Origin of the sequence: Brevibacillus brevis (assembly GCF_022026395.1) — a bacterium.
Lineage (GTDB): Bacteria > Bacillota > Bacilli > Brevibacillales > Brevibacillaceae > Brevibacillus.
The window spans coordinates 275,001-331,187 of record NZ_CP041767.1; the positions used below are offsets into that span (position 1 = coordinate 275,001).

The window sequence follows — 56,187 nt, forward strand, 5'->3', positions numbered from 1 at the left end:
GCAGGGGCGCCAGCCTCTGTGGAGCTGTCGGTGGGATACCACCCTTGATGTACGGAGTTTCTAACTCGTCGCCCTTATCGGGCGAGAGGACCATGCCAGGTGGGCAGTTTGACTGGGGCGGTCGCCTCCTAAAAGGTAACGGAGGCGCCCAAAGGTTCCCTCAGAATGGTCGGAAATCATTCGTAGAGTGTAAAGGCAGAAGGGAGCTTGACTGCGAGACCTACAAGTCGAGCAGGGACGAAAGTCGGGCTTAGTGATCCGGTGGTTCCGCATGGAAGGGCCATCGCTCAACGGATAAAAGCTACCCTGGGGATAACAGGCTTATCTCCCCCAAGAGTCCACATCGACGGGGAGGTTTGGCACCTCGATGTCGGCTCATCGCATCCTGGGGCTGAAGTAGGTCCCAAGGGTTGGGCTGTTCGCCCATTAAAGCGGTACGCGAGCTGGGTTCAGAACGTCGTGAGACAGTTCGGTCCCTATCTGTCGCGGGCGTAGGAAGTTTGAGGAGAGCTGTCCTTAGTACGAGAGGACCGGGATGGACGCACCGCTGGTGCACCAGTTGTCACGCCAGTGGCACAGCTGGGTAGCTATGTGCGGACGGGATAAGCGCTGAAAGCATCTAAGCGTGAAGCCCCCTCCAAGATGAGACTTCCCACAGCGCAAGCTGGTAAGACCCCTCATAGACGATGAGGTTGATAGGTTCGGTGTGGAAGCGCGGTAACGCGTGGAGCTGACGAATACTAATCGGTCGAGGACTTATCCACACACTTAGCAATCATGCGTATTCAGTTTTGAAGGAACAAACCTTCTACGTTCCTCGGTAGCTCAGTTGGTAGAGCAATCGGCTGTTAACCGATCGGTCGGCGGTTCGAGTCCGTCCCGAGGAGCCATAATATGCTCCTGTAGCTCAGTCGGTAGAGCGTTTCCATGGTAAGGAAGAGGTCGCAGGTTCGATTCCTGTCGGGAGCACCAGAAGTAATCTTGATCTTGGCCCGTTGGTGAAGCGGTTTAACACAGCAGCCTTTCACGCTGTCATTCAGGGGTTCGAATCCCCTACGGGTCACCTAAAAACACCTTAGCAATGGTTAAGGTACCTGCAAAGTTCTCAGAGTATGCTAAGAAGCATACTCGTCACTTTGTCGGGGATTTGGAGGCTTAGCTCAGCTGGGAGAGCATCTGCCTTACAAGCAGAGGGTCGGCGGTTCGATCCCGTCAGCCTCCACCATAAAAAATGGGGAGATAGTGAAGTGGCTAAACACGGCAGACTGTAAATCTGCTCCCTCCGGGTTCGGCGGTTCGAATCCGTCTCTCCCCACCATTTTTTATTTTGCGGGTTGTTGGGGTATAGCCAAGCGGTAAGGCAACGGACTTTGACTCCGTCATTCCTAGGTTCAAATCCTAGTACCCCAGCCATTTTGCGAGCCATTAGCTCAGTTGGTAGAGCATCTGACTTTTAATCAGAGGGTCGAAGGTTCGAGTCCTTCATGGCTCACCAGTTTTTTAAAATTAGAATAGGTGCCCTTAGCTCAGCTGGATAGAGCGTTTGACTACGAATCAAAAGGTCGGGAGTTCGAATCTCTCAGGGCACGCCACTTATCGGGAAGTAGCTCAGCTTGGTAGAGTACTTGGCTTGGGACCAAGGGGTCGCAGGTTCGAATCCTGTCTTCCCGACCATTTTTATATGCGGGTGTAGTTCAATGGTAGAACTCCAGCCTTCCAAGCTGGTCGCGTGGGTTCGATTCCCATCACCCGCTCCATATGCTTTCATATGCTTATTAGAAACGAGCAACCATTTCGGTTACTCGTTTTTTTGTGTTTTTAATAAAGCTTGTCCGACAGGTTATTTATGCAAAATCATGTCGAGTTGAGTCATTTTGCTTTCCGGGGCTACAATATAGGAGTAGATAATGAATGAACGAAGGAAAGGGTGGCACTTTTATGAACAAAAACATGAGCATTGTTGGTGTACCGATGGATCTAGGTGCAGACCGCCGTGGAGTTGATATGGGACCTAGCGCTATCCGTTATGCAGGTGTTGTCGCACGCCTGGAAAAGATGGGTTTCAATATTGAAGACCGCGGAGATATTTTTGTAACGCGCCCTCATCACTTCACTGAGACGGAAAACCATAAATATTTGGATGAAGTCGTGGAAGCCAATGAAAAGCTTGCCAATGTTGTAAGCGATATCATGACTGCTGGTCGATTCCCTCTCGTATTGGGTGGCGATCACAGCATTGCCCTTGGCACCATAGCGGGTGTGGCGAAGCACGTGAAAAACCTGGGTGTTATTTGGTTTGACGCTCATGGTGATTTGAATACGGGTGCCACTTCTCCATCGGGAAATATTCACGGTATGCCTTTGGCAGCGAGCTTGGGACATGGGCATGAGCGTCTGACAAACATTGGAGGATATACACCAAAGGTAAAGGCAGAAAACGTGGTCATCATCGGAGCGCGTGATTTGGATCAAGGTGAGCGTGAATTGATCAAGCGTATTGGGATTAAGGTTTTCACCATGCATGAAATTGATAAGTTGGGTATGGCTCGCGTCATGGATGAAGCAATCGCGCATGTGTCCAAAAACACGGATGGCGTGCATTTGAGCCTCGACTTGGATGGACTAGATCCACACGATGCTCCGGGAGTTGGGACGCCAGTTATAGGTGGTATTTCCTATCGCGAAGGGCATGTCTCATTGGAAATGCTGGCAGATGCAGATATTCTTTGTTCTGCTGAATTCGTGGAGGTCAACCCGATTCTTGACCGAGAAAACATGACAGCTCGCGTTGCAGTCGCTTTAATGAGTTCCGTTTTTGGTGATAAATTACTATAAAATAAATAAAGAAGATCATGAAAAAAGAGAGGCTTTTGGCCCTCTTTTTTTGTTTTACCGCATCTTTACATTGATGGGGGAAAGCTGTACATTCTAAGGATGGAGACGAAGTTTATTTAATAGTTGGTCCAGTTGTACACTTAGCGAAACTAATTCTGGAGTAATGCAGGCTTGTTTTTTGTACTGATCGTTGAGTTTTTTTCGAAGCATTTCAATTTCGAGGAGAACGTCTTTTTTTGACAATCGTTGCACTCTCCTTTCCACCCGTGAGATAAATGAGCTATCATTACTTATATATAGAGGAAAGCATTGCGCTTATTCCTCTATTTCCCAACAAAATATCCGCACAAACACTAGATTAAAAATGAAACCATATGCAGTATCATCCGTATATAGGATTACGGTATTGTGGGGAGGATCGCATGGATTTTGTAGAGAAACGGTTGACTCAGCGGGCAAAACGCGGAGACCGTGAAGCTTTTGCGGAGTTAATCGAGATTTATAAAGACAAGATATTTCAGCTCGCATATCGTATGGTGGGAAACCGTCAAGATGCAGAGGACATTGCGCAAGAAACATTTTTGCGTGTCTATGCCAATTTGCATTCATACGATGACAACTATAAGTTCTCCACGTGGATCTACAGGATCGCGACCAATCTATGTATCGACCGTGGCCGGAAAAAACGACCTGACTTTTCATTGGATGAAGAAACCGAACCAGGGCAAGGCCTGGACTGGTATTCACGCCTGTCTTCTAACGAGCGAACACCGGAGGACAAAGTCGTAACGCAGGAGCTGCAAGAGACGGTGCAAGATGCTTTGTCTCACTTACAGCCCAAATATCGCTCGATTATGATCTTGCGTTATATCGAGGATTTGTCGTTGCAGGAGATCAGCGATATCGTAAAGCTTCCCATAACGACAATTAAGACGCGTATTCACCGAGGAAGGGAAGCATTACGCAGCAAGTTGCGATTGATGTGAGAAAGGAGAAAATCACGATGGAATGCCGGGATATGATTTGCCTCATCCACGAATATCTAGATGGGGACACTGATGAATTAGCCAATCTGCAATTGCAAGCACACATAAAGTCTTGTGTGAGTTGTCGTCAGCATATGCATGAGTTGCAGAGAGCCATCGCTTTTGTTCAAAGCGCTTCGCATATTCATGTCTCTTCTGATTTTACAGCTCGTGTACTTGCGCAATTGCCTGCGCCGACGAAAGCGAATCTGTTATCAGGATGGCTTCGTAATCATCCGTTTTTGACAGCTGCAGCGGTATTTCTCTTTTTGATGACCGGCAGTGTATTCAACAGTTGGTTTGATCGGGATGACACTCTACAGGTATCCTCTGCTAATTTGGATAAATTAAAAATAGATCGTGAACGCAATGTCGTAGTTGTACCAGCAGGAACCAATATTGATGGAGACTTGGTTGTCCGCAACGGAAACGTAGATGTTCGAGGCCATGTAACTGGAAATGTTGTGGCCATTGAAGGAAAAGTGTTCGTGGCATCTACCGCCCAAGTCGTGGGAAATACCGAATCGATCGAAGCGATCGTAGATTGGATCTGGTATGAGGTGAAAAATATTGGAAATGACTTGCTTCCGATCTTGCCATAAGAGAAAATAGAGAGTACAGCTATCAGAGCACGGCAGTGGAGCCGTGCTTTTTCCGCAGGAGATAGACTGACTTCATTAGATGGAGCGAGATATGGGGGCTTCGTTATGATATCGATATCCATGGAATATGGGGATTTGCTACGGTATGCAACGGATATTTTACTCGTTACATACGTGTTCTATAAAATCATTATGCTTATTCGCGGGACGCGGGCTGTACAATTGCTGAAGGGGATTATGGTCATCGTCATCACATGGTTCCTCAGCAAATATTTCCAGCTGACGGCATTGCACGCACTGATGAATCAAGCTTTTACATTCGGGGTTTTGGCGGTCGTCATCATCTTCCAGCCAGAGTTGCGTCGAGCACTGGAGCAGCTTGGTCGAGGCAAGCTTTTTTCCCGTTCAAGCAGTACGCAAGATGACGAGGCGGTTAGCCGCTTGGTTCAAGAAGTGGGCAAATCGGTTACGTACATGGCCAAGCGTCGCATTGGTGCATTGATCGTCATTGAGAGAGAGACGGGACTTAACGACTACGTGGAAACGGGTATTGGCATTAACGGGCGAGTCAGCTCAGAGCTGCTGATTAATATTTTCATTCCGAATACACCGTTGCATGATGGTGCAGTCATTATGCGAAAAGACATGATTATGGCTGCTGCCTGTTATCTTCCACTGTCTGAGAACAATTCCATCTCCAAGGAGTTGGGGACGCGCCATCGAGCGGCAATAGGGTTAAGTGAGGTTTCCGATGGCATCGCGATCATCGTATCCGAAGAGACTGGTCAGGTGTCTTTTGCCGCGCATGGAGCAATGAATCGCAATCTGACGGAGGTGCAACTGGCAGAGATGCTGACAGAACAGCTTCAGCCTCTGTCCAAAGGCAAATCCATGGGAAGTCGTTGGCAATGGAGGCGAAAACATGGATAAATGGTTAAACAGTCACTGGTTTGCACGTGCTGTTGCGTTGCTTTTGGCTATCATGACTTGGATGATTGTCAATCTGGAAGCCGAACAAACGACGACTCCTGAGGCAAGTCAGCCAACTTTTATTGATAGTGTCAATTTGCATGTGAAATATGATACTGATCGTTATCAGGTGGTCAAGCAGCAGCGAACGGTAAAGGTCGCCTTGGAAAGTAATAATCCTTTTTATCGACACAATTTCTTTCCAGAGGAATCGTGGGAAGTGTATGTCGATGCGACGAACCTGGGCAAAGGAACGCATCGTGTACCTGTCCAGTACAAGGGATTCCCGGATGAAGTCAAGGTAGGGATCATCCCGAATATCGTGGAAATCACCTTGGAAGAGAAAAAGACTGTTGAGCGTGAAGTTTCTGTGGAGAAATTGGGACAGGTCGCCCCAGGTTATACCGCTGGAGAACCTATTGTGAAGCCGTTTAGAGCGCTTGTAAGGGTACCTGAAAGTCAAGTGAATAAGGTAGCAGCGGTAAAGGCTTCGGTTGACCTGGAAGGGGCTACTTCCGCAATCAAGACAACGGTTCCGCTCAAAGTCGTGGACAAGTCTGGCAACGTGATTCAAGGGGCAGATGTGGTGCCACTTACGGTAGAAGTGAACATCCCCGTAACGAGTCCGTTTGCAAAAGTGCCAATTAAATTAAACTTGACGAATGAATTGCCGAATGGCTATAGTTTGGCTAGTATGGGTATGAATGTGGAAGAGGTCACGGTCTATGGACCGAAGGAAGTCATTGATGGCATCAAATCCAACACATACCCAGGGCCGGAAATTGATCTCGGCAACATTACATCAGATCGCGATATAGAGCTCAAGATACCGTTAATGGATAATATTGTGAAGGTAGAGCCGGAGTATTTGACCGTATCGCTAAAAGTCGTTCCATCAACGACGAAGCGTTTGGAGAAGATTCCGATTCGCATTAGCGGGCTATCAGAAAGCATGGAAGCAAAGGTACTATCCACCGATGGCCAGGAGATGTCTACAATCGACTTCGACGTGATCGGCGCTCCAGTAGTGCTGAATCAGTTGAGGCATGAAGACTTGCAGGTCGTAGCAGATGTCAGCAATATGCCGGCGGGTGTATACGAAGTACCATTGAATTACATCTTCAATCAGTCGGAGTATATCAAGACTTCTGCGAGCGCACCGAAAAAGGTCACAATTCAAATCACGAACAAGCAAAGGTAGACATAAGCTGTTGTGTGCACAAGGAAGGAAATGAGGGACAATCATGGGGAAGTATTTCGGAACAGACGGTGTACGTGGTGTAGCAAATACACAACTCACACCCGAACTGGCATTTAAAATCGGACGCGTTGGTGGTTACGTTCTCACCAGACACAAGCAGGAAGGAAAACCAAAAGTGGTGATTGGGCGCGATACGCGCATTTCTGGACAAATGCTGGAAAACGCGCTTTTGGCTGGACTGTTATCGGTTGGAGCAGAAGTGGTCAGATTGGGTGTTATCTCCACCTCGGGGGTAGCGTATCTCACACGTGCACTTGGTGCAGATGCGGGCGTTATGATCTCCGCCTCTCACAATCCGTTTCCGGATAACGGAATCAAGTTCTTCGGCAGCAACGGTTTTAAACTGTCCGACGAAGTGGAAGCTGAAGTAGAACAGTATTTGGACGCGGCAGAGGATACGATGCCTCGACCAACAGGCGAACAAATCGGGACGGTTCTGGAATTCCTGGAGGGTGGACAAAAGTACCTCTCTCACTTGAAGAGTACCGTATCTGAGCGATTTGACGGTCTGAAGGTAGTTCTGGACTGTGCAAATGGTGCTGTCTCATCATTGGCAGCTCGTCTGTTTGCGGATGTGGACGCTGAAGTGATCACGATAGGTGCGAATCCGAATGGAATCAACATCAATGACCAGTGCGGTTCAACGCATCCTGAACGTTTAGTAGAAGAAGTTTTGAAGCATAAAGCTGACTTGGGTCTATCCTTTGATGGGGACGCGGATCGCTGTATTGCTGTAGATGATAATGGTGAAATCATCGACGGCGACTATATTATGGCGATCTGTGCACGAGCACTCAAGGCAAAAGGAAAACTCAACAACAATACAGTTGTTACGACCGTAATGGCCAACATGGGCTTCTTCAAAGGAATGGAAGAGTGCTCCATCAATACGACGAAGACTGCTGTAGGGGATCGCTATGTAGTAGAAGAGATGCTTCGCGGCGGCTATAATCTCGGTGGCGAACAGTCCGGTCATATTGTCTTCCTGGACTACAATACGACAGGAGACGGTTTGTTAACGGGGCTGCAGCTCTTGAACATCATCAAGGAGTCTGGCAAGCCGTTGTCCGAGCTCAAACAAGTGATGGTCAAGTATCCGCAGCTTCTGATCAATGTCCGTGTAGAGGACAAGTCAAAGCTGAATGGCAATGAAGCCATTGCGCAGGCCATCCGTAAAGTAGAAGAAGATTTGGCTGGCAATGGTCGCGTTCTGGTTCGTCCGTCGGGAACAGAGCCAATCGTACGTGTCATGGCAGAAGGCCCAGATGCGGCACAGTTGGAAGGGCTCGTGAATCGGATCGTTGACGTGGTCAAACAAGAACTCGTGTAAAATTCGTGTAAAAAGTTGCAGGGAGCGGTTTCAATGCCGCTCCCTTTTGCATACAACTACAATACGACGACAAGATATTGTCGCTCTTCACAATCTGTGGTACAGTGTTCATGTGCACTAGCACCAAGAAAGAAAAAAATGGGAGGGGTTGTGCAAAAAGGAACAAGCATCATAAATCAAATGCATACCATTGGAAAGCGCCAGCACTGAGGCTGCCCGACATGGAGCCTTAGTGGACGAGGTGGAGGTTTATCGAAGGATTCGGCGGATACCTCCCGGCAGCAGTATCACTGCCGCAGAGCGCAGGGACAAAACATCAGGGTGATCTGATGGACAAAACCTTGCGTGTGATACGTTTTTTGCCATTGTCGAAATAGATGAAACAGCATGATCATATAAAAAACATGGAATGGCGGGGGACTCACCCCCGTACCATTGTTCGGGTGGAAGTCCCTCGCCAATTTGGAAGGGGACCATACACTTATGTGCGGAATCGTTGGATATATTGGAAATAAACAAGCGCAAGACATCGTTATCGGAGGACTTCGCAAACTGGAGTATCGCGGCTATGATTCAGCAGGGGTCGCTGTCGTGAATGCAAACGGATTGGAGTACTCAAAAGCTCAGGGTCGCTTGGCTGTTCTGGAAGGCCGTTTGGAATCGAAGCCATTGACTGGTTCTATGGGAATCGGGCATACACGTTGGGCGACACACGGAAAACCGTCTGACGAGAACTCCCACCCACATACAGACGAAAAATCGGCTTTTGCAGTCGTTCACAACGGGATTATCGAAAACTTCCTGCCATTGAAAGAAGAGCTGCTGGCAAAAGGCTACACGTTCACTTCTGAGACAGATACCGAGGTTATCGCTCACTTGCTCGCGGACATGTACGATGGCGATATCGTTTCTACAGCGCGTCGTGCTGTGCAACGCATGCGTGGTGCCTATGCATTGGGTATCATGACGGAACATGAGCCTGACAAGCTGGTAGCGATTCGTTTGGCTAGCCCGTTGGTAGTTGGTGTGGGTCAAGGCGAGAGCTTTATCGGTTCGGATATCCCGGCTATATTGGAGCATACACGTGACGTGTACATTTTGAACGAAGGCGAAATGGCTGTGTTGACTCGCGATGGTGTGGAACTGATGAACGCAGAGACCGGAGAGAAAATCGAGCGGGAACTGTTCCATGTCGAGTGGGATCTGGTACAAGCGGAAAAAGGCGGATATGATTCCTTCATGCTCAAGGAAATGCACGAGCAGCCTCAAGCTGTTCGCGATACCATGGGTGCCCGCATTGACGAGGACAACAAGCGAGTGATTTTGCCTGAGCTAAAAATGAGCGATGCGGAACTGGCGACATACGATCGCATCTACATCGTGGCATGCGGTACCTCCATGCACGCAGGTCTCGTCGGTAAGGATGTTATCGAAAAATGGACTCGCGTACCTGTAGAGGTAGCAGTCGCTTCCGAGTTCCGTTACCGTGATCCGATCTACACAGACAAGACACTGATGATCGTCATTAGCCAATCGGGTGAGACAGCAGACACGCTGGCTGCACTGCGTGAGGCGAAGAAGAGCAACGTGAAGGTGTTGGCTATCACCAACGTGGTAGGCAGCTCTGTAGCTCGCGAAGCTGACGAAGTGATCTTTACGTGGGCTGGTCCAGAAGTAGCGGTAGCGTCTACGAAAGCATACACCTCACAAGTCGTTGCCCTGTACTTGTTCAGCCTGTATTTGGCTCAAGTAAAAGGCACCATGGCGGCTGCTGAGATTGCCGAAGTCGTAGAGCACTTGAGCGAGATCCCTGGTAAAATCGCTTCCATGCTGAATAACGATGATCAGATTCGTCGCTTTGCAGAGGGCACAAAAGAGGTAAGCAGCCTGTTCTTCATCGGCCGCAGCCTCGACTATGCGGTATCGCTGGAAGGCTCTCTGAAGCTGAAAGAAATCTCTTACATTCACTCCGAGGCGTATCCAGCCGGTGAGCTGAAGCACGGTACTCTTGCGCTGATTGAAGATAATGTTCCAGTTGTAGCTTTGGCTACGCAACCAGACATCTACGAAAAAACGGTAAGCAACATCGTGGAAGTAAAAGCTCGCGGCGCTCATGTACTGGGCTTTGCGACTGAAGGCAACCACGATCTGGCGAAGAGTGTGGATGAGGTCATTTACATGCCAGCCACTCTGCCAATGCTCACACCGATTCTGACCGTCATTCCATTGCAATTGCTTGCTTACTATGCTTCTGTCGCTCGTGGCCTCGATGTGGATAAACCACGGAACTTGGCGAAGAGTGTGACGGTTGAGTAAGGGTTGAAGGGGATAAGAACATCCTGTTCATATTCGTTGATATTAGAGTAAGTAAATTTACATTAGACTTGGTAAAGAGTATATAGTTTTTCTTTGCGATTAAAGTCATGTTAATAAGTCGAGTGAAATTCAGATATGCACATCTGTTTTTCCTCGGCTTATTTTTATTTTCTAGCCATCTATTTATTGAAACAAAGTGTTAGGTGAAATATTGTCTGTTACTAAAAAATATGTGCCAAACCCCGCCACAAGCTCTATCAGAGTCGAGGCGGGGTTTAACGGTTTCTACTGCGCTATTTTCACGAGGTCATCGAATATACGCGTCGCGGAAGTTGCTTTATGGTGAATGCCTCGATAGAGTTGGCAGCTTCCCGCCCGGAGGTATATAGATGCGTTTAGCTCGACCTTCTCCTGAGTGGTCCCATAGTATCTCTGCTTTGTCCCAAAAAGAATCACCATTATTAAAGCCGGTAATCCTTAGCGTACAAGATACCGGCGTTTTAGTGTTAAATAGGTGTTTTCAAGTTACTTTGCGGTCTGTGTACCCTGGGACTGGGGCATTTTGCTTTGGGACTCCGCTCTTTGTAAAAAATCAACGGCACGGTCAGGGAAGTCCGTAAACACCCCGTCAACTCCTGCTGTGAAGTAGAACTGATCGAGCAGTTCCTCAAAGTTTGCTGCATAGGCAGGGATTTCTCCTTTATCCACTCGGAAGGTGTATGGATGCACTTCCAGGTCAGCTTCATGAGCCTCTTTGACAAGATTGGTAATGATCAGGTGGTCTCTCGTCGACTCTTCTTTGATGATCATCGGCTTCCATGGCCCTACGCCGTCTGCGTATTTCGCAATTTCTTTCATCGCCCCTTTTTCAAACATCCAATCGTAGTTGTAGGGAACGGCCTTACCGTTTTCATAGATCATGGTTTCGTTCCAGTCGGTTTCTGCCATGAGCTGTACTAGCTTCACGTTCATATTCAAATGTGGATAGAGTTCCGTGCGAATCCGTTTTGCTTCATTGGGGTCGAAAGTCTGTATGTATGCTTTGTCATTCTTGGACACGTAGCCGTACTTTTTCAACACCTGGAGCACTGCGAGGCTGATGTCCTTTCCTTCGTGTCTGTGGAACCAGGGAGCCTTGATCTCCGCATAGATCCCTACGTTACGACCCGTGCTTTTGTTCATACCCTGGATCAGTTCAATCTCTTCTTCCAGGGTGTGAGCACTGAAGCTGGATTTCCAGATAGGGAAGCGATCCGGATAGTCTTGTACCTGCTTGCCGTTTTCTACTGTGAAGACCTCTGTCCTTTTCAGTTTCTTGATCTCGTCAAGAGTGAAATCAATAACGTAGTACCTGCCGTCTTTTCGTTTTCGATCAGGGTAGACCTCGGCTACATTGGTTACGCTGTCCAGATAATGGTCGTGCATGATGACCAGTTTGTTGTCCTTTGTCATGACCACGTCTTGTTCGATGTAGTCGACTCCCATCGCGTAAGCCATCGCTTTTGCGGGCAGCGTATGTTCCGGCAAGTATCCGCTCGCTCCGCGGTGGGCGATGACAATCTTATCCGCTTCGGCAAAGGATACGCTTCCAAAGCTTGTTGTAATAGCGAGAGCGGCTGCCAAGGATGTAACCAGTTTTTTCATGTTGTTCCTCCTCCATTTGGATGAAAAAAAGATCCACAAATTCCATTGATAGGTTATACCGTACCAAATGAAATATTGTGAATCTCCTGATCTCCATCACAAAAATATTATATTGGTTACTAATGTAAGGGAAAAAGAAAGCGCTGTCAACAAATAGTTGGCGAGTGCCTATTACCCATTTTATGTATGGCTGGACAAAAAAACAGCAAGGCTGATCGGAGGACCAACCTTGCTGTTTTTCCGTACATCACGAATTACAACTTCACAGGCTCTCCTGCGAATACTTCCAATTCCATAGCTGCTGCAAAAAAGGAGGGAGCTTGCTTCACAAAAGCCTGAAAATGATCGCTTGCATTGTGGGCCGCTACTGCGGCAGCGTCCTTCCACTTTTCTACCATGGTGTAGTGATATTCTTGCTCTGTGCTTTTCAGAAGGGTGTATCCGACATTCCCTTCTTCAGCTTGGCTTGCAGCAACCAGGGCTTTGGCCGCTTGAAGGAACGCTTCTTCCTGGGCGGGTATCACTTGCAGATGGGCATGTATAATAAGCATGGTTTTCTCCCTTTCTTCCAACGAATTTGAATTATTTCCAGGTTGTCACTGTCTCAACGGGGAGACGGTAAGAGGGGTATCCTTCCTTGGCTGCTTTCCCGATACTGATCAGCATGATCGGTTGGTAGCGATCCTTGTCCAAATCCAGCGCTTCAGCTATTTGATCCTTTTCATAGCCGCCGATCGGGTTCGTGTCATAGCCGAATGAACGGGCAACCAGCATCAATTGCATGGATACGAGACCAGCATCGATAAAATTGACATCGCGCAGGTCAGAAGCGGGTAGATTGGCGTAGTAAGGCTTTACGGCTTTCAGCTGCATGTCCTTCACTTCCTGCGGCATGTATCCGAGCTCGACAGCTTTTCCAAATATCTCATCCATATATTCCGCATTATTCATGTCGACGAAGACGGCAATGACGGCGGAAGAGGTGAGTACCTGCGTTTTGTTGAAGCGTGCCAGCTCTGCAAGCTTTTCTTTCCCTTCTTGACTTTCGATCACCACAAAGCGCCAAGGCTGCATGTTGACCGAAGATGGAGCGCGTGTGGCCCCCGCTAGAATTTCAATCATTTCCTCGCGGCTGATTTTTATTTCAGGATCATAAAGTTTGACAGAACGACGACCAAACGTAATTTCACGAAAATCATTTGTTCTTTGTACGGTGCTCATGTAAAAACAGACTCCCTTCTTGAACAATCAAATGTTGTTTTGCATCCGTTTGAGAAAATCAGTTAAGACCTGCGTCTCATCGTCGCTGAAGCCTTCCAGAATCTGCTGGATAAAATTTCGTTTCTCGCTTTTGTACCCTTCAATCCGATGATGTCCTTCTTCGGAGAGACGAACGAAGGTTTCGCGGTTATCATTTGGATTTTTGTGTCGGGTCACCATGCCATCCGCTTCCAGTTGCTTCAGGTGGCGTGTAATGGCAGCACTGTCGATATTAATGTGCTTTTGTAGCTGGGACTGATTGATTTCGTTGCATTCGCAAAGGATTTGCAAGATCGCGAGACGAGTAGAGCTGATTCCGGTACAGCGTTCGAACTTGGGACTTATTTTATTGGTTAATCCGATGAGCAGATTCAGTATTTGCTCTTCTTCAAATTCCTTGCGTGTCATGAAAAATGCCTCCCGGGGGCAATATGAATAGGAACTCAGTCATATATCCACAAGCATGACAACATACAGTCAGTGGAGCATGATAGCTTGATGATATTTGACGCATCAATAATTGATACGTCAAATAATATAACACCTTATTTCAGCGTTTGCAACATATGGTCTGCAAAAGTCGCTGGACGGTATGGTCATAGCAGAAGTTAAGTGATTCATACGAAGAGGGAATGGAGTAAGGGGAGAGGGGACATCTTACTCCAATCGCAATTAATAGATAACAGAACGAAAGGAAGCTTCACTTGCTAGGCCCTGATGCGCCGAAATCAGTAGTGGTAAGCTTTACGAAGTAAGTGATGGGTACAGTACTGAATGTTTGGTCCCAATCTTTTTTTACTTTCTCCCATGTTTTTGGATACTCGATTCGCAAACGTTCTCCGAATCCGGCAACATCCGCATGGAAATGGTTTTGCATTTTTGCTGTGACACTCTTGACCAGTTTCCGTACTTCCAATTCAGCCGCTTTTTCCACCCTTTTCAGGAATTCATTTTCAAAAGGATTTGCGTTCAACACCCAATTTTCAGACAAGCGTCCCTTCGAATTGATATGCACATCAAAGGAAATCTTGTTTCCGTCAACATGGGGAGTGATTTTGCTCTCCATGGTTTCGATCTCATAGATGATCAGTTGACCTGTCTCCTTGTCAAGGCTTCTCACTAGCCCTCCTTTACCTTTTCCGGTTATCCACGTTATGCCCTCCAAATCCATTTCGTTTAAAAATCCCGCCCATTTTTTTGTCTTTCCATTGATCACGGCTGCCCCCTCAAACTTCACTTCCTTGTTAGAAGCGGCAACATTTTGCAAGAGAAAGCTTGATTCGGAATTCAACTTGGCCGTTAATTTGGCGAGTGACACAGGAGGTAAAATTTTGGCTGTTCGGTTTCGGTTATCTACGATTCCAAGCAAATTCAGTGCTGGCAATTCTCCCGGTTTTTTGGTTTCCAAGACATCGCGGGCATTCCCGTTACTAACCAATACCAAGCAGCTTGGACGTATTTCATTATCTCGCAGAAATAGATCCAGCAAAGATTCCAAACGATGTGTGTGTAACAGAGCCTCGCTAATCACAATGACTTTTAAGTGCGGGCTGAACAAGGGGGTATCATGACTCAATGAAAATTCACGGATGATTGGAAGGATAGATTCACCAGTTTGGGACGCATTCAAATATGCTTTTTGTTGTGGTCCTGCCGAACTGCTTTCTTTGCTTGTTGCTTTTGGGTTAATAAATTGATAGGTCATGGTGATTGTGTCAACGTGAGGAGGGCTCTTTCCCTGCTTTTCCAGCTTTTTTTCAACATTTGATTTGTTGCTGGCATCCAATGCCAAACCGATGCCCATACCCATCTTGTCGATATCGTTGCTGCTCCAGCATCCAGTCAGTAAGAAGAGCAGGAAAACAGATAACGACGTCAAGAGGAGGAGCCACTCACGATGATGACTTTGCTTCATGCTTACCCACCTTCCAGCCAGAAATAATAAGAAGCAGAAGGGGCATTACACCAAATAATAAAAAGGCTGCATCGCCCACAAAATCGCCAAGTGCAAATACACTATTGATTTCTTTTGGAGTCATCGTAATGATGTAGATAACAGGCAGCAATCCGAATAGAAACGGCTCCATATTTTTCTTGAAGAGCTGGGCGAGGCCTAGAGCGGCTGAGTAGTAAGCCAACGTGAAAGTAGAAAAGATTTGCATAATCCATAATACGAGCAGCAACGATTCAAACCGTTCAAAGAGTAAACCGGTAATTTCAAAGCTTCGTATGAGATCAATGGTCGGCCATGTCCTTGTGACGACTCCATCGATTGAAAACGCCCCAATGACCATCACGACTGTCATCAGGTAAAAGATCAACGAGGCGCTAATTCCCACCACAACGGTTTTCACGCCTTTATTTGGCTGTCTCATGTATACCACCAGAATCATCATTATTTCAAAACCGGTATAGGCGAGCGCAGTTGGTTTAATCCCATCGAACACCGGTTTCCACCCCAGCCCCAATACGGGACGAAGATGATCGATTTCAAAAATTTTTATGCTCATCAAGGAAACCACCAAAAAAAAGAGGACAGTAATTGGCAAGATAATCTCAAGCATACGGGCGAGACAATTGATGCCACCTATGACAAGATAAAGAGCAACCCACAAAAATACCATAACAATGGCCCACATAGGGGTTTTCTCCAGCAAGTAAAAGGTTGTTACTTCAGCCATAGATCGGACTTGAAGAGATGAGGTCAAACAAAAATAACAGATGATCAGAAGGCTGAGCATCCTTCCAACCCATTCCCCTGCAATTTCCTGGCTGTATTCAAAAAACGTTTTCTCAGGGAACCGCTGGCTTAATTTTACAATGATTATCCCAGCGAGCATCGCGAGTAAACCGCCAATGAGGACACTTATCCAAACATCCGGTGTCTTTGCTTTTTCCACTGAGATTCTAGGCAGGGTAAGGATTCCCGCTCCCAGTATGAAGTTGATGATGATCACTGCTGTTTGCGAGGTGGTGATCCGATCATTTCGGGTGGGTAACATTTTGGGCTTCACCTACTATACTGAGTGGTTATCCTTTGCGAGTCGGCTCTTTCGTATGCAGCATTTTTGGACGGCGTTTCATCATCATGAGTGGCATGCGCACCATGAAATCTTTCCAATCCCTTAACCGATAGGGGACAGCAGGAGTAACATAAGGTACACCAAAACTTTTTAGTTTTACCAAATGACTCGTAAGCAAGAGAAAAAACAAAATCACCCCGTACAATCCAAACATGGCTGCGGAGAACATGACCAAAAACCGAATGAGACGTAAGGAAATACCCAGGTTGTATGACGGAATGGCAAAGGAGGAAATAGCAGTGACAGCCACGACGATTACCATAATTGGGCTGACAATACCTGCTTGTACTGCAGCTTGACCAATAATCAGTCCACCGACAATCCCGATGGCAGGGCCGATTGGTTTCGGCAATCGAAGACCGGCTTCTCTCATAATCTCGATAGAAACCTCCATGATCAGTGCCTCCAACAAAGCGGGAAATGGAACTCCTTGTCGAGTGCTGATGATGGAAATAGCCAATTCGGTAGGAATCAGCCCTTGGTGAAAAGAGATAAAGGAAATATAGAGGGCTGGTATAAGTAAGGAAGAAAAGGCAGTGAAAAAGCGCAACAAGCGAATGAATGTGCTTGGAATCCATCGCTCATAATAGTCTTCAGGCGATTGCAGGAGCATGCTGAACGTCACCGGAACGATTAAGGCAAAAGGAGTACCATCCAGCAAGATGGCCACTCGTCCTTCCAGTAATGCACTGATGACGCGGTCAGGCCGTTCTGTGCTCTGCGCTTGCGGGAATGGGCTGAGATAATTATCTTCAATAAGTTGCTCCACATAGCCGGATTCCGGCACATGGTCAATTTTAATTTTCGTAATTCGGTTTTTTACTTCTTCAACCAACGCGGGATTTGCAATCTCTTTCATATAGGCGATAATCAGCTCTTTTTTTGCACGCTCTCCCACCTGAAATTTTAGGAAGAGAAGATCTCCATTTTCACCGTGTCTGCGCAAGAGGGCCGTATTTTCGCTTAACGTTTCCGTGAAGCCTACTCTAGGGCCTCTAACCAAAGATTCTGAGACAGGTTCATCTATATTTCTAGTTTTTACTTTTACGGTATTAAGAAGGAGAGCATTTGCGGACCCTTCAATCAATAATGCCGTGTAGCCAGTCAATACTTTTGTCCTCAGATCGTATACATCCCGGCATTCCAGTATTTCATGGATGGAAAGCACATGATTGATGAAAAACTCTTTGGATACAGAAACGTCCCCGGAAGAATTCTCCTGTACCATCACTGCCACAGAATCATTCATGAGCGTTTTCAGAATAGTATTATCGATGAGATCGTGATCGGATAACCCATCTACAAAAATAATGGAAGCACGAATGGCAGTCTGTCCGAAAGAAAATTCGCGGATATGCACATCTGCGTTTTGGTCAATTTCCTGACGGATAAGATTCAAATTCGATAGGTAATCGTCTGTAAATGGAGCGATACTTTCCATCTATATCACTCTTCCTCCGTTGTACGAATCCAATGAAATAATCTTGAAATCGCATAAGGAACAAGAAAAACGACTGCGGCTTGAATAAAAACTGGCCAGGCAGGAAGGTTTGAAACAATTGTTTTCCACATGGTTTTCCTCCTTTGCAGCTTCATTACAGTCCTAAAAAGAAACTTGTCCTATTTTGTTCTAGCATGACAATTCTTATTCCAGCCAGCTGGAAAATGTGGTATTCAATGTTTAGGTTAGGCCACTCTGGATCGGGGGATCGGTTTTGATAAAAAAAGAAGGATAAAAATCACAACGATTTTCATCCTTCTTTTTGCTATTTTAATGATTTTTAACGACTTCCTGCCCCCGCACATTCCACGTAAGGGCAAAAACAAGAGCAGCCAATGCACACGAAACTGTCAGCAACATAAATCCTGCATCCCAGCCGGAGGCATCAACGATAACCCCCATCAATGCATTCGCTGTGACTGTTCCGCCCAGGTAACCAAACAGACCCGTCAGCCCTGCAGCGGTTCCGGCAGCCTTTTTCGGTACAAAATCAAGGGCTTGCAAACCAATCAGCATGACTGGACCGTAAATCAGGAAACCGATAGCGATCAGGCAAATCATATCGACAACGGAATTTCCAGGTGGGTTGAACCAGTAGACCAGAACAGCGATCAATACACCGAGCATAAAGACAAACCCTGCGGGTCCACGGCGGCCCTTGAACAATTTATCGGACAGCCAGCCGCACAGGAGCGTTCCCGGAATACCTGCCCATTCGTACAGGAAGTAGGCAACGCTCGACTTGCTCATATCAAAGCCTTTTTCCTCACTCAAATAGGTCGGCGCCCAGTCCAGAACGCCGTAACGGACGAAGTAGACGAAGATGTTGGCAATCGCGATTGCCCAAACCCATTTGTTGTTCAACACATATTTGAAAAGGATTTCTTTTGTGGAGAATTCTGTTTCAAACGTTTTCTTCTCTTTGTTTGGATAGTCATTGCGATATTCTTCGATAGGCGGCAGACCGACAGACTGTGGAGTATCGCGAATTAAGAAATACGTAATGAATGCAAAGACAATGGCAACCAGAGCAGGCAGGGTAAACACGCCTTCATATCCGGAGGCGGTATTACCCGTAAGTCCAGTAAACATTGCTGCACCTGCAACAGCGAGGGGGGCCATCAAGCCTCCGCCAACGTTATGGGCTACATTCCAAATGGCTGTTTTGTTTCCTCTTTCACTTACACTAAACCAGTGTACGAGGACACGTCCGGATGGAGGCCAGCCCATTCCCTGGAACCAACCGTTCAGGAACAACATCACAAACATGATCGTGACGGATGAGGTGAAGTAAGGAACAACGCCCATCAATAAACTGATAAGTGCAGAAAGAATCAAACCGGCAGGCAAGAACATTCGCGGGTTGCTTCGGTCTGAAAAAATGGCCATTACAAACTTGCTGATCCCGTAGGAAATCGAAATGGCGGATAACGCAAAGCCGAGCTCTGTTTTTGTAAATCCATCTTCAATCAAATACGGCATGGCGAGCGAAAAGTTTTTGCGGATGAGATAGTACGCCGCATAACCAATGAAGATTCCGAGAAACACCTGAAGTCTGAGCTTTTTATACTCAGAATCAATTTGTTCGTCAGGCAATCTGTCAATAGGCGGTGCAGGCTTAAACAGTTTGAGCATCTTATTCCTCCCCCTAGGTGATTTCTAACAAAGACGGAGATGCACGTAAAAAAACCCATACTTTAATGGCGCTTTCAAAAATGAAAGTGCCAAAAAGTATGAGTCTCCGAATCTCCATCATAGTTAACTTGTCGTAAGTGTATTCTATTATTCTGTGAAAACGTTGTCAATGCCGAGCCCGTGGAACAGGCTTAAAAATTCTGGAGCAGAAGAAAATTATCCGCAAAAACGCGGTTGGCACCTCTTCGAAAAGCCTCGATAGAGGTTTTCTTATTGTATGTTAATCAAAAAAATACATTTTTTCCAAATATAAGTATATCTTTATGTTAGCTCATCTGTATGAGGGGGCGAGTAAAAATGAAGGAGGCTTTGTTTGATGTATTTTTTGATGAGAAAAACAGGAGTTTTGGTAGTACTATCGCTTATCTTAATTTTTTCTCTATTCCCGCAGTCTTCTCACGCTATGACACCGTGGACTCCCAACACTGTATACAAGGTAGGAGACATGGTTACGTATCAAGGGCAAGATTACAAATGTACATTTGCTCATACATCGCTTGTCGGGTGGGAACCGCCCAACGTACCGACACTGTGGCAACTGCAAGGTCCCTCTGCTCCCGATACCATTCCACCTACGTCTCCTACAAATCTTGGTGAAGTAGGGAAGTCGAGTAGCTCGGTCAGCTTATCTTGGTCAGCTTCTACGGATGACAGAGCTGTTCAGGAGTATCTCGTCTACAACGGAGATTCACTCGCTGGTACATCGAGTACCACATCCTATACCGTGACTGGGCTTCTGGCAAATACGACATATACATTTACGATCCAGGCAAAAGATGCCGCAGGCAATGTATCCCCACCAAGCGCCTCGATAACGGTAACCACTTTATCTAAATCCCCAACTGAACCGGCGTCCAAACGAGTTTTGATCGGCTACTGGCATAATTTTGACAATGGTTCTACAGTACTCAAGCTAAGAGATGTTTCGGATAAATACGATGTCATCAATGTTGCATTCGCTGAACCAGTCGGTGGGGATCATGCGACAATGGGATTCGTGCCGTTCAATGCATCCGTTGAGGAATTTAAGTCGGATATCGCCTTGTTAAAATCAAAGGGGAAGAAGGTCCTCATCTCGATTGGCGGAGCGAATGGTACAGTAGAGCTGACGACGGAAGCTGCCAAACAAAATTTTATTACCTCGATGACCTCGATCATTCAAACGTATGGATTTGATGGTATGGATATTGATCTGGAAGGAAGCTCCTTGTCGCTAAATGCGGGGGACACTGATTTTAAAAATCCGACAACGCCCAAAATTATAAATTTGATCTCAGCGACTCAAACGATCACGAATACATTTGGCCCATCTTTTATTCTGACAATGGCGCCAGAAACGGCTTATGTCCAAGGAGGCTACACTTCCTATGGTGGGCCGTGGGGCGCTTATCTGCCTGTGATTCATGCCCTTCGTGATCGAATGAATTATATACACGTCCAACACTATAATTCTGGAGCGCTGGAAGCATTGGATGGTCGTACGTATCAACAAGGAACGGCTGATTTCCAAGTAGCGATGGCAGAAATGCTATTGAAAGGATTCCCGATCGGGCGTAATCCTAACAACATGTTTCCAGCCTTGAGGGAGAACCAAGTCGCTATCGGGCTGCCTTCTGCTCCAAGTGCTGCCGGGGGAGGATATACGTCTCCTGCCGATATCCAGAAAGCCCTTCAATATTTGGTAAAGGGCACGTCTTTTGGAGGAACCTACAAACTCCAAAATCCAGCTGGTTATCCGCAGTTCCAAGGAGTTATGACCTGGTCTATCAACTGGGATGCCAGAAATAACTATTCGTTTGCCAATCATGTTCGCACTTCGCTTGATGCACTGAACCAGTAATGGCTGAACCTTTAAAAAACCCATCCGTGAAAGCGGGTGGGTTTTGGGTGTAAAATAACTCTCTCATTCTGGGGGAGAGATCAGAAAACCTAGATTTCATTTAACGGCTTTGGTATTTCACTCCCCACTCACATAATTGTTCCAAAACAGGTAATAGAGTTTCCGCTTTATGTGTGAGACTGTACTCGACTTTAGGAGGAACTTGAGGGTACTCTTTCCGTGTCACCATACCATCTGCTTCCAATTCCTTTAGTTGGGAACTCAATGTTTTATAAGTAATAGCCCCTATCTGTCTTTTCAAATCATTAAAGCGAACCGGCTGGTTTTCTGCCAGGAGGTATATAATAACCATTTTCCATTTACCACCTATGACTGACAAGGTATAACCAAACGGTGTATCTTGAATATTCTTAACCTTACCTTTATATTCAGCCATGCTCATTTTTTACACTATCCTTTCTGGTAGTAGCTATCAATAATGTGCGTACTGTTTTTTTATTTGATTTACTTTTATTCTAATCTTACTTTGAGTAAAGGAGAGAATAAAATGGCTCATGTTAAAACCTACAATCACGGTGTTGCTTGGGAAGAAGGTTTCGGCGTCACACAAGGTTATAGCGTCAATGGTACGATCTACATTTCGGGGCAATTTTCCCATGATATGCAGGGCGCGTTTGTTGGCGAGGGTGATATCGAGGCACAGACCCGACAGACGCTGGATAATCTCGATCGCGTGCTGGCGGGATTTGGTGTCACGAGGTCGAACATCGCTGAGATAGAGGTCTTTCTGACAAATCCGCAAGAGCATTTCGAGAAGTGCGTCAGTATGTACAAAGAGTATGTCGGTGACCATCGTCCGGCTGCTACTCTTATCGGCGTGTCGGGTCTTGCGTTTCCTCAACAACTGATTGAAATCCGCGCCGTCGCACATACCAACTAACTAGGCTGCCGTGGTCAGGCGCAGCAGGTGGGGGGGCTGAACCGCTTGCAAACGGAAGCTAGTTATGTCAAAGACGTGTGGTCTTGGTTTTAAAAGACCAAGGTATGTATTTTCACAATCACCTTTGATGATCAAGGGAAATTTGCAAAACCAAAACCCTGTAACGGAATTAATCTGCTGTTACAGGGTTAGGCAATGTCTTCTCATTCGTATCACAATTATTGACACATCGACAATTCTCGATATAATAATGCGTATGGATCCAATTGAAATTTTTAAAGCGCTGTCCAACGAGTCTAGACTCCAAATTTTGCATTGGTTAAAAGAGCCTGAAAAACATTTTATACCCCATGAAGGAGTTGATATGAGAAAGATCGGGGTATGCGTCAGTCAAATAACTGAGAAATTGAATATGACCCAATCAACCGCGTCCCAATATTTGTCCATTCTCCAACGCGCTGGGCTGATAAAGACGGAGCGTATTGGAAAATATACGTACTATACCAGGGACGAAGAAAAAATACGTGAAATAGGCGCTTTTTTTAGCAGTCAAATATGAACGAATATAACTGAATGCTTCATGGAGTATTCAGTTATATTTTGAGTTTCATATCGACATATCTTAATATGTTTAAATTTTAAGGGGTGCAATTCATGTCGAATACATGGAAGGTTTACTTTTTGTCATTGGTCAGTTTTCTGGTGGGTACTTCAGAGTATGTAATCTCTGGCATCCTGGATAAAATCTCGGATACTATGGGCATCTCCATTACAGCGGCAGGACAGCTGGTTACTATATTTTCATTTGTGTATGCCATTTTAACTCCTGTGATGATGGCCATAACGGCGAAAATGGATAGGAAGAGGCTTCTTGTTCGTGCACTAGGAATTTTCGTAGTTGCCAATATACTTTCGTTCGCTCTTCAGGGATTTGAATTCTTTATTATGGCGCGTGTGATCATGGCTGTAGGTGCTGGGATGGTGGTTGTGACTGCTTTAGATATTGCGGCCAAGATCTCTCCTGAAGGCAAGCAGGCGAGTTCAATCGCAACTGTCATTATGGGATTTACAGCATCTTTAATTATCGGAGTTCCCCTTGGACGAATAGCGGCAGCTGCATTTAGTTGGCAATCTGTATTCGGGTTTATTGCAATTGCAGGTCTTTTGGCGATGTTTGTCCTGTCCCGCACAATCCCACGAGTAAAAGGAGATGAACCCGTACCTCTTTCGAAGCAATTAGCACTGTTGAAAAACCCGAAAGTTGGGCTTGGTTTATCGGTTACGTTCTTTTGGCTGGGTGGATACTCCATTGCCTATACTTATATATCTCCTTATCTTCTCGAAGCAGCTGGTATAAGTGAAAATTTGTTGAGTAGCGCTTTATTGGCGTTCGGTTTAGCTAGTCTGGTCGGTTCCAAATTCGGTGGTTACAGTACGGACAAATGGGGAGTATCTTCTACATTACTTGGTGGAATGGTTCTGCACGTTGCAGCTCTCATTTTGCTCTCGATTACCGTCTCTATCTCACATGAACCGTTTACGGTGATCGCGATATTGGTATTATGGTCCTTCGCCGCTTGGTCTTCCGGGCCAACGCAACAGTATAATTTGGTTCGGATTGCACCGAATAATTCTGGGGTAATGCTTGGTCTTAACCAATCCATGATGCAGCTCGCGATGGCGGCAGGGGCTGGAATTGGCGGCATCGCTGTTGATCAAGTATCCTTATCGTCAATTACTTGGTTTGGTATGATTGGCGTGTTGATCGCTATCGTTGCTGCACTGATTTTACATGTGATAGTAAAAGAAAAAGTTAGACATAAACCAGGCACATACGAAACACAGTCCAGCAACCGCTGAACGCCAGTCCTAGAGACACAGGCTCGAGGAACGTATGCGTCGGTGACGCGATGTTAACAGAAGGCCATCCTTTCAGGGTGGCCAGTTGTTTTGAGGAACCAAATCATCCGGTGCGGTTTTCATCTTAACTGACTAACTAAGCACAGCCTGCTTCTGAAACTCACTCATGATCCCAATCAGCATCTCTTTATCCATCTGCAATTCGTCTTGCCCCACTTTTTTCAGCAGTTTCTTGGTGTTGTCATTCGGGAAAGTGATACTCCGCTTCCAATACGAATGGAACAAGCTCATAGAAGCATTAAAGGCTTTCTCTTCTTCGGTTAGCAGCTCGTCTGTTTCAAATGGAACAGGTACTAAGTTCGGAAAGTTCAAGACTTCTTTGATGCAATCGACTACTAATTGTTGGGTAGGTGGAACAGGGTTGGTAGCATGATAGATTTCCTTATGCTCGCCATGAGTGAGCGCAGCGAGCAAGACAGAAGAGACATAATCAACCGGAACGAGGTTCGAATTCACGTCGACATCCACCAAGATTCGGTACTTCTGATTTTCCCAGCCTTCTGTGCGGGACGCTCTTCTTTTCAATACGCGAAGGCCTTTTAATAATCCATACAAGCCAAAATTGGTATCAGCCTCGCCCGTTTTGGAATCGCCGATAATGATCGACGGTCTGACAATGATGGTCTCCATTTTGTCGCTATAGGAAAAGACGAGATGCTCTGCCAAGCATTTTGTCTCTTCATAGTTGTTCACGTAGGAACGTTCCGGGCTGTACAGCGCTTCTTTTCCTTCTGTTTCGGTGCCGATGGTATAAGCCGTACTTACATAGATAAAGCGGGGGGAGCGAATGGCTTCTGCGAATTGTAACGTATTTTTTGTTCCCACTACATTTACCTCGTACGTCTGCGGTTTCTGAGCGGGATCAAAGGAAAGGTATGCGGCAATATGGTACATCGCCTCTATTTTTTGATTGAGCAGTCCCAGATCATTTTCAGAGACGCCCAAGCCTTTTTTCGAAACATCACCGAGTAAAATATGTACCCTTGCCTGGTGTTCTTCGGCAAAGCTCTGCAACAAATCGCTTGCTTTTTTTTCATTACGAGCGAGTAAGTAAAGGGAATGGCCTTCGTTTAATAGATCTTGGGATAGTTTTTTTCCGAGAAAACCTGTTGCTCCGGTTACAAGGATATTCATATGGTTAACCAGCTCCGTATGTTTGTTAGGGGGAGTTACTGACATATCAACAATTCATTATATGATGAAAAATACAGCTGTGACGAGTGCGGATGAAACGGTATCGTGAACAACGGCGCCTTTTAAACAACTGTTTAACAGTCACTTTGATAGCTATTTGCCCTGCTTTCCCGGTATTTTCCTCTGGAGACAAACTGAAAAAACCTCCTGAGCTACTACTGTGTAGCGGCAGGAGGTTTCTTGCTTACAAGCTATGCAATCCAATCGATGGTAGTTCCAGATGCATGTTGGTTTTCCATTCGCTGTTGCAGGTAAGGGTTTTTCTTTTGCTCATCTAATTGCTCGTCATTAGATGAACGCTCTGTCTGATTAGCCTCTTGAGAATTCTCAAGCTTTTTGTCGATCTCGTCAGCCATCTTCAGCAACTTGCCGTCCAAGCCTTCTGCTTTCCGCTTTAGTTCTTCGGACTTCGTAAAATCTCCGTCCTTTGACGAGGGCTCCCACGCTTTAGCTTCTAATTCCAAGGTAATCTGAGCGCGTTTTACACTGTGTATATTCTTGAGGTCGTGAGTTGCCGTTAAAACAGCATGGAGGGTAGGGGAGGGTTGAAGTGATGATTCGTCTTTGTCGGGGGCGATATCCGAGGATTTCTGTTCCTGGCTCTCTTCATCCGTGCCTCTCGCCTTGCGTTGTTCTTCCAACTGAATTCGTTTCATCTGCGTCTCGATTTCCTCGATCTGTTTGTCCATCTCATCCAGTCGTTCTTTCATGACTTTCGGGTCTGTCAGTTTTTCAACCGCATCCGCATAATAGTTGTTCCGTCTCTCCAGCATGGCTTGCTTTTGTTCCATGAGGCTTTGCAGCATCTTATTGGGTGCGTTTTTTCCATTGCTTAGCTGTAGGCCTTGCTGGCTAATCGTTACATGATCCTGCTTTTTGTTGCTGTCATGCTCCAGGGCTTTCGTCTGTAGGTGAATTCCTGGGCTTCTATACTGGACGGACGAGCTTATGGCATATCTAGGTGTAACAGACAACATGAATGATGATACCTCCTTTCATAAATCGAATCGTCAACCAAAACGGCAGCCAATCCAGAGTGCGGATTACTGATTTTTGGTTATTATTTGTATCGGAAAGAATTTTTCCAAATTTTACTTATCCAATGCCGTGAAGTTTCAAATAGGTACTAACAGGGGAAATATACTTTGCAGAAATGTTCACGTGGAAAAGGTGGGCATAGGTATAAGTCTGACCTGATAGGAACGCGCCTTCTGACGACCGGTGGGGCGTTGTTTGCGTTGCAACTCGTTATTCTACTTCACTAGAGAGGAGTCATCACAGATGATAAAGAAAATGATTACTGGTTATAAAGCATCGCTATCAAAGCAGATCCTGTTTTTACTCGTCCTGCTTATTGTTGTTCCCTCTGTCGTTTTGAGCCTCACCTTAACACAACTGGCGCGCAACCAGTTAGAGCACGAATTGCTGTCTCAAGTCGAATCGGTTACTACGATGATTACACAAGTACTCAATAACTCGTACGAGGATTATTCTGCTACGATTGATAGCTTTGCGGATGTTCAAGTTCCGCCGGGGCAAAGTGCGGATACGTATATCTATGATCGCATCCGCAACATAGAGAAAGACATTGACAACGTTTTGGCTGCGTTTATGTACTACGACAAACGATATTACAACTCGGCGAAAAAGGAAATTGATCCGACTACCCGTGAATGGTACAAGGAAGCAATGCAGCATAAAGGGCAGGTCGTTGTGACGCCACCTTATATCGACGCGATAAGCGGAAGCTACGTGATTACGTTTGCCAAGACGCTCCCCGATGGGAAAGGAGTAGCAGGAATCGACGTTTCTATCGATCACTTAAACGAGCTGGTAAAGACGTACAAGATCGGAGAAAAGGGATATGTCAGCTTGTTCGATCAGAACAATGTGACAATGTCGCATCCGCGATTCCCGCAGGGCAAGCCGCTTGAAGACGAGCGCTTCCAAGTGATGCGTAATCAGGCGCAGGGTTCTTTCGAAATGGAGGATAACGAGCTTCGTGAATATTACCATTTCAACAAGGAAAATTCACTCGGATTGAACGTTGTCTCCGTGATAGATTGGAATGAAATCAATCAAAAAACGGGGCCACTGATGCGGACCTCATTCTTGTTCATCGTACTGTTGCTTGCCCTCATTGCCCTGTTTGTTTGGATATTCATGAAACGCACAGTGCGACCAATTCTGCAATTGAAGCAACTGACCGACTCAATCGCGCAGGGCGATTTGACGGTCCGGTCCATCCAGAGTGGAAGAACGGATGAGATTGGGCAGCTGCAATCCAACTTTAATACGATGTCGCAATCGTTGTCAGATGTCTTGCGTCAAATTACCGATCATTCCGAGCAAATCTCAGCTTCCTCCCAGCATCTGTCTGCGAATTCGGAGGAGAACGTGCAAACAATTGAACAAGTCGCTGCCTCTATGCAAGAAATAGCGTCCATGTCTTCCGATATGAATCAGAGTATAGATACCGTGAAGCAATCGGCGACGCAAGCGCAACAGGAGCTGGATGACGCCATCCGCATCCTGCGTGAGAGCACGGAAATGTCGCAGGTCATCACCAGTCTGGCTAATACCGGAGAGGAGTCCCTTGGAGCTGCAAGACAACAGGTGAATATGATCGTGGAACATTCTGCCCGTTCTAAGCAGGAGATGGAGGAATTAAAACAGGTTGCTGAAGAAATTAGCGGGGTGACGAATTTCATCCAGGATATCGCCTCTCAGACGAATTTGCTTGCGTTGAATGCTGCTATTGAAGCGGCGCGCGCCGGGCAAGAAGGTCGGGGGTTCGCTGTCGTCGCTGATGAGGTACGCAAGCTGGCTGATCAGACAGGGTCTGCTGCTGAAAAGATCGACAGTCTGATCGGTGAGGTTCAGAATCGCGTGCTCCACATGGTTAGGCGCACGGAGGAAGGTGTAGATTCTGCTACAGCGGGAAGCGATTTGACACAATCGGTTGAGCAGCGCTTTACAGAGATGTATGAGGCCATTAACCGCATTGACGCGCATCTCGCGCAAGTAGCCCGCGTTAGCGAACGGTTGATGCAATCAAATACAGCGATGCTGGTAGCCTTTGGTGAATCGAGCTCTATGAGCCAAGCTACTGCACAAGAGGTCGACCAAGTCGCCGCAGCCAGTGAAGAACAGAATGCTTCGATGGAGGAAGTGGCGGCATCGGCAACGCATCTTGCCAACATTGCGGAAGAGTTGCAGTCATTGGTGCAGCGTTTTAAATTGGAGCGTACACAGTAGTTGTAGTGATAGAGAGAAAGAAGACCAACAGATGTTGGTCTTTTTTTGTCCAAGTTGATCCGAGTAGTTATCTAAGTAACGTCAGCGTAACTTCTATCGAATTATCAACAAATGATCGATTTGGACGAGATTTCAAGATGACGGTCAGTCCAATTAACGATACGATAAGCGCTTGTGCAGTAGCTTTCGCTTCTATACCCGAATCGAGTTCACCTGATTGGATACCTCGCTCAATCGTTTCTTGAAAGATGACAGAGAGGTACATTTGGTGTTCCCTTGTCAAAATCTCAAATTTCTCATCATGAGGGGCTAGCTCGACCATGGTATTAATGCAAAAGCATCCTCGGCTGAGACCTTCTGCATATTCCTCGTCGGCTACCTCCCTAAAAAAGTGGCGAAATGCCTCTTTTACAGATGGATGGTTTTGAAGCTTCGCTCGTATCTCCGAAGCACGAGACATCGTGTATCTACGTAGTGCGGCTTCGAACAATTCTTTTTTGTCCCCAAAGGTTGAGTAAATACTGGGACGCTGGATGCCCATTCGGGAAGTTAAATCACTTAATGAGGTAGCTTCATACCCCTTCTCCCAAAAAAGCTGCATAGCTGCATCTAGTACTTTTTCTTCGTCAAATTCGCGTGTTCTTGCCATAAAGAGTACCTCTCATTACTTATGTATTCAAATCTATGTATCGGCCAATATTTTTGTACTGAATGGTATTTTATATTCTATTGGTTTTCATCTGTCTTGTCAATTTTAGGCTGGTTTATTCACAACTAAAAAGAATGATGTTGACAGAAAAAGAAATAGTGGGATATATTTACTGGGCATCATAGTGTACCGATCGGTATGTTATGATGCTCGGAACGAAAAATGAAAGGAGGTAAGGTGAAGTCAGATGGAGGAAGCTGTTGAAAAAGTAGCGGCTAAAGCCGATAGGAAAGCGGATTCAGTGCAAGGCTCTCCCATGCCTCGCTATGTAACACTATTGTTTGCGGTTGCTTGCGGGATGTCAGTTGCGAATATCTACTTTGCGCAGCCGCTACTTGATCATTTGTCGAGGGAGTTCGGAATTGACTATTCCCTCATTGGGATTCTGATCACCCTTACTCAAATCTTTTATGCAGTAGGACTGTTGTTGCTTGTGCCGCTTGGCGATTTATTGAACCAGCGCCGCTTGATTATTGGTCAGATGTTTTTATCTGTGGTTGCGCTGGTTGTCGTAGGGACTGCTTCCACCAGCACGGTACTATTCGCAGGTATCGCTGCAGTCGGATTGCTTGCCGTTGTGACGCAGACAATTGTTGCTTTTGCGGCGACCATGGCTGCTCCTGCTGAGCGAGGACGAGTGGTTGGAGTCGTTACAAGTGGAATCGTCATTGGCATACTTCTAGCGCGAACCATTGCGGGAGTTTTAACAGATCTTGCGGGGTGGCGTTCCGTATATCTGGTCTCTGCTGCCTTTCTATTGTTACTGGTTTGCGTATTATTTCGGGTATTGCCAAATAGGGTACGAGAGGTAGCGCCGCTATCCTATCTCCAGTTGCTTGGATCGGTACTGATGTTGTTTGTGCAAGAACGGTTATTACGTATTCGCTCTGTTCTGGCTATGCTGATTTTTGCTGCCTTTAGCATTTTGTGGACGCCATTGGTACTGCCTCTGAGTGCGCCGCCACTATCTCTGTCGCACACGGCGATTGGGGCGTTTGGTCTCGCAGGGGTTGCCGGAGCGTTAGCCGCAGCGAGGGCAGGGAAGCTTGCAGATCGGGGTTATGGACAGAGAACGACGGGTTTTGCCTTGAGTCTATTACTACTATCGTGGCTGCTCATCAGCTATACAGAACAGTCGCTATTTGCCTTGGTGATCGGTATAGTTTTGCTTGATTTGGCGGTACAGGCCGTGCATGTTACGAATCAAAGCATGATCTTCACCTTGGGTGCAGAAGCGCGGAGTCGGCTCACGGCGGGCTATATGGTTTTCTACTCGATCGGCTCATCTGCTGGATCCATTGCCTCTACCTATACATATGCGCATTTTGGCTGGGAGGGAGTATGCTTGCTCGGAGCCTCTGTCAGTGCGCTGGCTCTGGTGTATTGGGCAGTGACGAGACGCGTTTCGGCTAACCCAGGGAAATAGAGTTACTGAAATAGTTCGAAATGGAGATATTTCAAATGAAACTATTCTGGTTCCAGCGCTGTTGACTGATACAAGTTTTGCAAAAGGAGAGATGGCCTGTGGAGATTGGGATTACTTCGTTTGTGGAAACGACACCGGATGTTCAGACAGGTGAGGTGATGAGCCACGCACAGCGATTGCGTGAAGTTGTCGAGGAAATCGTCCTCGCTGATCAGGTTGGGCTTGATGTATTTGGCATAGGTGAACATCATCGCAAGGATTATGCTGCTTCTTCTCCAGCTATGGTGCTGGCTGCGGCTGCGCCACTGACAAAAAGGATTCGGCTGACCAGTGCAGTGACAGTGCTTTCTTCGGCTGATCCAGTGCGTGTTTTTCAAGATTTTGCTACACTCGATGGCATTTCGAATGGACGGGCAGAGATTATGGCGGGACGCGGTTCCTTTATCGAGTCTTTTCCCCTGTTCGGCTATGACTTGAATGACTATGATGAGCTGTTTGAAGAACATTTGGAACTGCTCCTGAAAATACAGGCGTCCGAAAAAGTAACCTGGCGGGGCGGTCATCGGCCAGCTATTCAGAATTTGGGCGTTTATCCACGGCCTGTTCAGAACCCTTTACCCATATGGATTGGGAGCGGGGGCAATCAGGAATCGGTTGTTCGTGCGGGTCTGCTGGGATTGCCGCTGATGCTGGCGATCATTGGTGGGAGTCCGCGGCAGTTTGCGCCACTTGTGCAGCTTTACAAAAAGGTGGCCATGCACGCGGGTCATGACGTATCGCGATTAACGGTTGGGTCCCATTCACTGGGATTTGTTGCAGAAGATACGGAACTGGCGGCAGATACATTCTTTCCTTCTACCCAGGCAGGAATGAATAAAATCGGAAGGGAGCGGGGCTGGGCGCATTATAACCGTGCTACCTTCGATGCCGCACGCAGCTTGGAGGGGGCATTGTATGTGGGTGATCCGGAGACGGTGGCCCAAAAGATCATCCACCTTCGCAAACAGGTAGGCATAACGCGCTTTATGATGTATGTACCGATATCCACGATGCCGCATGATCAGGTAATGAGAGCCATTGAGCTGCTGGGAACAGAGGTAGCGCCTCGGGTGCGAGAGGAAATAACCAAGTGGGAAGCAGAGACAGAGCAAGAATCAACATTGGCTTAATGGAGGGATTCACGTGGACTTTCATCGTCGAGTACTGCCGGAATTAAGGCAAACATTAGCACAATTCCCTGGTTTTCAACTGGAAGAAAATTTGGAGTCGAGCAGGGCTATGCTGAAAAATCCGCCTATTGTGAAGTCGGAGCATGTACGTACCACAAGTCGAATGATTCCAGGCGCAGCAGGAGAGATGCTGGCGAAAATATACGAGCCCGTCAAGCGAACAGGCGGTAAGCTTCCGGCTATGCTGTGGATTCATGGAGGAGGCTATGTGTTGGGGCACCCTGATATGGACGACGCTTTATGCGAACGCTTCGTACAAGCGGCTAATTGTGTCGTCGTATCGGTCGATTATCGTCTGGCTCCCGAGCACCCTTATCCAGCTGCCATCCATGACTGTTACGCCGGTTTAACGTGGATGACAGACGAAGCTGAGTCACTCGGCATCGATGTGGATCGGGTTGCGATTGCTGGTGCAAGCGGGGGAGGGGGGCTGACCGCAGCCCTTGCTTTAATGGCTCGCGACAAAGGCGGACCGGCGCTTATCTTCCAAATGCCGTTGTATCCAATGATCGATAACCGTAATCGTACAGCGTCCAGCTATGAAATCGAGGCGGAGAATGCAACCTGGAACCGGATGAACAATTTGGCTGCGTGGAGCATGTACCTGGGCGAAGATGCCGACGACAGTCAGGTATCCGCATATGCGGTGCCGTCGAGAGCAGACAGCTTGGAGGGGCTGCCGCCAACTTATACGTGCGTAGGACAGCTCGATCTGTTCCGAGATGAGACGATCGAATATGTGACGCGCCTTGCACAAGCGGGGGTAGACGTAGAATTTCATCTATATCCCGGATGCTACCACTGCTTTGAAGTGTTTGTCCCCGAAGCGGAAGTGAGCAAGCGTGCCAGCCAAAGCTATGTGGATGCGATGGCAAGAGCGCTTAATCCGAAATAGTCGAGGAGGCAAAAAGCACAACAACCGCTCGAGGGAGGTCTCGGCGATTGTTGTGCTTTTGTATGCTCTTGTAAACGCAATGGCACAGGAATTTTCGGCATCTTCTCATTGAATCGTTCCCTGTTTTTCCTCCATCACATCATTGATTAATATGACGCCATGCGAAAGGGTAGTTCCGCCGCCGAATGCTCCGGCTACTGCTACTGTTTCAGCAATTTCTTTTTGGGAAACTCCGTCGTTGAGAGCTGCTTCCAAATGATAGACAATGCAGTGCTCATTTCCGGAGTAAAGGGAGATAGCCAGTGCCTGCAAGTGCTTATGCTTGGATGACAATTCACCGGACGAAAAGCATTGGCTGGTGAATTCATTATATGCTCGCAAGGCCTCTGGCATCAGCTGTCCAAAAGCTTGCAGTCCTTCTCGATACTGTTCGGCCAAATAGTGCTCCATGGTTCCATTTCCTCCTATTTTGAAATCGCTGATAGTATTTCTTAGCTGGGAAATTTCATACTGCTTATCCTTATATAAGTAGAATCACATTTAGAATTAATTGATTTGTCATGTATTTTTCTTCTGGTTGAATGCAATCATCTTTGATCATCAAGTATTTTCCTTGTAAATATAATTGTAGATATTATAAAAACATATTAAAATATATGAAGTAGTCTACCAATATAGTGTAAGACGAGAGAGGTGAATAATCTTACTAACTAGTAGGAATGCTTGATAAGAAGTGAAGGGATATCTAAGGGGCAGTTTTTCAATCAATAAAACGAGAATGACTAGAAGCTATCCGAAATACCGCCAACAGCAGAGAGGAAGAGGAAGCTTACGTGGGAAACAAGGAACTGAAGAGAGGTCTGGAAGCCCGTCATATTCAGATGATTGCTTTGGGCGGTACGATTGGTGTTGGGCTATTTATGGGGTCTGCCAGCACGATCAAATGGACGGGACCATCCGTCATGCTAGCTTATGCAATTGTAGGAATTTTTATTTTTTTCATCATGCGTGCAATGGGTGAAATGTTGTATTTGGAACCGAGTACTGGTTCATTCGCGACCTTTGGGCATAAGTATATCCATCCGTTAGCAGGTTATATGACGGCTTGGAGTAACTGGTTCCAGTGGGTCGTTGTCGGGATGGCGGAGATCATTGCCGTCGGGACGTATATGAAGTACTGGTTCCCAGATTTGCCGGCTTGGATACCTGGTATTATTGCCATGGTGATACTCGGTATAGCGAACCTGGTTTCTGTGAAGTCATTTGGTGAATTTGAGTTTTGGTTCGCTATGATCAAAATTGTAACGATCGTTTTGATGATTATTGCAGGGTTTGGATTGATTTTCTTTGGCATTGGAAATGATGGAATCGCAATCGGATTATCGAATCTGTGGGAAAATGGCGGATTCTTTACAGGTGGTTGGACAGGCTTTTTCTTTGCCCTTTCCTTGGTGATCGGGGCGTATCAAGGTGTCGAGCTCATCGGGATTACAGCAGGGGAAGCAAAAGACCCGAAAAAGACATTAAGAAGCGCGATCCAAAATATCATTTGGCGCATTTTGATTTTCTATATTGGTGCGATCTTTGTTATTGTAACCGTTTACCCTTGGGATCAATTGCAGGCAATCGGCAGTCCGTTCGTTGCTACTTTTGCGAAAATCGGCATTACCGCAGCGGCAGGTCTCATTAACTTTGTCGTGATCACTGCTGCCATGTCTGGCTGTAATAGCGGGATTTATAGTGCAGGGCGTATGCTGTATACCTTAGGGGTAAATGGCCAAGCCCCGAAAGTATTTACAAAGCTGTCTTCGAATGGTGTACCGTTGTTAGGTACGATTGGTGTTCTGATCGGTCTGGGCATTGGCGTTATCTTAAGCTATATCGCCCCAGAAAATCTCTTTGTTTATGTGTACAGTGCGAGTGTTCTGCCGGGTATGGTTCCGTGGTTTGTCATTTTGATCAGTCAAATCAGATTCCGAAAAGCAAAGGGTGCTGAAATGGACAAGCATCCATTCAAAATGCCCTTTGCCCCAGTGACCAACTATTTGACCATTGCTTTTCTCATCATGGTACTTATCGGTATGTGGATCAATGATGAGACACGCGTCTCCCTGATTGCCGGAATTGTCTTCTTGGCGATTGTGGTTATTAGCTTCTTTACACTCGGAATTAACAAGGCCGTACCACTGGATGAGCAATCAAACAAGAAATAACATAAGGGACCAACATTTGTTGGTCCTTTTTTTGTTCATCAAATCGCCTTTGTACGGCATACCTACTTCGTTTATCATTAGGATGACTGGACTGGCTAACCACTTGTGGCCGCCAATGTCCGGGCTCGTCAATGGGTAGACTAAAGCGGGATACTCATTCATGATCTGAGAAAAAAGGAGCATAAGAATGAAACAACGCAACTATACACCGATTATCGTTATTCTCACCATAGCGATTAACACGCTTGTCGCCATCTTGTACTTCATGCCGAAAAACAATGATTTCAGCCATCTCGACCTGACCTTTCTGCCGTTTTTTAATGCGGTCATGAACAGCTTTACCTTTATTTTTTTGATTGCCGCGCTTGTTTCCATCGTGAAGTTCAAAAACGTGAAGATGCATCGAGGATATATTTTTGCAGCCTTTTCCACAACAGCTCTCTTCTTGGTTTCGTATGTGATCTACCACGGAATGGCACCTAGTACTTCCTACGGGGGAGAGGGAATTCTGCGTCCGATTTATTACTTCATCTTGATTACACATATTCTGTTGTCGGCGATTATCGTTCCATTTGCGCTGATAACGACTGCACGTGGACTCAACATGAAAGTGGAAAAACATAAAAAAATCGCCCGCTGGACGATGCCGATGTGGCTGTATGTCAGTGCGACGGGTGTCATTGTTTACCTCATGATTTCTCCGTACTATTAATCAAAAAAAGAGCATTAGCTGCTATAGCTAACGCTCTTTTTTTATGGACGAAGCCTTTATATTTTCGATTCACGTTTCTTAAACCAACGTTCGATTACCAATCCCAGCGGCTTTGTTTGATTCCGAGATTTACGGCGAGCACAGAAGCAATCGGTTGCTTGATGGGGGCAAGTGAATTTGCCGTGCAGCTCGATTCTGGCTGATAATTCAATTCCTGCGCTTTTCGAATATCGGCTTCGGCTAGATTGTTCGTTTTGTTGGCTTGCTCATAACAGGGCGGTGAAATATACCTCTTGTTCGTGTGCTCCAAAATGACTCGTGTATCTGGGGAGGGGCCTGCCTCAACAGGAATGGAAAGCACGCCTGCAACTACGACTACAGCACCAATGCCAATAAGAAGTCCGCGTTTCATCCTATTCACTCCATCTATTTAGTAAAGGATTGTCCAAATGAGCCGATTTATTGTAACACCTTACTTCCAAGTGGGAAATGGCTCCATGTAGCTATTTACATAAAAAACCACCGCCTCCAATCGGGGACGGTGATTTGTATATCTAAGCGGTCTCTGTGCCGTTTTCATCAACACCCAGAGCTTGTCGTGCCATGATCTTGAACTCTTCCAGCCCTGATTTCAGCGCAAAGGTCGCAAGAGTGACAGGATACGCAGCCGTCATTTCGACGATATGCTCATGCATGCGCGGCCATACACGTCCTCCTGCTTTCTCATACCGTTGGATGAAATCCGCCAAGCCAGTATCTCCGAACAACAGGTAGACAACCGTGAAATCAACAGCAGGATCAGCTACCTCGGCCTCCGTCCAATCCAGGAGCCCTGTTACCTTGCCGTCTTCAGCAACCAGGATATGCCCCGGATGGAGGTCACCATGTACAAGAGCAGAGTGGGCAGGCCAGAATGTGTCATCCGCAAGCCATTTTTGCCATCGATCCCATAGCGCCCCAGAAACGCCAAAGACGCGTTTGACTTCATTCATCTTTTCTCGAAGGCTTGCTCGTGATTCGCTAGGCTGCTTGACGCGGATACCAGCATCTCGAGCGAGATCATGATGAATACCGTGTAATGCGACCAATGCTTCCGCCCATGTTTGGATACACAATTCAGGTAGTGATTCAGGATTCAAATACCACTCATAACTTTTTGTTTCCATATTAATCGTCGCCAATGGTGTGCCACCCAGGATCGGATAAGCGATGAATTCAGAGGTGTGAACCTGCCAATCCGGCACTTCCACACGTAGATGATTTGCAACGAGATCTAACACCTTTTTCTCATAACGGGCTGTCTCCACGACATCGTCCCGGCGCGGTTGGCGCAATACCCATGGAACACCATCTATCGTACTTGCAAAAATAGCAAGGAAGTCTAAGCCGGATTCATTCACCTTCACGGTAGTTGGGTCTACAAGGATTCCGTTGTTTTTCGCGATTGCAAGCATTTGCTCTACATTGTTTTTTGACATAACAAAAACACCTCATTCATGAATAGTTAAAATCAATCCAAACAAAAATAAACCCATACCATTCCGTTTTTAAAAATGGCTGAGCCTAATGGGGTCTTGTCGATTTTAACGAAGTCTCATGAATGCGATGCCCATTGCAATGTCCATCATCGTAACCTCCTATAATTGAAAACAAAGATAGTGTACCATGGATTCTATCAAATAGCGATGAGGAGATTAGCGATGACGAAATTGATTTCTTGGAATGTAAATGGACTTCGCGCATGTGTAAACAAAGGTTTCTATGAATACTTCAAAGAAGTGAACGCTGATATATTTTGCTTGCAGGAAACGAAGCTGCAAGAAGGTCAAATCGAGATGGAGATCGGCGAGGAGTATCATCAATATTGGAACTACGCGGAGAAGAAGGGTTACTCCGGAACGGCTGTTTTTACAAAAATGGAACCACTATCTGTGCGCTATGGCTTGGAAGAAGACCATGAGCCTGAGGGACGAGTCATTACGCTGGAGTTCCATGATTTCTATCTGGTGACGGTATATACCCCGAATGCGAAGCGTGATTTGTCGAGATTGGATTATCGGCTGGTATGGGAGGATCGGTTTCGAAACTACTTATTGCAGCTAGATGCGAAGAAGCCCGTTGTGGTTTGTGGGGACCTGAATGTCGCCCATCAAGAGATTGATTTGAAAAATGCGAAGTCCAATCGCGGTAATTCTGGATTTACTCCTGAAGAGCGTGAGAAGATGACGAACTTGCTGGCAGCCGGGTTTGTGGATACCTATCGATATTTCTATCCGGATCAGACAGATGCCTATACGTGGTGGTCTTTCATGCCGAAAGTGAGAGAGCGGAATATCGGATGGCGTATTGATTATTTTCTCGCGTCTGAGAGATTGGCTCCGTCGTTGCTCGGGGCGGGAATTGACTCACAGGTGATGGGGAGCGATCATTGTCCGGTCGTGTTGGAGCTGGGGACCATTGAGTGAGTATGCAATGCCTGTAATCAGCAATTGTGAGGGTGAGTGACCAGAAATAGCAAAACTGCCTATAATCAAACAATTAAGACGAAATCAAATATAAGCGGACGTTGATGTGAAGGGGCGGGGTTTCGTACAATGAAAACGTAAGACTTCTAATGAAGAGGGGATAGGATATTGCTAACCATGAATTTGTTACTAATTGCTTTTCTGATTTTTGCTACCGCTTTTTTTGTGGCAACTGAATTTGCAATTGTAAAGCTTCGCCCGAGCCGTGTAGACCAATTGGTCATGGAAGGGAGAAAGAATGCTTTTGCTGTTCAGAAAGTAGTTAGTAACCTGGATGGATATTTGTCAGCGTGTCAGTTGGGCATTACGTTGACAGCCATTGGCTTGGGGGTATTGGGGAAACCGACGATTGAAAGCATCATTAGCCCGTTTCTTACGCCGTTTTTACCCGAACAAGTCGTGGCAGTTCTGTCGTTTGTGATTGCTTACTCGCTCGTTACGTTTCTCCATGTGGTTGTCGGGGAACTGGCACCGAAAACAGTGGCGATCCAAAAGGCAGAAGCGGTTAGCTTACTTTGTGCGAAACCCATTATTTGGTTCTATAAATTGATGTACCCTGCGATCTGGGTGCTGAATGGCTCGGCTGCTCTGCTTGTGCGTTCATTTGGTATGAAACCGACCAAGGAGCACGAAGAAAGTCACTCAGAAGAAGAGCTGCGAATCATTTTGACGGAAAGCTATGAGAGCGGCAAAATTAATCAGTCTGAGTATGGATACGTTAGCAATATCTTTGCTTTTGACGAGATGCTTGCCCGCGAGATTATGGTCCCCCGGACAGATATGAGCTGCTTGCACAAGGAATATACCCTTGAGCAAAACCTGCGAATCATGAAAGAAGAGCAGTATACCCGTTTCCCGGTTATATCGCAGAATAAAGATCATATTATCGGGATGATTAACACGAAAGAGTTCTTTCTGAATTATGCCGATGATCCGAATTTGGATATTTCCAAGCTCATCCGACCGTTTTTGATGGTTTCAGAGGCGACTCCTGTAAAAGACCTTTTGAAAAAAATGCAGAAACAAAGAACGCATATCGCGATCCTGGTGGACGAATATGGCGGAACCTCCGGAATGGTTACGATCGAAGATATCTTGGAGGAAATTGTAGGGGAGATTCGTGATGAGTTCGACGCGGAGGAAAAAGCCGAGATCGAAATTGTGGAAGAGAATAGCCATGTGATTGTGGACGGAAAGGTACTTCTCTCCGAGGTTAACGACTTGCTCAACGCCAATATTAATGAAGAAGAACTCGATACCATCGGGGGCTGGCTATACAGTCAAAATCCGACGCTCAAAGAAGGTATCCAATGGCAATACGATGATCTCGTCTTTACGATCCGAAAGAAAGACAAGCATCGCATACGGAAAATGGAGATTCAAAAAGCAGCAGAGGCTCCAGCTCGTGAGCTGCAGGATGTAACGTAATCATATGACAGAAGGTAAAGAAACGGGGCCGATTGATGCGGTCCCGTTTCTTTTGTGACATTATATATAAACAATGTTGTACGTAGGCTTCGTTACGCCGTTCGCGTACTGTTTCATGTCTACTAACTCGAGTTTGAGACGTGGCTTCGCACTTCCAAATAGCGGGACACCTTCACCGACCATCACCGGATTCACTTTCAGCACTAATTGATCAATCAGTTGATGTGCCAGTAACGCTCCTGCCAACTCACCTCCTCCACATAGCCACAGCTTGCCTTTTTCTTGCTGTTTGAGATTTTTGATAAATTCAACGGCGTCGCCTTTGATCAGCTCGACTTCCGCGTTGGATTCAAACTGCATGCAGTTTGAGAATATATAATGCTTGATTCCCTTATAACCTGGTTCGCCCGGCTTGGCACCGAATTTAAACCCAAACTCGTAGGTTTTGGCGCCCATCAGCACTGCATCATATTCCTGAATTTCAGATAAAAAGTCCGGTACATGTTCTCCCTCAAATAAAAAGAGAGTGCTGTCGATATTTCCGTCCATCATGGCTTGATCGGCAATGAAATTATCTAGCGAAACGGCAACGTGATACGTTAAGGTAGCCATTCAGAGATCCCTCCTTTTTCGTAGTTCCATTTTATGTGAAACAAGCTGGGATTTGAACACACGAGAATTGACATAGTCGTAGATTATCGTTTATTTTAATAGTTAAGTTAACTTAATTATTGGTGGTGGTTAAATGAATGAGGAGCTCGTCGCTTTTGTCCGGGAGCTAAACGAAATCGAGTATGCTTGTCAGGTGATGCTGACGCAAGAATACGCGGATGTGCTGGATGAGACGATTACGAATAGCCAGATCATCATGATTAACTTGCTGCATGAACGCGGTCGACTGCTCACTGGGGAATTGGCAAAGCAAATGGACATCACGGCAAGTGCAGTCAGCCAAATGCTGAACAAAATGGAAAAGCGCCAGTTAGTCAAACGTTCGATTAACCCCGGGAATCGCCGGGAAATTTTTGTGGAGCTGGATACTGCCGGAGTGAACTATATCGAAACAAGCCGCAAGATTGAATTGTCGATCATAGAGCGCTTCTATTCCAAGCTTCCTTACGAAGATTTGGTAGCGCTAAAGGAAATAATGTTGAAGTTCCGGAGAATTATTGAGGAAGAGCAGACGCGAAAGACAGTTGAATAATTACGAAACAAGGGTGAGCGGCTGGGGCCCAGGAGACGGGCGAATGTCCTGGCTAACCTGCGCCATATATTTAAGTTTAATTAAATATTAATTTACCTAAAGCATTTGTCTGAAGGAGGCAGCATCCATATGCGGATTTTTGAAGTTGTGTTTGTCATTTTGGCTATAGGTTTATTGTGGTACTTAATTTGGTCTCGGAAAGCCCCAGGGCGGCTAGTTCTATGGGGAATGCCTATTTTGCTGGTCGTTACAGGGCTGTTTCACCTAATTTTTGAAAAGGCGCGTTGGCAAATGGGTCCAGCCTATTTGGTTGCACTAATGATCCTATGCATGTACGGAGTCAGGACTTACCGGAACACGATAAGGGATAGGGAATGGAAGAAATCTATTTTACTCAGTGTGCCGGCTTTTCTGCTCAGCGCACTCGCCATTTGTCTGCCATTTATGTTACCTGTCTTTTCCTTTGAGAGACCAACTGGCGCTTATCGAGTAGGAACAGTTACCTACACATGGTCGGACAACTCTCGCATAGGGAGTGACGGGACTTCCAGAAAGATCAATGTGCAGATCTGGTATCCAGCTGATTCGTCATCTTCTGCTACTCCGGGTAAATACATTTCCAATCTGCCGGCGTTTGCCAAAGCTATCGAGGAACAGTACGGATTTTCTGGGAAAGTATTGAGCTACCTCGAACAGGTGGAGACGCATACTTACGCGGGAACTTCCTTCGCCTCAGACCTAAAAGAAGCACCAATCATTTTCTTATCGCACGGGAATATGCTAGGTAGCCGCTTCACGAATACGTTTCAAGCGATTGAATTAGCCAGCCACGGTTATATTGTAGCGGCGGTCGAGCATCCAGGGACGGCGATGATCTCTGTTTATCCAGATGGCAGCTATGCTCCTTTCATAGACACGAGCTCTCATCTCCCTATGGAATACGACGTACAGAATCATGCTTCTATTCCGGTTATCAAGGAGCAGACGCAGGATATCGAATTTGCCCTTCAGCAGCTTATGGACATGAGTGAAAGGGTAACGGAGAGTCCGTTTGCCCATCGAGCTGACTTTTCTAATGTTGGCATTATCGGTCACTCCTTTGGGGGTGCAACTGCGGTGGATGTTCTATACAAGAATCCTGTATTTAAAGCAGGTATTAATATGGATGGCTACTTGTATGGTGAGGATCGTGACAAACCGTTAACGAAACCGCTGATGATTATGAACGGAGGCTTCAAATTACCAGAACTGGAGGATTCGCCGGAGATGAAACTAGCCGAAGAAGGGCGGCGAGAGCGAGTATTAGCTCAATCAGGTGTGGAGTTGGATATCTGGCAGGCGGGGCATCTCAGCTTTACAGATTTTCCTCTGTATTCACCACTGATGGAAGCACTTAGTCCTGAAGTGCGGCGCAATCACACCATTATTAACGAAGTATCGCTAGCCTTCATGGATCGGAATCTTAAGGGTGATCCAAATGCTTCCTATTTAGATGTTGTGGGGCGCTATCCAGATGTTACGATAAGGATGAAGTAATGAAGGGGCACCATTAATAGGTGTCCCTCTACTTCGAAATTTTCAGTTTGTCGCCAACAGTTCTTTTAAGCTGTTATCAATAAACGTGGTATCGACAGGGTTAAGTCCAAACCCAGCCAAGTGTCCCCAGATTGATTCAATTGGCTTAAAGGTAGCGTTAGGGATGTGCTTCGTCTCATATTCACTGTCTTCTGGCGTGAAATACAGATCAGTCCGTACAGGCATCACAACCGTTCGCGCCCGGATGCTTCGTAACGCCGCCTCAAAGTCTCCCTTGTACTTATCATTTTGGCTAATGTCGGCATGCTGCCACGTCCACATCATCGCCAGCAAATCGTTTGCATCCGAAGGAACAAAGCTTTCCTCCCAAAATCCCGAGATAAATTCGGAAAGAGTCTCATAGCCCAAAGCTTTATAGCATTCCTCGCGGTAAAATGGCTGTGAAAACCCCCAACTCGCATAAACGCGCCCCAAGGTACGTAAGCCAACCTCGGGAGATGCCGTATACTGCCCGTTATTCCAAGCTGCATCGGCTAGTAATGCTGCTCGGATGCCTTCGATCAAGACGATGTTATGCGGCCATGTTTTTGCGGTTCCGGCAAAAGGAGCCAATCTTTCGACCATATCTGGGTAGATCGCCGCCCAATGAAAAGCCTGGATGGCCCCCATCGACCAGCCGGTTGCCAAAGCAATTTTTTCAATGCCAAATCTTTCCGTAATGAGTCGATGCTGAAGAGCGACATTATCGTAGATCGTAACGTGTGGAAAATGGGCCCGATCATACGGGTTGGCTGTGTTGCTCGGGGAGGACGATAGCCCGTTGCCCAGCATATTGGGAATGATGATAAAATATTGATTCGGGTTCAAAGCCTTATCTTCCCCGATGAGCCATTCGTTTTGGTAATGCTGGTCTCCAAACGATGTAGGAAATATAATGACGTTATCCTTGGCGGCGTTGAGTGTGCCATAGGTTTTGTAAGCAATAAATGCATGAGGTAGTGTCACTCCTGACTGTAAGCGGACATCTCCCAAGTGAAAAATGTCGTAATCCATCTCGCATTGCTCCTTTGTAAACATGATTTTTTTCAACTATAAACGTTCCCGTACAGGGGAAAGTCAAGGGAATGATAGATTGGGGTTTTTCCATGTTTAAGATCAGTGAATTTTCCCGATTGAGCAGAGTGTCCTTAAAGACGCTTCGTTTTTATGATCAAATTGGCATTTTGAAGCCAGCGGATATCGACAAAGAAACTGGCTATCGGTTTTATGCAGCAGAGCAATTGGTTACGCTGAATCGAATCCTCATGTACAAGGACTTGGGATTTACGTTGCAACAAATTCAGCAATTGCTGCATGAAGAGATGTCTCCGGAGCAACTACAAGGCATATTCAGGCAAAAAGAAAGAGCAATGGAACAGCTGCTTGAGGAGGAGCAAGCACGATTGAATCGAATCAAGGAGCGTCTGTTGTCGATCGAGCAAAAGGGGTATGTAGCACAAGAGGTTGTATTTAAACGAGTCGAAGCCCAAAAAGTTGTCTCGTTTCGTTCAGAAGGTAAGGTAGAAGAGATTCCGATGCTTTTCGAGCGGCTGTCTCAACACGCAGGCAAGCAGCAGAGAAGGATGCTTTCTCCCATCGTTTTGTGGAAGGAGTCGGAGCGAGACGAGACGGCATTCGAATTGGAGATCGGCTATGTACTCAAGCAGGACATTCCCTTGCCATCCGATATGCTGGAAATACGTATGCTGCCAGAGGAGCCGATGATGGCCACCCTGGTCCAACGTGTAGAGCCATTCGTTCCTTCTACGGCCTGTATTGACTTGGCAAAATGGATAGAGCGCAATCAATACCGGATCAAAAAAGATCAGCCAGGCAGAGAAAACTATCTGCAATCCCCACTTGGGGGCGATACGTATGTAGAAGTGCAAATTCCCATAGAATTTCCATGAAAAAGGCCAGTACCCGCATAGACGACGAGGTACTGGCTTTTTGCTTGTGTTCATTTGACGCTGGTGGAAGGCGGGTAGTACAGTAATAATGATCGAGGATACAGAAAATTCCAGATGCGAAAGAAGGGAATCCTGCTATGAATAGAAAAGCACGTCGGTTCGTTGATCTGAGTGTGCCTCTTGATCATCTGGCAAAAGAACCGTTTCCACCCGAGATTCAATACAGTAGTCATGAAGAAGGGGCTATCCAAGCCGCGCAGTACTTCGGATTGCAACCAACGGATTTTCCCGAACAGAAGGCATGGGCGAGTGAAACGGTGACACTCACAACACATACGGGGACACATGTCGATGCGCCTTGGCATTACTGGCCTACTTCTGAGGGAGAGCCGGCGAAAACGGTTGATCAGTTGCCGTTGGAGTGGTTCTACGGAGATGGTGTTCTGCTTGATTTTAGTGAAAAGCCGTCTGGCTATGAGATCACGGTGAATGATGTAAAACAGAAGCTCGCACAAATCGAATACGAACTGAAACCGTTCGATATTGTCCTGATCAGGACGGGCGCGGATAAAAGATACTATGAGGAGCACTATTTTCAATCACATGCCGGAGTATCCGCCGAAGCGACACATTGGTTGATCGATCAAGGAATCAAAGTCATGGGAACCGATGGGTGGGGATGGGATATCCCGTTTTCCGTTCAAGCCGCTGATTATAAACAAAACCCGCGCGATGGTGTTTTATGGGCAGCTCACTATGTGGGAAAAGAGAAAGAGTATTGCCAGATTGAAAAGCTGGCGAATTTGGAACAATTGCCGAGACCCTACGGGTTTACCGTCTCTGTGTTTCCTGTAAAAGTGAAAGGAGCGAGCGCGGGATGGGCGCGTCCTGTCGCGATTTTTGAGGAAGAGGAGTAAGTCGTATGGGCATGAACCAGAGCGCGAAGGTTCTTTTCCTCCTATTCTTCTTGGGCTTTTGTTTTATCATGATCGCGAATGTTTCTCTGATCGGGTATCCTGCATTGCCATTCGAATCCAAGTCCAAAAAAGAAGTGACGGAGCTGTTGGGTGAAAACAAGGGAAAAATCGTCAAATTGACAACGGAGGGAAACGTCGATTGGTATGGATATGGGCCGCAAGCGAATCAAGCTACAGCGGCGGAAGCGATGAGACGAGCGGTGACAGAAACAGGCTGGACCTTCATCCAACAAGAAGGGGCCGGATACTTCTTTGAACGGGGAAAAGAGAAGATGGTCATTACGACACAAATGTGGACGGGCAACTATGTACTCTATCGAATCCCCGCAGGTATTCTAAAACCTTAAAGGGGAGGGGCTTTCCACAACAAATATTTTTCTCGTAAACAAACAGCACAAGGTCGATACCCCGCAGCAATAGCGGTAGCTTCATCCGCAAAAAATACGCGATGGCGCACATAACCGCCTCGCGTAATGGCTCTGATGGCAGAGGGGCAATCCAGTCGTCCGTATATTTTGCGTGGACGATAGCCCCCCAATGTACCCGGAGAATCACTCTGATAAAAAGAGCGATCAGCTCCGAGCAGGGTGTATGTTTTGGCAGAGTCAGCATCTTGAGGTGCTGGCTTTTTCGGTGTAGGCATATGGCTCCCCCTCTATTGGTAATGTGTCGTTTTCGCTCCAAAAGGAGGAAGCCACAGTCAGTCAGCCTACATGAAGTGTTCTTACCTTACGAGAATTTCGGAATCGCGAAGTAGGCAGTCAAGCGGTGGTTAATCTGCTCTTCGGTGAGCTCCGGGAACAATCTCGCTTCCTTCACCATATCGTACAGACGCTCCATTGGCTCGCGGCCATCCGCTTTCTTTGCCTTCGCGTCGTTTTTGAGCAACTCCCAAATCCCAACCACATACTCGCGTCTGGTGACATCTTGTTTGCGGAAAAAGAAATCGAGGCGCTCCACATGGTCCATGAATTCGTCGCCGAAGCGCTTGTCCACTTCCCCGCGCAGGAGGGCGATTTCTGCTTCGTACATCGGACGCTCGTTGCCTTTTTCCTTGCTGATCCAAGGTGTCTCCAGTACAAGCGGCAGGTGGCGGATTTTCTCGTGGTTCACGATGTAATTCATCGCATCAAAGCCGATGAGTCCCGCACCGATTGGCGCATGGCGGTCTTTGCCTGCCCCGCGGAAGTTTTTGCTGTCATTCAAGTGAACGACGGCGAGACGGTCCAAGCCGATTGTCCGGTCAAACTGGTCCAGGACGCCATCGAAGTCGTTGACGATATCATAGCCAGCATCGTGAATGTGGCAAGTATCCATGCAGACGGTCAGCCTGCTGTTGTCTTCTACTTTCTCGATGATGGCCGCGATTTCCTCAAAGCTGCGACCGATTTCCGTCCCTTTGCCCGCCATCGTCTCCAACGCGATTTTTACATCGGTGTCTTTTACGCCTGCCAGAACTTCATTCAAGCCTTCCGCGATCCGGGCGATGCCATACTCTGCATCCTTATCCGTGTAGGCGCCAGGGTGGAGCACGATATTTTTGACGCCAATGTAGTCGGTCCGGCGAATCTCTTCTTGCAGAAAACGGACAGCGAGTTCATAGGTATCGTCCTTGTAAGAGCCCAAGTTGATAATGTACGGGGCATGTACGACAATCTCATCCACGCCCTGCTTGGCCATGACTTCTTTGCCTTCCGTAATGTATTGGTCCTCGATCGGTTTGCGGCGGGTGTTCTGCGGTGCACCCGTGTAGATCATAAAGGTACTCGAGCCGTAGGTGGCTGCTTCTTGGGCGGCATTCAGCAGTCCTTTACCGGAGAATGATACGTGCGAACCTATTTTTAGCATAGGATAGAACCTCCTTTGATTAATAAAGAAAACGCCATAAATAAAAAGTAGCGTACGACTCCCAATTCGTCCAAGCCTTGGACAGCTCTCGTATTTCTGCTTTTGTCGGCTTTTTTTCTTTGCCTAGTAAAAATTTGATCGCATTGTGCAGGCCGACATCATCAATGGGAAAAGCAGAGGGCATTCGCAGACAGCGCATGAGCACATAGTTGGCTGTCCACGGTCCAATCCCACGGATACGGGTCAAACGTTTCTCCGCGGTTTGATAATCTCCTCCGTCCCATAATAGCTCTTTCGATAGTTTCCCTTCAACGATGAGTTGTGCGACGTCAATCAAATACTCGCATTTCTTGGTCGTCATGCGCAATCCATCCAGATCAGCGACGGATAATCCGGCGATTGTTTCTGCTGTGGGAAAAAGCCAATACGTCTGTCCTTCGAAATCTACTCGTCTTCCGAATGTCTCTACCAACCGCCGCTTGAGGGTGTACGCATAGGTCAGGTTAATTTGTTGACCAATGATTCCCCAACTGAGCGCTTCAAACAGGTCGGGAATGCCCATAGTCCGCAGCCCGTAAAATTTTTCAACGGCTTGCTGTAGAAGAGCATCCCCTGCGGCAAGCTCATAAAACGGAACCAGGTCTCGATCTAGATCGAACCAATCTCGCACATAGCGGGCAACCTCCATCCGGACTTTTTCAGTGGGAAGCGAAGGGCTGAGAAAACGCACAGTCAATCCTTGATCGTTTTCTGCGTGAATTTCGACCACTTGTGAATCTTGTTCAATCGGGATGGCTTTGTAGAGGCGCCCGTTTTGAATGTGAAACATGCATTCGTTGGATGCTCTGGACAAGTAGTGAAGATTTTGCGAAAAACAGAATTCCGTAGGTACGGACAAGATTAATTCTTTTCTATTATCGACCCAAGCCGAGTGGGATAGACCGCTTGTCATGTGAAAACCTCCTGTCTTCCTCCTAGTTTTATAACAAGAAAAGCTATCCTGTCATTTCGTTATCTTGCTATTTTAATCTTCTAGCAGTACGGATCATGTAGCGTGGGGGTATACTGTCGGTAAGAGCAAGCGATTCGATAACGGCTATGGCAAAGGAGAGGACATGTGTTGGAGGAACGGGTAACCGATGAGCGATGGCAGGCCATTATTCATAACGATTCGTCTTACGATGATCAATTTTTTTATGCGGTAAAAACGACGAAGATTTTTTGTAGACCGTCGTGCAAGTCGAAGCCGCCGAAGAGGGAGAACGTGCGGGTTTTCCAAAATGCAAACCAAGCCCTACGGGAAGAATTTCGCCCATGTAAACGCTGCAAGCCTACGGGAGAGAGGTTGCCTGATCGTGAGTGGGTGGCACAAATTACACAGTACATTGATTCTCATTATAACGAAAAGCTGACGTTGGAGCATTTAGCTGATATGTGCCATGGCAGTCCGTTTCATTTGCAGCGAACGTTTAAGCGACTCATGGATATGACGCCTGTGGAGTACATCCAGAAAAAGCGGATAGAAAGGGCACGAGAGCTGCTGGCTCATTCGAACAACCAGATCGCGGATGTTGCGCAATTGGTAGGGATGCCGAATACGCCGTATTTTATCACGTTGTTTAAAAAAATGACGGGCAAGACGCCGAGTGAATATCGCCAACTGTACGTCAAAAAACAAACGACATAAGCTGCTTGTGAAATATGATATCTTAAAAAGTAAGGAGCATTGAAGATGAGAAACAAAAGGAGCCCTGCCAAAATGAACGATACGAAAACCTTGCGAGAAGTATTTAAAAAGACCACTTATCAAATCGCCGGGCACAGCAAGAGAGACCTCCATCAATTGCAGCAGGTCCTGTCAAGGGTGGACGGGAATATGGAGGGTGATATGTACGGAACAGGCGAACTCATCGAGAATTTCCAACGCAAGATGGCCGAATATTTGGGCAAAGAGTCTGCCGTATTCTTTCCCAGCGGTACGATGGCCCAACAAATCGCGTTACGCATCTGGTGCGATGAGAAGGGAATCAAAAAGGTCGCCTATCATCCGCTCTGCCACTTGGAGATTCACGAGGAGGATGGGCTCAAGGAGCTGCATCAGATCGAGGCTGTCTTGCTGGCGGATAAAGACAGAGTGATTGAACTGGGCGATGTTCTCGGCATGGACGACGATATCGCGTGCCTGTTGCTGGAATTGCCACAGCGGGAGATTGGCGGACAGCTACCCACGTATGAGGATTTGGAGGCGATCTCCCGTTATTGTCGGGAAAAAGGAATTCGGCTGCATCTGGATGGCGCCCGGCTTATGGAAATCCTGCCGTTTTACGAGAAGACAGCCGATGAGGTATGCGCGTTGTTCGATAGCGTGTACGTTTCCTTTTACAAAGGGATAGGCGGAATTGCCGGAGCGATCCTGGCTGGGGATGAAGATTTCACGAAGCAATCGAAGGTATGGAAAAGACGCCATGGCGGGGACCTGATTAGTTTGTACCCGTATATTGTCACGGCAGAATACCATTTTGAGCAGAGAAAGCATAAATTCGGTCAATATTACGAGCACGCAAAGGAACTGGCAGCATGGTACAACCAATGCCAGGGGATATCCACGAGACCAGCCGTGCCTGTATCCAACATGTTTCATGTGCATGCAGAATTGCCGAAAGAAGAGCTTGAGCGTATCATGGTCTCTCTTAGTGAAGAGACAGGAATTGGTTTCACGCATTATGTAAGAGAGGACGACGAATCGACTAGCTCCTATGAGGTAAGTATTGGCGATCGGTATGCGATGATCCCGAAGGAAGAGCTGGCATTGGCATTCGAAAAGCTGAATCAGAAATTAGGGGAGCAGAAATAAAAAGCCGAGTAAACGAATCAACTTCGGGGCGGTGGCAGTCTGGTGCTTACAGATTCATACCGGGCTGTCGCGAATTTTTCCGTAAGAAGAGAAAGGAACCAAGATGTTCATTATCAGACCGTACGAAAAAAGCGACTACCCTTCGATCATGGCTTACGATTTACCGCAAGAACAAGCGATCTACACATCTATGCCAGTCGATGTGATTGAAGCATCTCAAAACGATCGTGGATCTATGCCCTATGTGGTTTTCGACCAAGGCCATCTAATCGGCTGCTTTGCCTTATTCACACCACACACAGGCAATCCCTACACACCAAATGGCGAGGCTATTATTTTCAAATCATTTTCGATTGATTCCCGCTATCAAAAGAAGGGCTACGCCTTGCGAGTATTCCATGAGTTGGCTGACATCGCACGAGTGCATTACCCGGAGCGAGATGAAATCGTGTTGACGGTGCATCATACGAATACGCCAGCGATCCAACTGTATAAAAAGGCTGGTCTAGTCGATCAAGGATGGAGATTTGCGGGTGAGTTTGGCGAGGAGCTGATTTTTCATCTCGCTTTGTCATCAAGGTAGAAGCACGGGAAACGAGGAACTGAAGAGGCGACAGTAGAGTGTCTGCTTTTTGGGCGTGATCAGTCCATCATGACCGCAATGGTAGCGACTACCGTAGCAAAATCGCTCTATGAAGAATCGTTTCCTCCAGGAGTCCACCACATGGAACAACTGTTTTCATTAGAAAAAATGAGAGTTTGGCTGGAGCGGAAAGCATCACTGACCGTATTTGTCAGGGAAGCCGGTCTATGATAGAGCTATCGAAGAACCAAAGAGGGGGCTTTATCATGACACACTATGCCAAAAACATGTACGACTTTCACGCGTGGGCGAATCAAACGTTAATCAATCGCTTAAAGGAGCTTCCGGAAGGTGTTTACGAGCAGGAGGTCCAAAGCGTTTTCCCGACAGTAGCAAAAGTGATGGAGCATATTTATATGGTGGACGAAGGCTGGATTCGCATATTGCAAGGGATGGACATGCAAGCGGCATTGAATGAGGCATGGCAGAAGGAAAAGGAATTAACGGGAAAAAGCTTGGAGGAAGTTGAGCAGTTGTATGCCGAACTGGTCGAGCAATTCAGAGCTTTTCTCAGCCAAGATGAAGATTTGGAGCGACGCATTGTCCTTGATAATCCGTACACGAGAGTGCGAGATACGAGCTTGGCAGAAATCATCATGCAAGTGGTCAATCATGGAACGTATCATCGTGGAAATATAACGGCGATGCTGCGCCAAATGGGGTATCCTTCTGTCATGACCGATTATGCACTTTACTGGTACGCCAACTGAAAAGAGTCTTGGGCTGGAAGAGATTTCATTCTTCTGGCTTTAGGCTGTTGACAAGGGACAATTCACGTCCTATAATTATCTTAAATTCAAGATATTTAATTTTCGTAACATCGTCATCCTACTTCCCCAAGCAGGAACATTTTTAAACCCATTATCTTTAATTTGAGATATCAAAAATGAATGAGATAGAAAAAATCGAGGAGGAAGTCCCATGAGTGAATTCACCACCCTTGTAAAAAACAGAAGATCTGCAAACAAGTTTCTAACGGACGTAACGATAACACCTGCTGAGATCGATGAAATCATGTCGCTGGTCAAATTCGCGCCATCAGCATTCAATTTGCAGCATGCCCATTATGTAGTTGTCATCGATCCAGAAGCCAAAGAGCGTGTATATGAAGCGGCATATAGACAGTATAAGGTAAAGACCGCTTCGGCAGTTGTGCTTGTATTTGGTGACAAGGAAGCGTACCAAAGCGTAGAGCGCATTAATGAAGGCCTTCTTCATTTAGGAGTCATGGATCAACGCGAGTACGACCACAACAATTCTTCTGTCAGAGCAATGCACGAGGCTGGAGGAGAGCAGTTCAAGCGTGATGAAGCGATCCGCAATGCCAATTTGTCCGCAATGTTGTTCATGCTCGCTGCAAAGGATAAAGGCTGGGATACGTGCCCGATGATCGGATTCGACCCGGCAGCGGTGCAAGAAATAGCGAAGGTTCCGGACAGCTTTGTGCCAGCTTTGATGATCACGATTGGAAAAGAAGATACATCCAGCCAGCGTGTCAGAGGGTACCGCAAGCCCGTTGGAGAGTTCGTAAGCTACAACACATTCCAAGCAAGTAAATAATAAATTTGAGGAGGCAATTCAAAATGACACAGCAAACAGCAGGAATTCACCATATCACAGCTTTTGTAACAAGCGCCCAAAATAACGTTGATTTTTATGCAGGGTTTCTCGGATTGCGCATGGTGAAAAAAACGATCAACTTCGATGCACCAGATGTATATCATCTGTATTTCGGGAATGAGGTCGGCAGTCCAGGTACTGCAATCACCTTTTTCCCGTGGGAAACTGGTCGCCGCGGACGCGTTGGCGGTGGGCAGGTTGGCTATACAACCTTCTTGATTCCGGTGGGGGCGTTTTCCTTCTGGGAGGATCGACTGAAAAAATTCGGAATCGAGTACCGCCGCGTGGAGCGTTTTAATGAAACGTATCTGCAATTTACAGACAGAGACGGCTTACAGCTGGAGATCGTGGAACGTGAAGGCGGTCCAGCGAGCAAATGGTCCTTTGGCGGGGTGCCAGCTGATAAGGCGATCAAAGGCTTCGGCGGAGCGATCTTGTACAGCATGGCTCCAGCCCACACTATGGATGTTCTCGAGAGACTGATGGGACTGACCAGAGTCGGCGAAGAAAACGGCCTTGTCCGTTTCAAGGCTCACGGCGATTTGGGCAATGTCATTGACGTGAATGCCGAGCCGATACCAAGAGGAGTAGGTGGCGCAGGTACAATCCACCATATCGCATGGCGTGCCGTAGATGATCAGGATCACCAACTGTGGCAGCAGCGTGCGGCTCAATCCGGACTCCATCCGACGGATATTATCGACCGTCAATACTTCAACGCCATCTACTTCCGCGAGCCAGGCGAGATTTTGTTTGAGATTGCAACAGATCCTCCAGGATTTGAACGAGATGAGCCATTTGAGGCACTGGGTGAAAAACTGATGCTCCCCGAGTGGTATGAACCACGTCGTGCCCAGATTGAGCAAGGTTTGCCGCCGATTACAGTCAGAGTGTTGGAGGAAGATAAATCATGAATTTGAAGCACATTTTTCGAAAAGGAACCGATTCAAAAGCACCAACGCTGTTGTTGCTTCATGGAACAGGCGGAGATGAAAACGACCTCTTGCCACTGGCCAATCGCATTTATCCAGGCGCTTCTGTTCTGAGTGTCCGTGGGAATGTTCTCGAAAACGGCATGCCGCGATTTTTCCGACGCTTAGCAGAGGGTGTTTTCGACGAAGAGGATTTGGTCAACCGCACGCAGGAGCTGCATGAGTTTTTGGATCAGGCGGCGGTTACGTATCAGATTGAGCGAGACAATATCGTGGCAGTCGGTTATTCGAACGGGGCGAATATCGCAGGTAGTCTCCTGTTCCATTACCCGACTCCGCTAAAAGGGGCGATTCTTTTCCACCCAATGGTTCCACGCCGTGGGATCGCTCTGCCTGATATGTCAGCCATTCCAGTGTTCATCGGAGCGGGTACGAATGATCCGATCTGTACTGCACAAGAGACGGAGGAGCTGAACCAATTACTGACAGAAGCAGGTGCTGACGTGACTGTGCATTGGGATTCATATGGTCATCAGCTAACGGTGAAGGAAGTAGAGGCTTCGGCCGCGTGGTTTACAGAGGAGTTTCGCAAGTAATCGAATGAGTAACAAGAGCGGCGGACCTAAGTGTCTGCCGTTTTTTGTGTGTGCAAACAGTTGTTTTTCCGGGAAAAGAGCAGGTTTTCCTCAGATTTAATCAAATGTGTAAGGGGTCTTCAAGAGCCAGCCGTATTCGTTCATCTCTTGTTCATATTGCTTCTTTACGATTGATTCGCGTAGATAGGCGCAAGCCAGTGACGATTTGCAGGAGGATAAACAAGTGAGTATCATTCAAAATAATGAAGCAGGAGAACCAGAGGGCGAGTAACAAGGAGGCCAGCTAGATGAAACTGACGATTCTGATTGCAGATGACGATCCACACGTACGTGAGCTATTGCGGTTTTACTTAGCAAAAGAGGGATACAACGTCTTGGCTTGTGTGGATGGAAATGAGGCTTCGCAGCTGTTAGAGCAAGAGTCTGTCCAGCTCGCCATCGTGGATGTGATGATGCCAGGCAAAAACGGCTGGGAGCTATGCCGGGAGATCCGGGAATTTTACGACCTCCCTGTCATCATGCTAACGGCAAAGGGAGAGGTGCGGGATAAGGAAAAAGGTTTTTTGGCGGGGACGGATGATTATTTGACCAAGCCATTTGAGCCTACCGAATTGTTGTACCGCATCAAGGCCTTGCTGCGTCGTTATCAGATGGTCAGCAAACAAATCATTGTCATAAACGATACTGTCATCGATCGTATCAGCCATGTTGTGAAGGTGAAAGAAGAGTTGATTCATTTACCATTAAAGGAATTTGAACTGCTTGCCCAGCTTGCCAGTTTTCCTGATCGGATCTTTACCCGGGATCAACTGTTGGAGCTCGTGTGGGGGAGTGATACGGAGAGCGATAGTCGTACCATCGATGTGCATATTAAGCGGCTGCGAGAGAAATTTACGGAGAAAACCAATGACTTTGTCATTTCTACCGTTCGTGGTTTAGGCTACAAGCTGGAGGTGCGAGGCACGTGAAATCTCTCTACGTTCGGGTTGTTTTTACCTTCGTCGCCATTGTACTGATCAGCGGCACACTTGGATTTTTGTTGGCAAATGAGTATTATCAACGAAACCTGCGTGCTTATAATGAACAAAAAATCACGAGTATCGGACAGCAGATAATCGATTTGTACGAGCATAAATCCTCGCTCGACCTGACCGCCTTTATGACCCATGTCGGCAATTTGAATTTTCAGTTGCATCTCGTGGATGAGAATGGCGGAGTAAGCCAGTTCGGAGCACCTTTTCGAGACCAGCAGATAGAGCCTGCCATCGTTCAAAAAGTATTGGCGGGTGAGACCTACAGAGGAATTACAGAAGAACAGCACGGCTTGTTTGTGACCGGATTTTTCGAAAACACGTTGACAAACAGCATTGGCTTGCCGCTTATAGCAGAAGGGAAAAAGTACGCCCTGTTTGTACGGCCAAATATTGAGCAGCAGTTTGGCGAGGTGCACATTATGTTTGCTTTGCTGCTGGCAGCGATGTTTGTCCTTAGCCTGATCCTGATTTTGGTATTTACCCGTTATTTGGTGAAGCCGATCGAGAAGCTAAGCCGTGCGACCAAAAAGCTGGCAGAAGGGCAGTATGATATACACTTGGACATCGCTCGCCGGGATGAAATCGGCGATTTGGCCACGCATTTTGCGAGAATGACAGAGTCACTCAAACAACTGGACGAGATGCGCCAAGAGTTTGTCTCCAATGTCTCTCATGAAATCCAGTCTCCATTGACATCGATCCAAGGCTTTTCTCAAGCCATCCGCAGCGGTGGTGTGACAAGCGAACAGCGGGAGATGTACCTGACGATCATCGAAGAGGAGAGCAGACGTCTGTCTTCCTTGAGCAAGCAGCTGTTGACGCTCGCTTCCCTGGACAAAGAGACCGGGCTGTACGAACCGACCCGTTTTCGTCTGGATGAGCAGATCAGGCAAGTCCTCTTAGTTTTGCAGCAGCAGTGGCAACAAAAAAAGCTCGCGATGGAGCTGACCTTACCGGAGACCTTCATCGTTGGTGACAAGCAGCTACTTAATCAAGTATGGATGAACCTGCTTGCGAACAGTATCAAATTCACCCCAACGGCTGGCTCTATTTACATTGCGATACAGAAGGATACGCGAATCGTCGTGACCATCCGGGATACGGGGATCGGCATGTCAGAAGAAGAGCAGGAGCATGTCTTTGACCGCTTTTACAAAGGAGACAAGTCACGCAATCGGGAAGCG

Annotated in this window: 55 protein-coding genes, 10 tRNA genes and 1 rRNA gene (2 of these 66 running past the window's edge); 44 read left to right on the forward strand and 22 right to left on the reverse strand. The window is 46.8% G+C overall.

Annotated features, from left to right (window positions below; translation table 11 throughout):
* From FO446_RS01625 to rocF, 12 genes are all read left to right on the forward strand, one after another.
* Nucleotides 1-764 (forward strand): 23S ribosomal RNA (locus FO446_RS01625); it begins 2,165 nt to the left of the window's first position.
* Between the two features lie 50 nt (nt 765-814).
* A tRNA-Asn gene (locus FO446_RS01630) sits at nt 815-890 on the forward strand.
* A gap of 6 nt (nt 891-896) precedes the next feature.
* Nucleotides 897-972 (forward strand) — tRNA-Thr (locus FO446_RS01635).
* Between the two features lie 17 nt (nt 973-989).
* Nucleotides 990-1,063 (forward strand) — tRNA-Glu (locus tag FO446_RS01640).
* Between the two features lie 86 nt (nt 1,064-1,149).
* A tRNA-Val gene (locus tag FO446_RS01645) sits at nt 1,150-1,225 on the forward strand.
* Nucleotides 1,226-1,233: 8 nt separating this feature from the next.
* Nucleotides 1,234-1,318 (forward strand) — tRNA-Tyr (locus FO446_RS01650).
* A gap of 20 nt (nt 1,319-1,338) precedes the next feature.
* Nucleotides 1,339-1,413 (forward strand) — tRNA-Gln (locus FO446_RS01655).
* A 6-nt stretch (nt 1,414-1,419) separates the two neighbouring features.
* Nucleotides 1,420-1,495 (forward strand) — tRNA-Lys (locus tag FO446_RS01660).
* Between the two features lie 20 nt (nt 1,496-1,515).
* A tRNA-Arg gene (locus FO446_RS01665) sits at nt 1,516-1,592 on the forward strand.
* 5 nt (nt 1,593-1,597) lie between these two features.
* Nucleotides 1,598-1,674, forward strand: a tRNA-Pro gene (locus FO446_RS01670).
* A 9-nt stretch (nt 1,675-1,683) separates the two neighbouring features.
* Nucleotides 1,684-1,757, forward strand: a tRNA-Gly gene (locus FO446_RS01675).
* Between the two features lie 181 nt (nt 1,758-1,938).
* Nucleotides 1,939-2,835 carry an arginase gene (gene rocF, locus FO446_RS01680; RefSeq protein ID WP_237901034.1) on the forward strand — a complete coding sequence of 299 codons (897 nt, stop codon included), beginning with the start codon at nt 1,939-1,941 and terminating at the stop codon, nt 2,833-2,835.
* Between the two features lie 93 nt (nt 2,836-2,928).
* Here rocF and FO446_RS01685 read toward each other — a convergent pair whose 3' ends face one another.
* Nucleotides 2,929-3,099 (reverse strand): Spo0E family sporulation regulatory protein-aspartic acid phosphatase, encoded by a 171-nt coding sequence (locus FO446_RS01685; RefSeq protein WP_419466140.1) that lies wholly within the window; start codon nt 3,097-3,099, stop codon nt 2,929-2,931.
* A 158-nt stretch (nt 3,100-3,257) separates the two neighbouring features.
* Here FO446_RS01685 and sigW point away from each other — a divergent pair, with 158 nt between their 5' ends.
* The 6 genes from sigW to glmS all read left to right on the forward strand — a co-directional run bounded on the left by sigW (nt 3,258) and on the right by glmS (nt 10,338).
* Nucleotides 3,258-3,821, forward strand: a complete 564-nt coding sequence (sigW, locus tag FO446_RS01690; protein WP_007725279.1) for an RNA polymerase sigma factor SigW — start codon at nt 3,258-3,260, stop codon at nt 3,819-3,821.
* Nucleotides 3,822-3,838: 17 nt separating this feature from the next.
* On the forward strand, nt 3,839-4,462 hold the full coding sequence (locus FO446_RS01695) for a zf-HC2 domain-containing protein (RefSeq protein ID WP_173612547.1): 624 nt from the start codon (nt 3,839-3,841) through the stop codon (nt 4,460-4,462).
* Nucleotides 4,463-4,567: 105 nt separating this feature from the next.
* Nucleotides 4,568-5,392: a diadenylate cyclase CdaA gene (cdaA, locus tag FO446_RS01700; protein WP_304502554.1), complete on the forward strand. Its 825-nt coding sequence runs from the start codon at nt 4,568-4,570 to the stop codon at nt 5,390-5,392.
* Nucleotides 5,385-6,632, forward strand: coding sequence for a CdaR family protein (locus tag FO446_RS01705; RefSeq protein WP_173612546.1), 1,248 nt, complete (start codon nt 5,385-5,387; stop codon nt 6,630-6,632). The genes cdaA and FO446_RS01705 overlap by 8 nt, the downstream gene beginning before the upstream one ends.
* 43 nt (nt 6,633-6,675) lie before the next feature.
* Entirely contained in the window at nt 6,676-8,022 is a 1,347-nt protein-coding gene (gene glmM, locus FO446_RS01710) for a phosphoglucosamine mutase (RefSeq protein ID WP_173612545.1), read from the forward strand.
* 483 nt (nt 8,023-8,505) lie between these two features.
* Nucleotides 8,506-10,338, forward strand: a complete 1,833-nt coding sequence (gene glmS, locus FO446_RS01715; RefSeq protein WP_237899785.1) for a glutamine--fructose-6-phosphate transaminase (isomerizing) — start codon at nt 8,506-8,508, stop codon at nt 10,336-10,338.
* Between the two features lie 525 nt (nt 10,339-10,863).
* Here the strand turns inward: glmS and glpQ are convergent.
* The 9 genes from glpQ to glpT all read right to left on the reverse strand — a co-directional run bounded on the left by glpQ (nt 10,864) and on the right by glpT (nt 19,461).
* Nucleotides 10,864-11,982, reverse strand: coding sequence for a glycerophosphodiester phosphodiesterase (gene glpQ / locus FO446_RS01720; protein ID WP_237899787.1), 1,119 nt, complete (start codon nt 11,980-11,982; stop codon nt 10,864-10,866).
* Between the two features lie 254 nt (nt 11,983-12,236).
* Complete coding sequence (locus FO446_RS01725) at nt 12,237-12,533, reverse strand: putative quinol monooxygenase (protein WP_173612542.1); 297 nt, start codon at nt 12,531-12,533, stop codon at nt 12,237-12,239.
* A 31-nt stretch (nt 12,534-12,564) separates the two neighbouring features.
* Complete coding sequence (locus FO446_RS01730) at nt 12,565-13,203, reverse strand: nitroreductase family protein (RefSeq protein WP_173612541.1); 639 nt, start codon at nt 13,201-13,203, stop codon at nt 12,565-12,567.
* A 27-nt stretch (nt 13,204-13,230) separates the two neighbouring features.
* On the reverse strand, nt 13,231-13,650 hold the full coding sequence (locus FO446_RS01735; RefSeq protein ID WP_237899788.1) for a MarR family winged helix-turn-helix transcriptional regulator: 420 nt from the start codon (nt 13,648-13,650) through the stop codon (nt 13,231-13,233).
* Nucleotides 13,651-13,942: 292 nt separating this feature from the next.
* The gene (locus FO446_RS01740; protein ID WP_173612540.1) at nt 13,943-15,157 is read right to left on the reverse strand and encodes a Ger(x)C family spore germination protein; all 1,215 of its coding nucleotides are present in this window, start codon (nt 15,155-15,157) and stop codon (nt 13,943-13,945) included.
* Entirely contained in the window at nt 15,135-16,244 is a 1,110-nt protein-coding gene (locus FO446_RS01745) for a spore germination protein (RefSeq protein ID WP_237899789.1), read from the reverse strand. Before FO446_RS01745 ends, FO446_RS01740 begins: the two co-directional genes overlap by 23 nt.
* A gap of 28 nt (nt 16,245-16,272) precedes the next feature.
* Nucleotides 16,273-17,766, reverse strand: a complete 1,494-nt coding sequence (locus tag FO446_RS01750) for a spore germination protein (RefSeq protein ID WP_237899790.1) — start codon at nt 17,764-17,766, stop codon at nt 16,273-16,275.
* A 5-nt stretch (nt 17,767-17,771) separates the two neighbouring features.
* Entirely contained in the window at nt 17,772-17,897 is a 126-nt protein-coding gene (locus FO446_RS28900) for a hypothetical protein (RefSeq protein WP_012684041.1), read from the reverse strand.
* Nucleotides 17,898-18,096: 199 nt separating this feature from the next.
* Complete coding sequence (glpT, locus tag FO446_RS01755) at nt 18,097-19,461, reverse strand: glycerol-3-phosphate transporter (RefSeq protein WP_173612537.1); 1,365 nt, start codon at nt 19,459-19,461, stop codon at nt 18,097-18,099.
* A 376-nt stretch (nt 19,462-19,837) separates the two neighbouring features.
* Between glpT and FO446_RS01760 the strand changes: the two genes are divergently transcribed.
* A complete protein-coding gene (locus FO446_RS01760) occupies nt 19,838-21,361 on the forward strand; it encodes a chitinase (RefSeq protein WP_221867432.1) in 1,524 nt (507 codons plus the stop codon).
* Between the two features lie 100 nt (nt 21,362-21,461).
* Here FO446_RS01760 and FO446_RS01765 read toward each other — a convergent pair whose 3' ends face one another.
* The gene (locus tag FO446_RS01765; RefSeq protein ID WP_173612535.1) at nt 21,462-21,803 is read right to left on the reverse strand and encodes a winged helix-turn-helix transcriptional regulator; all 342 of its coding nucleotides are present in this window, start codon (nt 21,801-21,803) and stop codon (nt 21,462-21,464) included.
* A 105-nt stretch (nt 21,804-21,908) separates the two neighbouring features.
* Between FO446_RS01765 and FO446_RS01770 the strand changes: the two genes are divergently transcribed.
* From FO446_RS01770 to FO446_RS01780, 3 genes are all read left to right on the forward strand, one after another.
* Nucleotides 21,909-22,301, forward strand: coding sequence for a RidA family protein (locus tag FO446_RS01770; RefSeq protein ID WP_173612534.1), 393 nt, complete (start codon nt 21,909-21,911; stop codon nt 22,299-22,301).
* A 256-nt stretch (nt 22,302-22,557) separates the two neighbouring features.
* Nucleotides 22,558-22,860, forward strand: a complete 303-nt coding sequence (locus tag FO446_RS01775) for an ArsR/SmtB family transcription factor (protein WP_064203332.1) — start codon at nt 22,558-22,560, stop codon at nt 22,858-22,860.
* A 95-nt stretch (nt 22,861-22,955) separates the two neighbouring features.
* Complete coding sequence (locus tag FO446_RS01780) at nt 22,956-24,161, forward strand: MFS transporter (protein ID WP_237899791.1); 1,206 nt, start codon at nt 22,956-22,958, stop codon at nt 24,159-24,161.
* 132 nt (nt 24,162-24,293) lie between these two features.
* Here the strand turns inward: FO446_RS01780 and FO446_RS01785 are convergent, their stop codons facing one another.
* Together FO446_RS01785 and FO446_RS01790 are read right to left on the reverse strand one after the other, a co-directional pair.
* Nucleotides 24,294-25,355: an SDR family oxidoreductase gene (locus FO446_RS01785; protein WP_221867430.1), complete on the reverse strand. Its 1,062-nt coding sequence runs from the start codon at nt 25,353-25,355 to the stop codon at nt 24,294-24,296.
* A gap of 251 nt (nt 25,356-25,606) precedes the next feature.
* Nucleotides 25,607-26,392, reverse strand: coding sequence for a hypothetical protein (locus FO446_RS01790; protein WP_237899792.1), 786 nt, complete (start codon nt 26,390-26,392; stop codon nt 25,607-25,609).
* Nucleotides 26,393-26,696: 304 nt separating this feature from the next.
* Between FO446_RS01790 and FO446_RS01795 the strand changes: the two genes are divergently transcribed.
* Nucleotides 26,697-28,673: a methyl-accepting chemotaxis protein gene (locus tag FO446_RS01795; RefSeq protein ID WP_232774531.1), complete on the forward strand. Its 1,977-nt coding sequence runs from the start codon at nt 26,697-26,699 to the stop codon at nt 28,671-28,673.
* A 67-nt stretch (nt 28,674-28,740) separates the two neighbouring features.
* Here FO446_RS01795 and FO446_RS01800 read toward each other — a convergent pair whose 3' ends face one another.
* Nucleotides 28,741-29,322, reverse strand: coding sequence for a TetR/AcrR family transcriptional regulator (locus FO446_RS01800; protein ID WP_237899794.1), 582 nt, complete (start codon nt 29,320-29,322; stop codon nt 28,741-28,743).
* 247 nt (nt 29,323-29,569) lie between these two features.
* Between FO446_RS01800 and FO446_RS01805 the strand changes: the two genes are divergently transcribed.
* The 3 genes from FO446_RS01805 to FO446_RS01815 all read left to right on the forward strand — a co-directional run bounded on the left by FO446_RS01805 (nt 29,570) and on the right by FO446_RS01815 (nt 32,932).
* Nucleotides 29,570-30,808: an MFS transporter gene (locus FO446_RS01805; protein ID WP_419466141.1), complete on the forward strand. Its 1,239-nt coding sequence runs from the start codon at nt 29,570-29,572 to the stop codon at nt 30,806-30,808.
* A 98-nt stretch (nt 30,809-30,906) separates the two neighbouring features.
* Nucleotides 30,907-31,977, forward strand: a complete 1,071-nt coding sequence (locus FO446_RS01810; RefSeq protein WP_173612527.1) for an LLM class flavin-dependent oxidoreductase — start codon at nt 30,907-30,909, stop codon at nt 31,975-31,977.
* A 13-nt stretch (nt 31,978-31,990) separates the two neighbouring features.
* On the forward strand, nt 31,991-32,932 hold the full coding sequence (locus FO446_RS01815; protein ID WP_173612526.1) for an alpha/beta hydrolase: 942 nt from the start codon (nt 31,991-31,993) through the stop codon (nt 32,930-32,932).
* A 105-nt stretch (nt 32,933-33,037) separates the two neighbouring features.
* On the opposite strand, the gene FO446_RS01820 is transcribed toward FO446_RS01815, so the two are convergent.
* The gene (locus FO446_RS01820) at nt 33,038-33,382 is read right to left on the reverse strand and encodes a carboxymuconolactone decarboxylase family protein (RefSeq protein ID WP_012684054.1); all 345 of its coding nucleotides are present in this window, start codon (nt 33,380-33,382) and stop codon (nt 33,038-33,040) included.
* A gap of 383 nt (nt 33,383-33,765) precedes the next feature.
* On the opposite strand from FO446_RS01820, the gene FO446_RS01825 reads away from it, so the two are divergent.
* A complete protein-coding gene (locus FO446_RS01825) occupies nt 33,766-35,145 on the forward strand; it encodes an amino acid permease (RefSeq protein ID WP_173612525.1) in 1,380 nt (459 codons plus the stop codon).
* A gap of 187 nt (nt 35,146-35,332) precedes the next feature.
* Nucleotides 35,333-35,857, forward strand: coding sequence for a DUF420 domain-containing protein (locus FO446_RS01830; RefSeq protein ID WP_232774528.1), 525 nt, complete (start codon nt 35,333-35,335; stop codon nt 35,855-35,857).
* Nucleotides 35,858-35,951: 94 nt separating this feature from the next.
* Here FO446_RS01830 and FO446_RS01835 read toward each other — a convergent pair whose 3' ends face one another.
* Nucleotides 35,952-36,269, reverse strand: coding sequence for a hypothetical protein (locus FO446_RS01835; RefSeq protein ID WP_221867426.1), 318 nt, complete (start codon nt 36,267-36,269; stop codon nt 35,952-35,954).
* A 142-nt stretch (nt 36,270-36,411) separates the two neighbouring features.
* The gene (mphJ, locus tag FO446_RS01840) at nt 36,412-37,335 is read right to left on the reverse strand and encodes a macrolide 2'-phosphotransferase MphJ (RefSeq protein ID WP_221867425.1); all 924 of its coding nucleotides are present in this window, start codon (nt 37,333-37,335) and stop codon (nt 36,412-36,414) included.
* Nucleotides 37,336-37,557: 222 nt separating this feature from the next.
* Between mphJ and FO446_RS01845 the strand changes: the two genes are divergently transcribed.
* On the forward strand, nt 37,558-38,322 hold the full coding sequence (locus tag FO446_RS01845; protein ID WP_173612430.1) for an exodeoxyribonuclease III: 765 nt from the start codon (nt 37,558-37,560) through the stop codon (nt 38,320-38,322).
* Between the two features lie 168 nt (nt 38,323-38,490).
* Nucleotides 38,491-39,810, forward strand: coding sequence for a hemolysin family protein (locus tag FO446_RS01850; RefSeq protein ID WP_173612429.1), 1,320 nt, complete (start codon nt 38,491-38,493; stop codon nt 39,808-39,810).
* Between the two features lie 60 nt (nt 39,811-39,870).
* On the opposite strand, the gene FO446_RS01855 is transcribed toward FO446_RS01850, so the two are convergent.
* On the reverse strand, nt 39,871-40,422 hold the full coding sequence (locus tag FO446_RS01855) for a dihydrofolate reductase family protein (protein WP_237899795.1): 552 nt from the start codon (nt 40,420-40,422) through the stop codon (nt 39,871-39,873).
* Nucleotides 40,423-40,555: 133 nt separating this feature from the next.
* On the opposite strand from FO446_RS01855, the gene FO446_RS01860 reads away from it, so the two are divergent.
* Nucleotides 40,556-41,014: a MarR family winged helix-turn-helix transcriptional regulator gene (locus FO446_RS01860; protein ID WP_199928612.1), complete on the forward strand. Its 459-nt coding sequence runs from the start codon at nt 40,556-40,558 to the stop codon at nt 41,012-41,014.
* Between the two features lie 129 nt (nt 41,015-41,143).
* Complete coding sequence (locus tag FO446_RS01865; RefSeq protein ID WP_232774526.1) at nt 41,144-42,550, forward strand: alpha/beta hydrolase family protein; 1,407 nt, start codon at nt 41,144-41,146, stop codon at nt 42,548-42,550.
* 42 nt (nt 42,551-42,592) lie between these two features.
* On the opposite strand, the gene FO446_RS01870 is transcribed toward FO446_RS01865, so the two are convergent.
* Nucleotides 42,593-43,603: an alpha/beta fold hydrolase gene (locus FO446_RS01870; RefSeq protein WP_237899798.1), complete on the reverse strand. Its 1,011-nt coding sequence runs from the start codon at nt 43,601-43,603 to the stop codon at nt 42,593-42,595.
* Between the two features lie 92 nt (nt 43,604-43,695).
* Here FO446_RS01870 and FO446_RS01875 point away from each other — a divergent pair, with 92 nt between their 5' ends.
* The 3 genes from FO446_RS01875 to FO446_RS01885 all read left to right on the forward strand — a co-directional run bounded on the left by FO446_RS01875 (nt 43,696) and on the right by FO446_RS01885 (nt 45,823).
* Nucleotides 43,696-44,499 carry a MerR family transcriptional regulator gene (locus tag FO446_RS01875; protein ID WP_237899800.1) on the forward strand — a complete coding sequence of 268 codons (804 nt, stop codon included), beginning with the start codon at nt 43,696-43,698 and terminating at the stop codon, nt 44,497-44,499.
* 137 nt (nt 44,500-44,636) lie between these two features.
* Nucleotides 44,637-45,416, forward strand: a complete 780-nt coding sequence (locus FO446_RS01880) for a cyclase family protein (RefSeq protein WP_237899802.1) — start codon at nt 44,637-44,639, stop codon at nt 45,414-45,416.
* Nucleotides 45,417-45,421: 5 nt separating this feature from the next.
* A complete protein-coding gene (locus FO446_RS01885) occupies nt 45,422-45,823 on the forward strand; it encodes a hypothetical protein (RefSeq protein ID WP_173612422.1) in 402 nt (133 codons plus the stop codon).
* Here the strand turns inward: FO446_RS01885 and FO446_RS01890 are convergent.
* From FO446_RS01890 to FO446_RS01900, 3 genes are all read right to left on the reverse strand, one after another.
* Nucleotides 45,820-46,119: an Ada metal-binding domain-containing protein gene (locus FO446_RS01890; protein ID WP_173612421.1), complete on the reverse strand. Its 300-nt coding sequence runs from the start codon at nt 46,117-46,119 to the stop codon at nt 45,820-45,822. The two genes, FO446_RS01885 and FO446_RS01890, sit on opposite strands and share 4 nt — an antisense overlap.
* 86 nt (nt 46,120-46,205) lie before the next feature.
* Nucleotides 46,206-47,324: a deoxyribonuclease IV gene (locus FO446_RS01895; protein ID WP_173612420.1), complete on the reverse strand. Its 1,119-nt coding sequence runs from the start codon at nt 47,322-47,324 to the stop codon at nt 46,206-46,208.
* Between the two features lie 19 nt (nt 47,325-47,343).
* Entirely contained in the window at nt 47,344-48,276 is a 933-nt protein-coding gene (locus FO446_RS01900; RefSeq protein WP_232774523.1) for a DNA-3-methyladenine glycosylase 2, read from the reverse strand.
* Nucleotides 48,277-48,441: 165 nt separating this feature from the next.
* Here FO446_RS01900 and FO446_RS01905 point away from each other — a divergent pair, with 165 nt between their 5' ends.
* The 9 genes from FO446_RS01905 to FO446_RS01945 form a co-directional block, all read left to right on the forward strand.
* Nucleotides 48,442-49,011, forward strand: a complete 570-nt coding sequence (locus FO446_RS01905) for a bifunctional transcriptional activator/DNA repair enzyme AdaA (RefSeq protein WP_173612418.1) — start codon at nt 48,442-48,444, stop codon at nt 49,009-49,011.
* A gap of 72 nt (nt 49,012-49,083) precedes the next feature.
* A complete protein-coding gene (locus FO446_RS01910) occupies nt 49,084-50,178 on the forward strand; it encodes a threonine aldolase family protein (protein WP_237899803.1) in 1,095 nt (364 codons plus the stop codon).
* A 103-nt stretch (nt 50,179-50,281) separates the two neighbouring features.
* On the forward strand, nt 50,282-50,761 hold the full coding sequence (locus FO446_RS01915; protein ID WP_173612416.1) for a GNAT family N-acetyltransferase: 480 nt from the start codon (nt 50,282-50,284) through the stop codon (nt 50,759-50,761).
* A 266-nt stretch (nt 50,762-51,027) separates the two neighbouring features.
* The gene (locus FO446_RS01920) at nt 51,028-51,531 is read left to right on the forward strand and encodes a DinB family protein (RefSeq protein ID WP_173612415.1); all 504 of its coding nucleotides are present in this window, start codon (nt 51,028-51,030) and stop codon (nt 51,529-51,531) included.
* Nucleotides 51,532-51,742: 211 nt separating this feature from the next.
* Nucleotides 51,743-52,381 (forward strand): nitroreductase family protein, encoded by a 639-nt coding sequence (locus tag FO446_RS01925; RefSeq protein WP_087349231.1) that lies wholly within the window; start codon nt 51,743-51,745, stop codon nt 52,379-52,381.
* A gap of 23 nt (nt 52,382-52,404) precedes the next feature.
* Entirely contained in the window at nt 52,405-53,355 is a 951-nt protein-coding gene (locus FO446_RS01930; protein ID WP_173612414.1) for a ring-cleaving dioxygenase, read from the forward strand.
* Nucleotides 53,352-53,969 (forward strand): alpha/beta hydrolase, encoded by a 618-nt coding sequence (locus FO446_RS01935; protein WP_237899805.1) that lies wholly within the window; start codon nt 53,352-53,354, stop codon nt 53,967-53,969. Before FO446_RS01930 ends, FO446_RS01935 begins: the two co-directional genes overlap by 4 nt.
* Nucleotides 53,970-54,256: 287 nt before the next feature.
* A complete protein-coding gene (locus tag FO446_RS01940) occupies nt 54,257-54,937 on the forward strand; it encodes a response regulator transcription factor (RefSeq protein WP_237899807.1) in 681 nt (226 codons plus the stop codon).
* A protein-coding gene (locus FO446_RS01945) for a sensor histidine kinase (RefSeq protein ID WP_237899809.1) crosses the window boundary here: on the forward strand, nt 54,934-56,187 show its 5' portion. Its footprint extends 156 nt past the window's final position; only the first 1,254 of its 1,410 coding nucleotides appear in the window; its start codon is at nt 54,934-54,936; its stop codon lies beyond the right edge, outside the window. Before FO446_RS01940 ends, FO446_RS01945 begins: the two co-directional genes overlap by 4 nt.

What these genes read in the sequence shown, in the direction of transcription:
- rocF (WP_237901034.1), top strand. Translation starts at nt 1,939, where the DNA reads ATGAACAAAAACATGAGCATTGTTGGTGTACCGATGGATCTAGGTGCA.
- sigW (WP_007725279.1), top strand. Translation starts at nt 3,258, where the DNA reads ATGGATTTTGTAGAGAAACGGTTGACTCAGCGGGCAAAACGCGGAGAC.
- FO446_RS01695 (WP_173612547.1), top strand. Translation starts at nt 3,839, where the DNA reads ATGGAATGCCGGGATATGATTTGCCTCATCCACGAATATCTAGATGGG.
- cdaA (WP_304502554.1), top strand. Translation starts at nt 4,568, where the DNA reads ATGATATCGATATCCATGGAATATGGGGATTTGCTACGGTATGCAACG.
- FO446_RS01705 (WP_173612546.1), top strand. Translation starts at nt 5,385, where the DNA reads ATGGATAAATGGTTAAACAGTCACTGGTTTGCACGTGCTGTTGCGTTG.
- glmM (WP_173612545.1), top strand. Translation starts at nt 6,676, where the DNA reads ATGGGGAAGTATTTCGGAACAGACGGTGTACGTGGTGTAGCAAATACA.
- glmS (WP_237899785.1), top strand. Translation starts at nt 8,506, where the DNA reads ATGTGCGGAATCGTTGGATATATTGGAAATAAACAAGCGCAAGACATC.
- glpQ (WP_237899787.1), bottom strand. Translation starts at nt 11,982, where the DNA reads ATGAAAAAACTGGTTACATCCTTGGCAGCCGCTCTCGCTATTACAACA.
- FO446_RS01725 (WP_173612542.1), bottom strand. Translation starts at nt 12,533, where the DNA reads ATGCTTATTATACATGCCCATCTGCAAGTGATACCCGCCCAGGAAGAA.
- FO446_RS01730 (WP_173612541.1), bottom strand. Translation starts at nt 13,203, where the DNA reads ATGAGCACCGTACAAAGAACAAATGATTTTCGTGAAATTACGTTTGGT.
- FO446_RS01735 (WP_237899788.1), bottom strand. Translation starts at nt 13,650, where the DNA reads ATGACACGCAAGGAATTTGAAGAAGAGCAAATACTGAATCTGCTCATC.
- FO446_RS01740 (WP_173612540.1), bottom strand. Translation starts at nt 15,157, where the DNA reads ATGAAGCAAAGTCATCATCGTGAGTGGCTCCTCCTCTTGACGTCGTTA.
- FO446_RS01745 (WP_237899789.1), bottom strand. Translation starts at nt 16,244, where the DNA reads ATGTTACCCACCCGAAATGATCGGATCACCACCTCGCAAACAGCAGTG.
- FO446_RS01750 (WP_237899790.1), bottom strand. Translation starts at nt 17,766, where the DNA reads ATGGAAAGTATCGCTCCATTTACAGACGATTACCTATCGAATTTGAAT.
- FO446_RS28900 (WP_012684041.1), bottom strand. Translation starts at nt 17,897, where the DNA reads ATGTGGAAAACAATTGTTTCAAACCTTCCTGCCTGGCCAGTTTTTATT.
- glpT (WP_173612537.1), bottom strand. Translation starts at nt 19,461, where the DNA reads ATGCTCAAACTGTTTAAGCCTGCACCGCCTATTGACAGATTGCCTGAC.
- FO446_RS01760 (WP_221867432.1), top strand. Translation starts at nt 19,838, where the DNA reads ATGTATTTTTTGATGAGAAAAACAGGAGTTTTGGTAGTACTATCGCTT.
- FO446_RS01765 (WP_173612535.1), bottom strand. Translation starts at nt 21,803, where the DNA reads ATGAGCATGGCTGAATATAAAGGTAAGGTTAAGAATATTCAAGATACA.
- FO446_RS01770 (WP_173612534.1), top strand. Translation starts at nt 21,909, where the DNA reads ATGGCTCATGTTAAAACCTACAATCACGGTGTTGCTTGGGAAGAAGGT.
- FO446_RS01775 (WP_064203332.1), top strand. Translation starts at nt 22,558, where the DNA reads ATGGATCCAATTGAAATTTTTAAAGCGCTGTCCAACGAGTCTAGACTC.
- FO446_RS01780 (WP_237899791.1), top strand. Translation starts at nt 22,956, where the DNA reads ATGTCGAATACATGGAAGGTTTACTTTTTGTCATTGGTCAGTTTTCTG.
- FO446_RS01785 (WP_221867430.1), bottom strand. Translation starts at nt 25,355, where the DNA reads ATGAATATCCTTGTAACCGGAGCAACAGGTTTTCTCGGAAAAAAACTA.
- FO446_RS01790 (WP_237899792.1), bottom strand. Translation starts at nt 26,392, where the DNA reads ATGTTGTCTGTTACACCTAGATATGCCATAAGCTCGTCCGTCCAGTAT.
- FO446_RS01795 (WP_232774531.1), top strand. Translation starts at nt 26,697, where the DNA reads ATGATAAAGAAAATGATTACTGGTTATAAAGCATCGCTATCAAAGCAG.
- FO446_RS01800 (WP_237899794.1), bottom strand. Translation starts at nt 29,322, where the DNA reads ATGGCAAGAACACGCGAATTTGACGAAGAAAAAGTACTAGATGCAGCT.
- FO446_RS01805 (WP_419466141.1), top strand. Translation starts at nt 29,570, where the DNA reads ATGGAGGAAGCTGTTGAAAAAGTAGCGGCTAAAGCCGATAGGAAAGCG.
- FO446_RS01820 (WP_012684054.1), bottom strand. Translation starts at nt 33,382, where the DNA reads ATGGAGCACTATTTGGCCGAACAGTATCGAGAAGGACTGCAAGCTTTT.
- FO446_RS01830 (WP_232774528.1), top strand. Translation starts at nt 35,333, where the DNA reads ATGAAACAACGCAACTATACACCGATTATCGTTATTCTCACCATAGCG.
- FO446_RS01835 (WP_221867426.1), bottom strand. Translation starts at nt 36,269, where the DNA reads ATGAAACGCGGACTTCTTATTGGCATTGGTGCTGTAGTCGTAGTTGCA.
- mphJ (WP_221867425.1), bottom strand. Translation starts at nt 37,335, where the DNA reads ATGTCAAAAAACAATGTAGAGCAAATGCTTGCAATCGCGAAAAACAAC.
- FO446_RS01845 (WP_173612430.1), top strand. Translation starts at nt 37,558, where the DNA reads ATGACGAAATTGATTTCTTGGAATGTAAATGGACTTCGCGCATGTGTA.
- FO446_RS01855 (WP_237899795.1), bottom strand. Translation starts at nt 40,422, where the DNA reads ATGGCTACCTTAACGTATCACGTTGCCGTTTCGCTAGATAATTTCATT.
- FO446_RS01860 (WP_199928612.1), top strand. Translation starts at nt 40,556, where the DNA reads ATGAATGAGGAGCTCGTCGCTTTTGTCCGGGAGCTAAACGAAATCGAG.
- FO446_RS01865 (WP_232774526.1), top strand. Translation starts at nt 41,144, where the DNA reads ATGCGGATTTTTGAAGTTGTGTTTGTCATTTTGGCTATAGGTTTATTG.
- FO446_RS01870 (WP_237899798.1), bottom strand. Translation starts at nt 43,603, where the DNA reads ATGGATTACGACATTTTTCACTTGGGAGATGTCCGCTTACAGTCAGGA.
- FO446_RS01875 (WP_237899800.1), top strand. Translation starts at nt 43,696, where the DNA reads ATGTTTAAGATCAGTGAATTTTCCCGATTGAGCAGAGTGTCCTTAAAG.
- FO446_RS01880 (WP_237899802.1), top strand. Translation starts at nt 44,637, where the DNA reads ATGAATAGAAAAGCACGTCGGTTCGTTGATCTGAGTGTGCCTCTTGAT.
- FO446_RS01885 (WP_173612422.1), top strand. Translation starts at nt 45,422, where the DNA reads ATGGGCATGAACCAGAGCGCGAAGGTTCTTTTCCTCCTATTCTTCTTG.
- FO446_RS01890 (WP_173612421.1), bottom strand. Translation starts at nt 46,119, where the DNA reads ATGCCTACACCGAAAAAGCCAGCACCTCAAGATGCTGACTCTGCCAAA.
- FO446_RS01895 (WP_173612420.1), bottom strand. Translation starts at nt 47,324, where the DNA reads ATGCTAAAAATAGGTTCGCACGTATCATTCTCCGGTAAAGGACTGCTG.
- FO446_RS01900 (WP_232774523.1), bottom strand. Translation starts at nt 48,276, where the DNA reads ATGACAAGCGGTCTATCCCACTCGGCTTGGGTCGATAATAGAAAAGAA.
- FO446_RS01910 (WP_237899803.1), top strand. Translation starts at nt 49,084, where the DNA reads ATGAACGATACGAAAACCTTGCGAGAAGTATTTAAAAAGACCACTTAT.
- FO446_RS01915 (WP_173612416.1), top strand. Translation starts at nt 50,282, where the DNA reads ATGTTCATTATCAGACCGTACGAAAAAAGCGACTACCCTTCGATCATG.
- FO446_RS01920 (WP_173612415.1), top strand. Translation starts at nt 51,028, where the DNA reads ATGACACACTATGCCAAAAACATGTACGACTTTCACGCGTGGGCGAAT.
- FO446_RS01925 (WP_087349231.1), top strand. Translation starts at nt 51,743, where the DNA reads ATGAGTGAATTCACCACCCTTGTAAAAAACAGAAGATCTGCAAACAAG.
- FO446_RS01930 (WP_173612414.1), top strand. Translation starts at nt 52,405, where the DNA reads ATGACACAGCAAACAGCAGGAATTCACCATATCACAGCTTTTGTAACA.
- FO446_RS01935 (WP_237899805.1), top strand. Translation starts at nt 53,352, where the DNA reads ATGAATTTGAAGCACATTTTTCGAAAAGGAACCGATTCAAAAGCACCA.
- FO446_RS01940 (WP_237899807.1), top strand. Translation starts at nt 54,257, where the DNA reads ATGAAACTGACGATTCTGATTGCAGATGACGATCCACACGTACGTGAG.